50 protein-coding genes (2 of these 50 cut by a window edge) are annotated in these 57,671 nt (G+C 44.5%); 23 read left to right on the top strand and 27 right to left on the bottom strand.

What is annotated here, in order from left to right; all coding sequences use genetic code 11:
* The 3 genes from AC0L6N_RS21620 to AC0L6N_RS21610 form a co-directional block, all read left to right on the top strand.
* Positions 1 to 850, top strand: partial view of a TonB-dependent receptor gene (locus AC0L6N_RS21620; protein ID WP_473477604.1) — the 3' end only. 1,544 nt of this gene lie to the left of the window's left edge; the window shows 850 of its 2,394 coding nt (coding positions 1,545-2,394); the start codon falls outside the window, past its left edge; the stop codon is at positions 848 to 850.
* A gap of 32 nt (positions 851 to 882) precedes the next feature.
* Positions 883 to 2,280, top strand: a complete 1,398-nt coding sequence (locus AC0L6N_RS21615; protein ID WP_473477601.1) for a 5-methyltetrahydrofolate--homocysteine methyltransferase — start codon at positions 883 to 885, stop codon at positions 2,278 to 2,280.
* A 376-nt stretch (positions 2,281 to 2,656) separates the two neighbouring features.
* On the top strand, positions 2,657 to 4,630 hold the full coding sequence (locus AC0L6N_RS21610; RefSeq protein ID WP_473477599.1) for a BCCT family transporter: 1,974 nt from the start codon (positions 2,657 to 2,659) through the stop codon (positions 4,628 to 4,630).
* Between the two features lie 192 nt (positions 4,631 to 4,822).
* On the opposite strand, the gene AC0L6N_RS21605 is transcribed toward AC0L6N_RS21610, so the two are convergent.
* Positions 4,823 to 5,848, bottom strand: a complete 1,026-nt coding sequence (locus tag AC0L6N_RS21605) for a LacI family DNA-binding transcriptional regulator (RefSeq protein ID WP_011573222.1) — start codon at positions 5,846 to 5,848, stop codon at positions 4,823 to 4,825.
* Between the two features lie 199 nt (positions 5,849 to 6,047).
* Between AC0L6N_RS21605 and manD the strand changes: the two genes are divergently transcribed.
* From manD to AC0L6N_RS21570, 7 genes are all read left to right on the top strand, one after another.
* Positions 6,048 to 7,265 carry a D-mannonate dehydratase ManD gene (gene manD, locus AC0L6N_RS21600; protein ID WP_473481411.1) on the top strand — a complete coding sequence of 406 codons (1,218 nt, stop codon included), beginning with the start codon at positions 6,048 to 6,050 and terminating at the stop codon, positions 7,263 to 7,265.
* Positions 7,266 to 7,316: 51 nt separating this feature from the next.
* A complete protein-coding gene (locus AC0L6N_RS21595) occupies positions 7,317 to 8,456 on the top strand; it encodes a Gfo/Idh/MocA family protein (protein ID WP_011573220.1) in 1,140 nt (379 codons plus the stop codon).
* Positions 8,457 to 8,467: 11 nt separating this feature from the next.
* Positions 8,468 to 10,240: a sodium:solute symporter family protein gene (locus AC0L6N_RS21590; RefSeq protein WP_011573219.1), complete on the top strand. Its 1,773-nt coding sequence runs from the start codon at positions 8,468 to 8,470 to the stop codon at positions 10,238 to 10,240.
* Positions 10,241 to 10,243: 3 nt separating this feature from the next.
* Positions 10,244 to 11,191 carry a hypothetical protein gene (locus tag AC0L6N_RS21585; RefSeq protein WP_473477597.1) on the top strand — a complete coding sequence of 316 codons (948 nt, stop codon included), beginning with the start codon at positions 10,244 to 10,246 and terminating at the stop codon, positions 11,189 to 11,191.
* Between the two features lie 475 nt (positions 11,192 to 11,666).
* A complete protein-coding gene (gene rnk, locus AC0L6N_RS21580; protein WP_473477595.1) occupies positions 11,667 to 12,053 on the top strand; it encodes a nucleoside diphosphate kinase regulator in 387 nt (128 codons plus the stop codon).
* Positions 12,054 to 12,097: 44 nt separating this feature from the next.
* Entirely contained in the window at positions 12,098 to 13,450 is a 1,353-nt protein-coding gene (gene gdhA, locus AC0L6N_RS21575; RefSeq protein ID WP_473477593.1) for an NADP-specific glutamate dehydrogenase, read from the top strand.
* A gap of 95 nt (positions 13,451 to 13,545) precedes the next feature.
* A complete protein-coding gene (locus AC0L6N_RS21570) occupies positions 13,546 to 13,992 on the top strand; it encodes a DUF2798 domain-containing protein (protein ID WP_011573215.1) in 447 nt (148 codons plus the stop codon).
* Between the two features lie 38 nt (positions 13,993 to 14,030).
* Here AC0L6N_RS21570 and AC0L6N_RS21565 read toward each other — a convergent pair whose 3' ends face one another.
* The 14 genes from AC0L6N_RS21565 to AC0L6N_RS21500 all read right to left on the bottom strand — a co-directional run bounded on the left by AC0L6N_RS21565 (position 14,031) and on the right by AC0L6N_RS21500 (position 29,183).
* Positions 14,031 to 15,446 (bottom strand): TolC family protein, encoded by a 1,416-nt coding sequence (locus AC0L6N_RS21565; RefSeq protein ID WP_473477590.1) that lies wholly within the window; start codon positions 15,444 to 15,446, stop codon positions 14,031 to 14,033.
* Positions 15,446 to 16,474, bottom strand: a complete 1,029-nt coding sequence (locus AC0L6N_RS21560) for an efflux RND transporter periplasmic adaptor subunit (RefSeq protein WP_473477588.1) — start codon at positions 16,472 to 16,474, stop codon at positions 15,446 to 15,448. Before AC0L6N_RS21560 ends, AC0L6N_RS21565 begins: the two co-directional genes overlap by 1 nt.
* Positions 16,467 to 18,146 carry an ABC transporter transmembrane domain-containing protein gene (locus tag AC0L6N_RS21555; RefSeq protein WP_011573212.1) on the bottom strand — a complete coding sequence of 560 codons (1,680 nt, stop codon included), beginning with the start codon at positions 18,144 to 18,146 and terminating at the stop codon, positions 16,467 to 16,469. Before AC0L6N_RS21555 ends, AC0L6N_RS21560 begins: the two co-directional genes overlap by 8 nt.
* Before the next feature lie 375 nt (positions 18,147 to 18,521).
* The gene (locus tag AC0L6N_RS21550) at positions 18,522 to 18,737 is read right to left on the bottom strand and encodes a TIGR02450 family Trp-rich protein (RefSeq protein ID WP_473477586.1); all 216 of its coding nucleotides are present in this window, start codon (positions 18,735 to 18,737) and stop codon (positions 18,522 to 18,524) included.
* A gap of 25 nt (positions 18,738 to 18,762) precedes the next feature.
* On the bottom strand, positions 18,763 to 19,185 hold the full coding sequence (locus tag AC0L6N_RS21545; protein ID WP_011573210.1) for a hypothetical protein: 423 nt from the start codon (positions 19,183 to 19,185) through the stop codon (positions 18,763 to 18,765).
* Between the two features lie 230 nt (positions 19,186 to 19,415).
* On the bottom strand, positions 19,416 to 20,195 hold the full coding sequence (gene ptuB / locus AC0L6N_RS21540; RefSeq protein ID WP_473477584.1) for a retron Ec78 anti-phage system effector HNH endonuclease PtuB: 780 nt from the start codon (positions 20,193 to 20,195) through the stop codon (positions 19,416 to 19,418).
* Positions 20,179 to 21,798, bottom strand: coding sequence for a retron Ec78 anti-phage system effector ATPase PtuA (gene ptuA / locus AC0L6N_RS21535; RefSeq protein WP_473477582.1), 1,620 nt, complete (start codon positions 21,796 to 21,798; stop codon positions 20,179 to 20,181). The genes ptuB and ptuA overlap by 17 nt, the downstream gene beginning before the upstream one ends.
* A complete protein-coding gene (locus tag AC0L6N_RS21530) occupies positions 21,788 to 22,738 on the bottom strand; it encodes a retron St85 family RNA-directed DNA polymerase (protein ID WP_473477581.1) in 951 nt (316 codons plus the stop codon). Before AC0L6N_RS21530 ends, ptuA begins: the two co-directional genes overlap by 11 nt.
* Positions 22,739 to 23,543: 805 nt before the next feature.
* Positions 23,544 to 24,581 carry a succinylglutamate desuccinylase/aspartoacylase family protein gene (locus AC0L6N_RS21525; RefSeq protein ID WP_473477579.1) on the bottom strand — a complete coding sequence of 346 codons (1,038 nt, stop codon included), beginning with the start codon at positions 24,579 to 24,581 and terminating at the stop codon, positions 23,544 to 23,546.
* A gap of 293 nt (positions 24,582 to 24,874) precedes the next feature.
* Positions 24,875 to 25,219, bottom strand: a complete 345-nt coding sequence (locus tag AC0L6N_RS21520; RefSeq protein ID WP_473477578.1) for a hypothetical protein — start codon at positions 25,217 to 25,219, stop codon at positions 24,875 to 24,877.
* Positions 25,220 to 26,014: 795 nt separating this feature from the next.
* Entirely contained in the window at positions 26,015 to 26,602 is a 588-nt protein-coding gene (locus AC0L6N_RS21515) for a pentapeptide repeat-containing protein (RefSeq protein ID WP_473477575.1), read from the bottom strand.
* A gap of 30 nt (positions 26,603 to 26,632) precedes the next feature.
* Entirely contained in the window at positions 26,633 to 27,559 is a 927-nt protein-coding gene (locus tag AC0L6N_RS21510; RefSeq protein ID WP_011573206.1) for an alpha/beta hydrolase, read from the bottom strand.
* Between the two features lie 178 nt (positions 27,560 to 27,737).
* Complete coding sequence (locus AC0L6N_RS21505) at positions 27,738 to 28,421, bottom strand: haloacid dehalogenase type II (protein ID WP_011573205.1); 684 nt, start codon at positions 28,419 to 28,421, stop codon at positions 27,738 to 27,740.
* A gap of 111 nt (positions 28,422 to 28,532) precedes the next feature.
* Positions 28,533 to 29,183 carry a peroxiredoxin-like family protein gene (locus tag AC0L6N_RS21500; RefSeq protein WP_473477573.1) on the bottom strand — a complete coding sequence of 217 codons (651 nt, stop codon included), beginning with the start codon at positions 29,181 to 29,183 and terminating at the stop codon, positions 28,533 to 28,535.
* Between the two features lie 132 nt (positions 29,184 to 29,315).
* Between AC0L6N_RS21500 and AC0L6N_RS21495 the strand changes: the two genes are divergently transcribed.
* Positions 29,316 to 30,200 carry a LysR family transcriptional regulator gene (locus AC0L6N_RS21495; RefSeq protein WP_011573203.1) on the top strand — a complete coding sequence of 295 codons (885 nt, stop codon included), beginning with the start codon at positions 29,316 to 29,318 and terminating at the stop codon, positions 30,198 to 30,200.
* 135 nt (positions 30,201 to 30,335) lie between these two features.
* On the opposite strand, the gene AC0L6N_RS21490 is transcribed toward AC0L6N_RS21495, so the two are convergent.
* Positions 30,336 to 31,181 carry a tetratricopeptide repeat protein gene (locus tag AC0L6N_RS21490; protein WP_011573202.1) on the bottom strand — a complete coding sequence of 282 codons (846 nt, stop codon included), beginning with the start codon at positions 31,179 to 31,181 and terminating at the stop codon, positions 30,336 to 30,338.
* A 167-nt stretch (positions 31,182 to 31,348) separates the two neighbouring features.
* On the opposite strand from AC0L6N_RS21490, the gene AC0L6N_RS21485 reads away from it, so the two are divergent.
* From AC0L6N_RS21485 to purD, 6 genes are all read left to right on the top strand, one after another.
* Complete coding sequence (locus AC0L6N_RS21485) at positions 31,349 to 31,654, top strand: Mpo1-like protein (RefSeq protein ID WP_011573201.1); 306 nt, start codon at positions 31,349 to 31,351, stop codon at positions 31,652 to 31,654.
* 311 nt (positions 31,655 to 31,965) lie between these two features.
* On the top strand, positions 31,966 to 32,967 hold the full coding sequence (gene dusB, locus AC0L6N_RS21480) for a tRNA dihydrouridine synthase DusB (RefSeq protein WP_011573200.1): 1,002 nt from the start codon (positions 31,966 to 31,968) through the stop codon (positions 32,965 to 32,967).
* Between the two features lie 29 nt (positions 32,968 to 32,996).
* Positions 32,997 to 33,290: a DNA-binding transcriptional regulator Fis gene (gene fis / locus AC0L6N_RS21475; RefSeq protein WP_006991173.1), complete on the top strand. Its 294-nt coding sequence runs from the start codon at positions 32,997 to 32,999 to the stop codon at positions 33,288 to 33,290.
* A 99-nt stretch (positions 33,291 to 33,389) separates the two neighbouring features.
* A complete protein-coding gene (gene purH / locus AC0L6N_RS21470) occupies positions 33,390 to 35,012 on the top strand; it encodes a bifunctional phosphoribosylaminoimidazolecarboxamide formyltransferase/IMP cyclohydrolase (protein ID WP_473477569.1) in 1,623 nt (540 codons plus the stop codon).
* A 157-nt stretch (positions 35,013 to 35,169) separates the two neighbouring features.
* Positions 35,170 to 35,976, top strand: coding sequence for a class I SAM-dependent methyltransferase (locus AC0L6N_RS21465; RefSeq protein ID WP_473477566.1), 807 nt, complete (start codon positions 35,170 to 35,172; stop codon positions 35,974 to 35,976).
* Between the two features lie 101 nt (positions 35,977 to 36,077).
* The gene (gene purD, locus AC0L6N_RS21460; protein WP_473477564.1) at positions 36,078 to 37,361 is read left to right on the top strand and encodes a phosphoribosylamine--glycine ligase; all 1,284 of its coding nucleotides are present in this window, start codon (positions 36,078 to 36,080) and stop codon (positions 37,359 to 37,361) included.
* 151 nt (positions 37,362 to 37,512) lie between these two features.
* On the opposite strand, the gene AC0L6N_RS21455 is transcribed toward purD, so the two are convergent.
* The 9 genes from AC0L6N_RS21455 to AC0L6N_RS21415 all read right to left on the bottom strand — a co-directional run bounded on the left by AC0L6N_RS21455 (position 37,513) and on the right by AC0L6N_RS21415 (position 48,807).
* A complete protein-coding gene (locus tag AC0L6N_RS21455; protein WP_473477561.1) occupies positions 37,513 to 38,445 on the bottom strand; it encodes a GGDEF domain-containing protein in 933 nt (310 codons plus the stop codon).
* 89 nt (positions 38,446 to 38,534) lie between these two features.
* Entirely contained in the window at positions 38,535 to 38,699 is a 165-nt protein-coding gene (locus AC0L6N_RS21450; RefSeq protein WP_157043382.1) for a hypothetical protein, read from the bottom strand.
* A 67-nt stretch (positions 38,700 to 38,766) separates the two neighbouring features.
* A complete protein-coding gene (locus AC0L6N_RS21445; RefSeq protein ID WP_041714172.1) occupies positions 38,767 to 39,315 on the bottom strand; it encodes a BON domain-containing protein in 549 nt (182 codons plus the stop codon).
* 183 nt (positions 39,316 to 39,498) lie between these two features.
* A complete protein-coding gene (locus AC0L6N_RS21440; RefSeq protein WP_041713142.1) occupies positions 39,499 to 39,672 on the bottom strand; it encodes a DUF1328 domain-containing protein in 174 nt (57 codons plus the stop codon).
* A gap of 216 nt (positions 39,673 to 39,888) precedes the next feature.
* Positions 39,889 to 41,226, bottom strand: coding sequence for a magnesium transporter (locus AC0L6N_RS21435; protein ID WP_473477557.1), 1,338 nt, complete (start codon positions 41,224 to 41,226; stop codon positions 39,889 to 39,891).
* A gap of 268 nt (positions 41,227 to 41,494) precedes the next feature.
* The gene (gene tamB, locus AC0L6N_RS21430) at positions 41,495 to 45,274 is read right to left on the bottom strand and encodes an autotransporter assembly complex protein TamB (protein WP_473477555.1); all 3,780 of its coding nucleotides are present in this window, start codon (positions 45,272 to 45,274) and stop codon (positions 41,495 to 41,497) included.
* A complete protein-coding gene (locus tag AC0L6N_RS21425; RefSeq protein WP_473477554.1) occupies positions 45,271 to 47,010 on the bottom strand; it encodes an autotransporter assembly complex protein TamA in 1,740 nt (579 codons plus the stop codon). Before AC0L6N_RS21425 ends, tamB begins: the two co-directional genes overlap by 4 nt.
* Positions 47,011 to 47,133: 123 nt before the next feature.
* Positions 47,134 to 48,051 carry a mechanosensitive ion channel family protein gene (locus AC0L6N_RS21420; RefSeq protein WP_473477551.1) on the bottom strand — a complete coding sequence of 306 codons (918 nt, stop codon included), beginning with the start codon at positions 48,049 to 48,051 and terminating at the stop codon, positions 47,134 to 47,136.
* A 153-nt stretch (positions 48,052 to 48,204) separates the two neighbouring features.
* Positions 48,205 to 48,807 carry a mechanosensitive ion channel domain-containing protein gene (locus tag AC0L6N_RS21415; RefSeq protein ID WP_011573189.1) on the bottom strand — a complete coding sequence of 201 codons (603 nt, stop codon included), beginning with the start codon at positions 48,805 to 48,807 and terminating at the stop codon, positions 48,205 to 48,207.
* 294 nt (positions 48,808 to 49,101) lie between these two features.
* Between AC0L6N_RS21415 and AC0L6N_RS21410 the strand changes: the two genes are divergently transcribed.
* Genes AC0L6N_RS21410 through AC0L6N_RS21395 form a run of 4 tightly spaced genes read left to right on the top strand, consistent with a single transcriptional unit; the run spans position 49,102 to position 53,433 of the window.
* Positions 49,102 to 49,824, top strand: a complete 723-nt coding sequence (locus AC0L6N_RS21410; RefSeq protein ID WP_473477549.1) for a methylamine utilization protein — start codon at positions 49,102 to 49,104, stop codon at positions 49,822 to 49,824.
* Positions 49,825 to 52,161: a putative bifunctional diguanylate cyclase/phosphodiesterase gene (locus tag AC0L6N_RS21405; RefSeq protein WP_473477547.1), complete on the top strand. Its 2,337-nt coding sequence runs from the start codon at positions 49,825 to 49,827 to the stop codon at positions 52,159 to 52,161.
* The gene (locus AC0L6N_RS21400; protein WP_473477545.1) at positions 52,151 to 52,999 is read left to right on the top strand and encodes a DUF3034 family protein; all 849 of its coding nucleotides are present in this window, start codon (positions 52,151 to 52,153) and stop codon (positions 52,997 to 52,999) included. Before AC0L6N_RS21405 ends, AC0L6N_RS21400 begins: the two co-directional genes overlap by 11 nt.
* Positions 52,999 to 53,433, top strand: coding sequence for a group I truncated hemoglobin (locus AC0L6N_RS21395; protein WP_473477543.1), 435 nt, complete (start codon positions 52,999 to 53,001; stop codon positions 53,431 to 53,433). Before AC0L6N_RS21400 ends, AC0L6N_RS21395 begins: the two co-directional genes overlap by 1 nt.
* A gap of 106 nt (positions 53,434 to 53,539) precedes the next feature.
* Here AC0L6N_RS21395 and AC0L6N_RS21390 read toward each other — a convergent pair whose 3' ends face one another.
* Positions 53,540 to 54,013, bottom strand: coding sequence for a thioesterase family protein (locus tag AC0L6N_RS21390; RefSeq protein ID WP_473477541.1), 474 nt, complete (start codon positions 54,011 to 54,013; stop codon positions 53,540 to 53,542).
* 128 nt (positions 54,014 to 54,141) lie between these two features.
* Between AC0L6N_RS21390 and recQ the strand changes: the two genes are divergently transcribed.
* Together recQ and dnaB are read left to right on the top strand one after the other, a co-directional pair.
* Complete coding sequence (gene recQ / locus AC0L6N_RS21385; protein WP_473477539.1) at positions 54,142 to 55,950, top strand: DNA helicase RecQ; 1,809 nt, start codon at positions 54,142 to 54,144, stop codon at positions 55,948 to 55,950.
* Between the two features lie 154 nt (positions 55,951 to 56,104).
* The gene (gene dnaB, locus AC0L6N_RS21380; RefSeq protein ID WP_006993007.1) at positions 56,105 to 57,496 is read left to right on the top strand and encodes a replicative DNA helicase; all 1,392 of its coding nucleotides are present in this window, start codon (positions 56,105 to 56,107) and stop codon (positions 57,494 to 57,496) included.
* Between the two features lie 103 nt (positions 57,497 to 57,599).
* On the opposite strand, the gene AC0L6N_RS21375 is transcribed toward dnaB, so the two are convergent.
* On the bottom strand, positions 57,600 to 57,671 hold the final stretch of the coding sequence (locus tag AC0L6N_RS21375; protein WP_011573181.1) for an OmpA family protein. Its footprint extends 1,035 nt past the window's final position; 72 of the gene's 1,107 nt are visible here — the last part of the coding sequence; the start codon falls outside the window, past its right edge; it ends in the stop codon at positions 57,600 to 57,602.

Raw genomic sequence — 57,671 nt, 5'->3', positions numbered from 1 at the left:
AGTGAGCTTATCCGCGGGCTTAGTATGGGACTTTACACCGGGTTACAACCTAGGATTGTCAATTTCACGCTCTGAACGTGCCCCTTCTGCAGCTGAACTGTTGTCCTTCGGCGCGCATATTGGTACGGGTACCTATGAAGTGGGCGCACTTTTCGCCTTAAATGACGAAGGTTCAAGTATCGGCCTCACCTCAAAAGATATCGATCTTGAAACCGCCAACAATATCGATCTCACATTACGTAAAACCCAAGGAGACATTGGGTTCGTATTTAACGCGTTCTACAACCAAGTGGACAATTATTACTACCAAACAGCCACGGGTTTGTTTGCCGAAAGCGGCCACGATCATGAACACGAGCATGAAGAAAGCGGTGTCGAAGAAGACGAACATGCAGACGAATTACCGGTTTATATTTTTCAAACTGATGACGTCATTTTACATGGGTTTGAGGCACAAATAGCCTGGCAAGCAACCGATGAATTCAAAGCAACCTTGTTCTCAGATTACGTGCGCGCACGTTTAAAAGACGGTGGAGACTTACCCCGTACGCCACCACTGCGCTTTGGTACACAATTTAGTTATCAAACTGCACATTTGAGTGCGCATTTAGATATCACCCGTTATCAAGAACAAGACCGCGTTTCATCTGACGAAACCAGCACCAGTGGCTACACCTTGATCGATGCGAGTGTGTCTTATGACCTACCTGTTTCTAGTCACGATATTGCCGTTTTTCTTAAAGGCAATAACCTGACTGACACTGAGGCCAGAGTTCACACCTCATTTTTAAAAGACATTGCACCACGGCCGGGACGCAGCATTTCTGTTGGCGTCAGAGGCAACTTCTAGCTCAAACTCAATTACATAACAAGGAATATACAATGACTATCACACATAAATTTAATCTTCTCGCCGTGGCAATTGGCGCAATACTTCTCACAGGTTGTGGTGACGCCGAAACCACCCTCATCGAAAAGGATCCAATAGAAGTACCTGATGATGACCATGACGATGATCATGACCACGACGACGATGATGAGTTTCTAATTGATTCAATGGGGCGTATTGCTGTGCTTTCTGGCGAAAGTAACGTAGCCAGTATTTTTGATTTAGACGACAGTGAACTATTAGACACCTTCAGCCTAATTCACACCTCAAACACCCTAACTTCATCTGCAGACTATCGTTTCGCTGTTATCGCTAGCCGAAGCGAAGACTATGTTGGCTTTATCGACGGTGGTATGTGGCAAGAAGATCACACCGCGCATTTGCACGATTATGAGCAAAGCCCTGCCATGAGCGACTTTGAGGTCGCCGGAAGCCGTCCTACGCATATTTTAAGTCATGATGGTCGATTGGCGGTGTTTTTTGACGGTGACGCGGATGCAGGAACACCAGCATCAGTGAAAGTTGCCACAGATACGCAAATAAGCAGTGAAACAGATCCACTGCCAACGCTAGATTACACCGTGAATATGCATGGCGTAGCCGAAGCTCGAGGGGAGTACCTGCTTGCCACCATTCGCCGTGATGACGCTGAAAGCACCTCTGCTGCGAAAATTCTACCGGACCAAGTAGGCGTCTATCATTTGCATGACGACGAGTATGAGCAAGAACAGGTACTTGACGTATTGTGCCCTGACTTACACGGGGCTGCACAAAACGAAGATTACGTTGCATTTGGTTGTACTGATGGAGTACTTGTTGCCCATGAGCATGACGGCGAATACGAAGCAGAAAAAATCGCCAATATCGATATACTAGATGGCCTACGCATTGGTACGTTATACGGCCATGAAGAAAGCGAATCACTGATTGGTGTCGCATCTGGTCACGGCGGCGGTGAAGCTACGCTAATCGCTGTAAACCCATCACAAGGCACCATGGAAGAGCTCGAGTGGCAGCCTGAAAGCCCAGCGGATCCTGTATCCTATGCATTCTCTCATGAAGGCGATGCCTTTTTAGTCCTCGACAGCGAAGGCTATTTGAATGTGCTAGAAGCCCATGAAGAAGACGGGGGGCAGCACTGGGAACTACACGCGCGTTTAGATATCACTGAAGAGGATGTATCCACCATGCCAGAAGGCATGTCGTTTAGCATGACAGTAGCGCAAAATGGTCATTACGTGTATATCGCAGATCCTATTGCACAGCATATCCTACAAATTGACCTTGAAACGTTAACCATCACAGGTGACATCGAACTCGATTTTGCCCCTGACAGCATCACTTGGTTAGGAATAGCAGAAGCCGACCACGATGAGCATGACCACGATTAATAAGTAACGAGGAAAATCACAGCGCAGCTAAACGTTAGCTGCGCTATTGGTGTACATTGCAAGGCACTTCTTTGATGCTTGCACGAAACGTCATTCATTTTGAATCTAGAACCCTACATCTGCTGTCTATGCACCATGGCGCTGCTAGCTTGTGCGCTATACGCAATATGCAAATCAATCGCTTAGCACTTAAGCGGTCAATCGCAGTTATCTTTTTTATTTTACGATTGAACCAAACTGACAATTTTCAGTGATTTTCTTTCATATTTTTGACTTTTAAGATCTCACTTGTGCATGTGGTACTATAAAAACACAAGTTGGAACAAGCTGTTGCGCCTCAGCGTATTTAAAGCAGCGACAGAAAAAGGTAAACAGATTGAATCCTATCGCTTCTTCTAAACATCTGAATAAAATTGTTTTTCTTGGGGCATCAAGCGTGATTGTCGCTTTACTCCTTTTTGCGTTGATCTCCCCTGAATTTGCAGACCAAACCTTTTCACAGGTGCAATCTACTATCGTTGATAACGGCAGTTGGTTTTATGTATTGACCGTGGCGAGCATTTTGATGTTTGTGTTGTACTTGGCGGTATCACGCCATAGCCAGGTCAAACTTGGGCCAGACCATTCAGAGCCTGACTATTCCTTTATTTCTTGGCTTTCCATGTTGTTTGCTGCGGGTATGGGCATAGGGTTGATGTTTTTCGGCGTGGCTGAGCCATTGATGCACTTTTTAGCCCCACCCACGGCGCCCCCCAGCACCATTGAGGCTGCGCGAGAAGCGATGAAAATGACGTTCTTCCATTGGGGACTGCATGCTTGGGCCATATACGCTGTAGTCGCGCTCATTCTAGCCTATTTCAGTTACCGCCACGATTTACCTCTGACCTTACGTTCAGCCCTATACCCTATTATCGGTGATAAAATTTATGGCTGGCGGGGGAATGTAGTCGATATTTTTGCCGTCATCAGTACTATTTTTGGTGTCGCCACGTCTTTGGGCTTAGGGGTCACGCAAATTAGCTCAGGTCTTAATTACTTGTTTGGCTTTCCGGTGTCAGAAGGCTATCAACTACTATTAATTGCTGCCATTACGGGTTTGGCGATTGTGTCTGTTGTCAGTGGTTTAGATAAGGGAATACGTATGTTATCTGAACTCAATATGCTTCTGGCCGTGGGCTTATTGTTGTTTATTTTACTGGTCGGCCCGACGGTGTTTTTGCTACAAGCGATGCTGCAAAATACTGGCGCATACCTGTCTGATTTGGTGCGTAATACCTTTAACTTATTTGCTTATGATAAGAAAGATTGGTTAGGCGGTTGGACCATATTTTACTGGGGTTGGTGGTTAGCATGGGCACCGTTTGTAGGGGTGTTTATCGCGCGAATTTCCAAGGGCCGTACTATCCGCGAATTCCTGATTGGCGTGCTGTTGATCCCCTCAATGTTTACGCTCGCTTGGATGACCATTTTCGGTAACAGCGCGATTGAGTTAGTACTGAATCAGGGCAGCACAGAGCTGGCCAAATTAGCCACAGACAACACGCCGGTGGCGCTGTTCTTATTCCTTGAGCACTTTCCTTGGTCTAACGTGATATCCGGCGTAGCAGTACTGATGATTGTGGTGTTCTTCGTGACCTCATGCGATTCAGGCGCAATGGTGGTCGATATGCTGTGCTCGAACGGCCAAAATGACACCCCAGTGTGGCAACGTATTTACTGGGCGGGAGGCGTTGGTTTAGTGGCGGCTATTTTGTCAATGGCTGGCGGCTTGAGTGCCTTGCAAACCATGACCATTGCTAGCGCTTTGCCGTTTGCGGTGATATTAATCATTGCTATGTATGGCTTAATCAAAGCCTTGCGGGTAGAGGAGTTTAAGCGCGTAAGTATGACCTTGCATGCCCCTTCTGGACAAATTAATGCGGGCAACGACAGCTGGAAAGAACGTTTGCAAACCATCGTCGACTTTCCAAATAAAACGACTGTAGAGCGTTTTGTTGAGCAAACGGTTAAGCAGGCATTTGATTCTGTGGCCCAAGAGTTAACCCTTAAACATATTGAAGCAGAGATCAGCCAATCAACAGAATCCGTGACACTAACCGTTAAACATGGCGAAGACGCCGAGTTTATTTATGCGGTATACCCAACTATTCACCACATGCCTGAGTACAGCCAATCAAGTGATTCGCAAGCAGAGGACTCAGCTGACGAGAATACTTATTATCGGGCCGACGTACATTTAAGTGAAGGTGGGCAAAACTACGACATCATGGGCTGGTCTAAAGTCGCGGTTATCAACGATATTATCGACCAGTATCATCGCCATCTGCACTTTTTGCATTTAGCGGGATAGGCCGCATACGCCCGGGGGCTTATCTAAGCCTTTAGGGCGCAAAAACAGCATTGTCAGATTGTAAAAAACCGACTTCTTAGTCGGTTTTTTTGTACCTTCACCAAATTCATTAAATTCAACTCCAACAAATAAATACTCAGTGCTTAACTATTTTTTGAAATGAGTCTAAACCGTTTTAGTCGAGTTATGAAATTAGCTGTATTTTTTTGCCTTTGGCGCAGTGCAGGATTGCCTTTCGGTGATAGAGCAAGAGATCATGATTTTCTGTGAATGCCTGTTTTTGTCATTTACCTTCTCCAGTAATAGCTTGGCGGCTTCTTTGCCTATGATGTAGGGCTCCTGTTTGATAACGGTCACAGGGACTTTGAAAAACTCTGCCATGGGGATATCGTCGAATCCTATTAGGGATACGTCATCGGGTATAGTGATGTTTTCTTGATTTAAGTGCGTTAACAGTTCGGTGGTAATGGCCAAGTGTTGGGTAAAAAAAGCAGTGGGCGCGGCGGCTGACTCAAGCACACTCTTTGGTGAGTGATCAAAGCCTGTTTCTCGTTGCCAGTACTGGATTAACGCAGGATCTTGAACAATGTCGTATTTTTTAAGGGCTGCGACATAGCCTGAATAGCGCTCGTTTCTGGATTTCACATTCTTAAAATCTTGAGTCATAAAGCAAATGCGCTTATGACCCAGTTTGATTAAGTATTCGGTGGCATCAAAAGCGGCTTGTCGATAATCAGACAGGATCAGATTTTTCTCACTGCCATCATGCTCCAATTGAAAATGCACTATGGGCATGCCCTTGTCTATATACTCAGATATTAACGTATTATTCTGCCCGGACGAGGCAATAATGATCCCATCGACGCGCATCTGGTATAACGCTTCAAGCGATTTTGCTTCGGTTTCAGGGTCAAAATCTGTGTTGTAAATTAACGCGTTGTAATCACACCCTTTGCAAAAGTCATCTACTCCTCGGATCGTTCTGCTGGTATCAAAGCCGGTAATATCACGCACGATCACCCCAATAGTCTTGGTCTTATCAGCTTTTAAGTTTCTCGCGATCGGATTCGGTACATAGTCCAATTCTTTGATTGCGGCGCGAATGCGTATTTGAGTTTCCTTCGACATATAGTCAAATCGGCCATTAAGGTATTGAGATACGGTACTTTTTGAGACGGAAGCAAGCTGAGCAACGTCGATAAGTTTTACTTTTGCCATTGTTTGATTTTTCAGCACATGAGGTAGCTTGGTATGTTGACATACTGCGGGATTATGCTAATTTGTTCAACTAAACCGGTTTAGTAGGCGTTTTGCTAAACATTTCGGAGCATTTTTGCCACACACAGAGCGTGTCAGCATTGCTATGTGGGGCAAATCGTTAGCAGCTCATGCGAAGATGATGATAAGAGGATGTCAGTTGAAAATTACCCAAGTGAAGGTGTTTGTTTGCAGCCCAGGCCGAAACTTCGTTACCGTTAAAGTGATGACCGACGAAGGGATATTCGGCTTAGGCGATGCAACGCTTAACGGCCGTGAAATGGCGGTTGTTGCGTATCTTGAAGAGCATGTTGCGCCTTGTTTAGTTGGTCGAAATGCCCACGATATTGAAGACATCTGGCAGTATTTATACAGAGGTGTTTACTGGCGCAAAGGCGCTGTGAACATGGCAGCTATTGCTGCGATTGATATGGCCCTGTGGGATATCAAAGGCAAAGCCGCGAATATGCCAGTTTATCAATTACTTGGTGGTAGAAGCCGCCGAGGCGTAACCTTATATGCCCATGCCAGTGGTGAAACGATCGACGATACCCTAGACAAAACCGCAGAGCATATTGCCCAAGGCTTCAAGGCTGTGCGCCTACAATGCGCAGTGCCAGGGTTGAATGTGACGTATGGCGTACTTGGCGATAAGGCCGATTACTTTGAGTTGCAAGGCAGCAGGCCGTTACCTCCAGAAGAAGATTGGTCGACGCAAAAATACTTCAACATGGTAGTGGATTTGTTTAAACAAGCTAGAGAGCGCTTTGGTAACGACGTGCATTTATTACATGATGTGCACAGCCGCTTGACGCCTATTGAATCTGCGCGTTTAGGCAAATTACTTGAGCCGTACAATTTGCTATTTTTGGAAGATGCGTCGATCGCTGAAAACCAAGACAGCTACAAAATCATACGCCAACACACCACCACTCCACTGGCGATTGGTGAAACCTATAACACCATTTGGGACTGCAAAGACCTGATTCAAAATCAGCTGATTGATTACATTCGTGTAGCAGCGACCCACGCTGGTGGTATTACTCCCCTTCGCCGCATTGCCGACTTCGCCAGTATTTATAACGTAAAAACCGCCCCTCACGGCGCACCAGACCTCTCTCCTGTGTGTTTTGCTGCCCACATGCATTTAAATTTGTGGGCACCCAATTTTGGTATTCAAGAATTTGTTGGTTTTGGCAATGCGCACTCCAGGCGGATTTTTAAACACACAGTAGAAGTGAAAGACGGTTTGGCAAACGTCAGCGAGGCCCCAGGCCTTGGAATAGATTTTGACGAACAAGCCGCGAAAGAATATCCCTATAAACGCTCGTATTTGCCGGTCAGCAGGTTGGAAGATGGCACTGTATGGAATTGGTAATTCAGCATGTTTAATTATGAATTTAGTCTTTGATAAGTAGAGATAAATAGCATGAGTAAAAGCATAAAAGTATTAATACAAGGTACAGGTTTCGCTGGGCAAGGCCACGCAGATGCGTTTAGGTCGGTCGGCGCTGAGGTGGTGGGTATTGTCGGCAGAACGCAAAGCGTTGTCGAACAAGTCGCTAAAGACATGGATATTCCTTTTGCTGGCACAAATTGGCAGGAGGCACTGGCTGAATGCAAGCCTGATGTGGTGTCTATTGCCACGCCAGGTGGGGCTCATGAGGAAGCGATTACCCAAGCCATTGAGTTTGGATGCCACGTGTTTAGCGATAAGCCTTTGACCGCGACTGGCGAGTCCGCTAAAAAACTACATGAATTAGCGCTTGAGAAGAACGTAAAAACAGCTTTCGCGGCCAGTTTTAGGTACATGCCTGATGTCATATACGCTAAGCGAATTGTGGCGGCGGGAGCCATAGGCGAGCCGCTAGAAGTGGAGTGTATTTCGCACTTCAATTTAGAGCGAGATATTCCCTTTGGATGGTCGCATCGTAAGGAAGACGGCGGCGGGCGTTTAAATAATAACTTTACCCATAAGCTTTCGATTGTCACTTCGATCATCGGTGAAAAAATACTGTCGGTAATGGGCGAGGTGCGTGACGACTTAGGGCGAGCACCAATAGTGGAAGGTGTGCACAACTTCAAAAAGCGTCGTGACTATATACCTGACGATCTCAATGACCCTGCTTTAAAATGGGGAGAATCAAATGTGGAGTGGTCGTATACGGTGCTAGCGAAACTCGAAAGCGCATTGGCCGAAAAGCCGGTATCTGTGTTGTTCAAGCATGGCGGTTTGCATCCGCGTTTCAATGAAGATCATATTGTTATTTATGGCAGCAAGGGCGCTATTTACATCAAAGGTCATTATGGCAGCGGCCCTTTGTATTTTTACGACTGTAATAACCATTGGACGCGGTTGCCGTTACCGGATGATATCGTCGAAAACACCCCACAGGGCGAAGGCGATACAGAGCGTAATTGGCGCTACCTTATTCGCGAGTTGGTTAAAGATATTCGAGGGGAAAAGGTACTTCCCTATCAAACGTTTAAAGAAGGTGCTCAATATCAACAACTAATTGATATTATTCGTAAAAATGATAATTGGGTTGACGTTAGTCATCTTCAATAAAAGGCCTTTTCATGTTTTATGAATACTTGGTTATCGCTGGCTACTTTTTATTGATCCTGGGCATTGGTTTTGCCTTTAAGAATATGGCGAAAAACTCCACCAGTGATTACTTTCGTGGTGGTGGTCGCATGTTGTGGTGGATGGTTGGCTCGACGGCGTTTATGGCGCAATTTTCCGCATGGACATTCACAGGGGCTGCGGGCAAGGCTTTTACCGACGGCTTTGCAATTAGCTTGGTATTTTTCGCCAATACCATTGCTTATTTTTGTGGCTGGGCGTATTTCTCGGCGCGCTTTCGCCAGATGCGGGTTGATACCCCAACAGAAGGTATTAAACGGCGTTTCGGTAGCCAAAACGAGCAATTCTTTTCTTGGGCGTTAATCGTTTTTAGTTTTATCAACGCAGGTGTGTGGCTAAACGCATTAGGCGTATTCGCCAGCGCCGTGTTTGAAGCGGATATTACCTTAACCATAATCGTGACCGGATTAACCGTGGTGTTCGTATCGGTGCTGTCTGGTGCTTGGGGCGTTGTGGCATCTGACTTTGTACAAACCCTTATCGTAGCGGTTATCTCGGTGGCGTGTGCCATCGTTGCCCTCGTGATGGTGGGCGGCCCAGTCGAACTGGTGGAAAACTTTCCAACCGATTTTGTGATGGGCCCTGATATGAACTACGGGGTAATTTTAGTCGGTACCTTTATCTTCTTTTTGGCCAAGCAAATGATCACCATCATGAACATGCATGACGCCTTTCGATTTTTAAACGCAAAGGACTCAGACAATGCCCGCAAAGCCGCGCTGCTGGCCATGGTATTGATGGGGATTGGCAGCATAGTGTGGTTCATACCGCCTTGGGCGTCAGCGATTTTATACCCTGATGCGGCGGCGTCATACCCTGAATTAGGCAACAAAGCGGCCGATGCGGTGTATTTGGTGTTTACCCGAAACGCTATGCCGATGGGTACTGTTGGTTTGTTACTCGCAGGGTTATTTGCTGCAACAATGTCGTCGATGGACTCGGCATTGAATAAAAACGCCGGTATTTTTGTGCGCAGTATTTACCAACCCTTTTTGCTTAAAAAGAAAAAGAACGTAGGTGACAAACAACTGCTAACGGTCAGTCGTTGGGTGAGCTTTATCAGCGGCATTCTGGTCATTGTGGTGGCACTGTTCTTTAAGTCATTGAAAGAACTAAGCCTGTTTGAGCTGATGATGAGTGTATCGGTAATGGTCCAAGTGCCGTTACTCGTACCATTAATCTTCGGCTTGTTCGTAAGGAAAACGCCGAACTGGGCACCTTGGGTAACAGTGATAATCGGTATGCTGGTATCGTATTTAACGGCCAACGTATTCACCCCACAAGTATTTGCCAATTGGATAGGCTTAGAACAAGCCTTTACGCGCCGGGAATCAATCGATGTTAATTTAATGATTACCATCGCCGCGCACTTAGTGATCACCGCTGGGTTCTTTTGTTCAACTTCGTTCTTCTACCAAGAGGAACGAGACGAGCATAAAGAAGGAACAGATCGCTTCTTTACCGATCTAGAGACCCCTGTCATTGCCGACTTCGAACAAGACGAATACGACAAGCAGCAACGCCACAAATTGGGCTCCATGGTGATGTTTATGGGAGGCGGTATGGTCGTAATGATGTTGATACCCAACCCGATGTGGGGCCGCATGGTATTCGGCTTGTGTGCGATAACCATTCTAGTAATGGGTTATTTGTTAAGAAATAGCGCTAAGCCAAAGCGTGATTCGCTTCAGGCAGAAAAGGGGTAATCAATGTTCAGCTTAACAATAAAACATCTTGCATCCATGCTGGTCATAGCAAGTGTTGCAACAAGCGTAGGCTGCAACACGCGCAGTGATAGCAATGTACACACTGCTCAAAAAGCAATGGAGACCAGCCCAACATTAGTTACCCTTACTCATGGGGTTGATGAGTCAGCGGGCGAGCTTCCAGCGTATATTGTGAAAATAGCCAACGCTACTTTCTATCTTGAAAAGCAAGGTGGCGGGCTGTCGAGCCTGCTTGACGCTGATGGTGTCGATTGGATTGGCTTTAACAATATTGAAGGCACCGGTTGGAAGGGCGAGTATCGGGGTTTTCCAAACGCCGTACATAAACAAGATGGTAGTTATTTTCACGCCATGAATGCAGGGACAGACCCCTCTACCTCAAAAGTAACCATTGAAACCGCTGAGCACGTTCAAATTGTTTTCACTTCAAGCAATGCAAAATGGCAAGGCCAGTGGGACTTTTACCCAGACAGATGCGATTTTACCATGACAAAAGTGAGCCAAGGTTATCACTACTGGGTGCAGTACGAAGGCGTACCCGGCGGACTCATGAATGAAAGCGATTTTTGGTATAACTCAGCAGATGACCAGCCACACCCAATCAATGAATCATTCAAGGGCGATTTGCCCAACCCAGAATGGTTTGCCTTTGGTGATGAAAAATCACCGCGCATGTTGTATTTGTTACACCACGAAGATGAAGTTCAGCCTGGTCATAAGCAAGCAGATAAGATGCAGTTAAAGGATAAGCCGCTAGAAGATAGCCACCCTGATGATTACGTGAGTCGCCCTTATATGACGGTACTGGGCTTTGGCCGCAGCAATAAAGACAAGTTCCTTAATACCCCACAACGCTTTTCAATTGGGTTTGTTGAATCGACGCATTACGCGGATCTTGATAAAGCCGTTAAAAATCTAGTCGCCAAGTAAACCAAGGGGTTAGAACTGATCTGATAATGCAAAATACGGTGTTAAAAATATACCCTATTTTGACTATTGTATTTATTTTTAAGCGAGCTATCATCGAGTACATACGTTGAGGAAATCATGTTTAAGAATAGCAACATCAACTTCATAAAGAGTAACCTACTCACCTTACCAAATTAAGCCGAGCGTAGTCCTTACGCTCGGCTGCTGTCCCTTTTTGTTTGTTTTTAGCCATCAGTTCGGTTGGATAATTAGCCGTGCTTATGCGTATTTTAAAATCGTTTAAAACCTTACTTTGTCCACCTGACTTTATGCTGCAAGACGCAGACCCTCGGATTTTATTAAATCCTATGGCGCTATCTTCGCTGTTAAATCGCTTAGCGTTTTGTGACGGCAAAAGCGCAAAGAAAAACAAAAGTAGCCAGACAACGTAAGGGGCTTAATCGAGTTTTTTTAGTTAACACGAAGAAAAGAGATTATGGAAAAACAACCAGACATTATTATTTCTACTGCCGATTTGGCAGAACTTGAATACCAACTTGAGCGCTCTAAATTGCCCGATGATGCTATCCGAGCGATCGAAAACGAGTTAGACCGAGCAACCATAGTGGCGTGTAAAGACCTACCAGAAAATGTGGTCGCCATTGGTAGCCAGGTCACGTTTAAGATTTTAGATAGTCAAAAAGTATTTACCAAAACCTTATGCTTACCCCATGACAGCGTAAAGTTTGAAGACAGCATTTCAGTCTTCGCGCCGATAGGCTCGGCATTGATTGGTCTGAGCACAGGCCAATGCATTAAATGGCAAACCCAGCGCGGACAGCAGTCTGTGGAAATTATTAAGGTAGAAAGTAGAAAGCGCTAGAAAGCTCAACCGACATAAGCAAAGCAAAATAAAGAGGGTAATGAATGACATATATTCAACAAACAATAGCGGATTTGAAGCTCAGTAGTCCGGCGCAGTCTGAGTTTTATCAGGCAGTTGAAGAGGTGTTGCATTCGCTGGAACCACTACTAGAAAAGAACCAATACTATCAACAGCAAGCCATTATCCAGCGCATAGTGGAGCCCGAGCGCCAAATTATGTTCCGTGTGCCTTGGGTGGATGACAATGGCGATATTCAAGTCAACAAAGGCTATCGGGTTGAATTTAATTCTGCGTTAGGCCCTTATAAGGGGGGGTTGCGTTTTCACCCGACTGTAAACGCAGGCATTATAAAATTTCTCGGCTTCGAGCAAATATTCAAAAATGCATTAACAGGGTTGCCTATCGGTGGCGCTAAAGGTGGGGCTAATTTTGATCCCAAGGGTCGGTCTGACGCCGAGATCATGCGCTTTTGCCAGTCTTTTATGAGTGAGCTTTATCGCCACATAGGGCCCACTTGTGATGTTCCTGCCGGGGATATAGGAGTGGGTGCGAGAGAAATTGGCTATCTGTTTGGCCAATACAAACGCTTAACAGGTCGATACGAGGGCGTAATGACTGGTAAAAGTCTGCTGTGGGGCGGCTCATTAGTGCGAAAAGAGGCGACTGGCTATGGCGCCGTATATTTTGCGGATTATATGCTTGAAGAGCGCGGCGATAATTTGCAAGGCAAGCGTTGTTTAGTTTCAGGGGCGGGCAACGTCGCTATTTATGCTATGGAAAAACTGTATCAACTAGGCGCTACACCGATAAGTTGTAGTGACTCTTCTGGCACGCTTTTTCATGACAGCGGAATAGATCTAAAATTAATTAAACGACTGAAAGAAGGCCGTCGCTGCGATTTGCTAGAGTACCTTAAAACCTATCCTGAGGCTCAGCATACAGCTGTTACTGATTATCCTCTTGACGGTCACGCAGTGTGGCGCTATCAAGCTGATGCAGCATTTCCTTGTGCTACCCAAAATGAACTGACGCTCCAAGATGCTCAAGCGTTATTAGAAAACGGCTGCCAGCTGGTCAGCGAAGGGGCGAACATGCCCTCGACCAACGATGCAGTTGATATATTTTTAAATGCTGGCATTGCCTATGGCCCAAGTAAGGCCGCGAATGCCGGAGGGGTCGCTACCAGTCAGTTAGAAATGGCGCAGAATGCCAGTATGCAAACTTGGTGTTTTGAGCAGGTGGATCAAAGACTCAAACAGATCATGAAAAATATATTTATCGCGGCGAGTGAAACGGCCAAAGAATTTGGTGAAGATGGAAACCTAGTCTTAGGCGCTAATATTGCCGGATTTCGTCGCGTGGCTGATGCGATGATTGAGCAAGGGGTGATTTAAAAGAAACCTTTAATATAGTTGACTTTATCAACCATGTGTTTATCATCCACGTTTCAAATTTCAATTCTGAATCTAACGGACTGTGGGTAGACATCATGCATAAAACCTTGAAGAAAATTTTGCTTGTGGCCGCAATGGTCACACTCGTCGGCGGCACGTTTACTGGCATTATGACGTATTCAAACATTGGCTTTAGTGACGATTTTTCACGCCAGTGGACATTCTCGTTTATGCAGGCGGTGTGCGTGATTTTCCCTATGGGAGTGCTTATCATGTGGACAATGCACAAGGTCGTTGAGGCTTTTTTCGGGCGGTTATCGAGCTTACATAAAAATCTGATTTTTGGTTTTGGGATGGCGCTTAGCATGGAGGCCGTCATGGCGCTGAGTACAACGTATCGCAATATCGGCTTGGGCGACTGGCAACAATTTAGCCAAGCCTTTCTCGCTAGTTACTTGATGGTGCTGCCTGTTGCCTTGGTCCTTTCCCCCATTATGACCTTGTTAATAAAGCCTAAGATGGAAGCATTTTTAGCCAGCTAAAGATGCTGCCACCTGCTCTGACTGTGACCAAAGAGCGATTACCTGATAGACAATGTATGTGCTCTAAGTGTTTTCTGAATAAATGGATGGTCTAAGACGGCGTTTATTTTAAGGAGCGCGAGCTCTTCACGAAACACATTAATACGTGTGGTAAGGGCTTTTAATTCCGCTTGAAATGCATCGGCTTCTCGATTGTTGAGCATAAAAAAATCGCTGGAGCCAAATTCAAACTGCCGCTGTTCTTGTTCAAAGAGCTTGCGTGATAAGACGACCTGCTTGGTTTGCATATCATGCAAGCGCTTGGCATAGGACAGATTCACCAGACGTTCTTGTCGTTTTGCATCAATTGATTGACGTAATGCGTTTGTTTTTGATTCCAGAGCGTAGATTTCATACTGAGTTCTGCTCTTTTTGGCTTTGGCTTGCGTGCGGTCAAAAGGGACTGAAAAATACAAGCCTATCTTGGCCTCAGTGTCTTGCAAAGACGTAGGGCCTGAGCCTATGTCTCGCGCCACTTTGGCTTCGATGTCGAGCTTGGGTAAAAGTGCCACCTGTGCCAAACGCATTTTTTGCTTGAGAGCTTGCATCTCTAGGGCTTTCGCCGCCAGAGCCGGGTGGTTATCTACATCGCTGCTTTTTACCGCCAAATTAAATGACGCAGGCCAGGTGATTTTCGCTGCACTTTTAGGCGCTTGGCTTTGCTCATCGAATGCCTCGCCACTGTGCATGTAATAACGCAATTTCTGCATATTAGCGCGTACTTTGCGCTCAGCGGCAAGCAAGGACGATTGACGCTCTAGTAATCGGGTTTCAAACTCTAACAACTCAAATTCAGCCACATCGCCTTCTGCGACGCGGGTTTTTATGCCCTCTTGGCGATTAACGCTGACCGCGACTAACTGCTCGATTTTGTTGAAGTAACTAACGGCTTCTACCCAATCCAAGTAGGCCAATATGGCCGAGTAGTAAAACTCACTTTGGGCAAGTTTGGCTTCTTCGCTCCACATTTTATACTTGAGACGGGCGCTGGCCATGGCGGTGCGTTTCTTGTCGGTGTCGCGGCCTTGTAGCAATGACAGCTTCACGCCCAATGAGGCTTCACCGCCGGATAGGGTCGCGTACTCTTGTTCGTACACAGGGAAATCGCCGTCAGAAATACGGTATTCAGAAAAGATTTCCGCGTTGTATGCTTCAAGAGGCTTAGAGAACTTTTGACTTGCCTGCAAACCATCATAATAGCCGGCCACGCGCGAAAAGCTGTTGTGTTCAAGTTTTGCGTCATAAGCACCATCCGCGTATTGAATGTCAGCACCGTACTGCCCTGTGGTGGCATCAATTGCGAGAATTTCTGGATGGTTATTGGCCACAGACGACAAGTATTGTTGCAAGGTAAATGCCGCTGATGACGCAGAAAAGCCAAGTAAAACTAAAGCACTTATCAGAACCCCAAACATCAGGTTGAGCTCTCACTGGTTTCTTGCGAGCGCACGGGAGGGAAGTTGTTTAATTGTCGCCATAACTCGTACCCTAACCTGACTTCCTCTAAAAGGATCCACGCCCTGACACGGCTCCCCAAACGTGCGCTTTCGTGTTCTGGCCAAGCCACTGTTGTATTCACAGGGGCAATCCACACAGTGAACATACCGAACTGGTCAGCGACGGGTTCAACGAACGACACCACACCCTCAAAGGTGCCGACTGACATGCCGGGCCAGCCACTAAATTGGAATGTTGGCCAACCTTCGAACTGGATACGTACTTTTTTGCCTTTGGTGGCTAATGCTGCGTCGAGACCATTAATTTTAATACTAATTTGGCGTTCAATATTCGCCGGAACAAACCAGCCTAAAATGCTACCAGCCGTCACATAAGTCGCACTGCCGCCAGATTGGAGCCTAACGACTGTGCCGTCCATTGGTGCATACTTAGTACGCGTCTCTTGACGGGCCAATGTCATCTTAAGGGTATCAAGATCTTCTTCTGTTTTTGATGCTTCGGCCTTTAGCTTTTCAAGCGCAATTTCGACAGCTTCAACTTCTTTTTGCGAGACGAGCCCTTCTTTGAGTAACTTCTTTTGTCTTGATAAGTTACTAAGAGCATTTTGCACAGATAATTTGTTTGAAACGTAGCGCTGATTTGCGGCTACTTGTTGCGAACGCAGCTTTTCTAAACGGTCTGAATCTACATCGACCAAAGTGACGATAGGTTCGCCTTTTTTAACGTTGTCGCCTTCTCTAACGTGCCAGGTTTCAATTTGGCCATTGAGCAGAGCTGATATGGGCTGGATACGGTACAAAGGGTCGGGGGAATTTACTGAGCCCGTACCGTAGGCGGTTTGCACCCAAGGGGTAAAGGTAAGCAATAAGACTGCTGCGATGACTAAGGTTACGACCAGCCAGATAATGGTTGTATGGGTTTTAGGGACTTTTAAGCTTTTCAGCGTTTTCATGGCACCCATGAAATCAGTATGGGCGTTACTCATGTTCTGCCTCCTGACTTGTATTTACATTGGGCTGGGGCTCTTTTTTGCTTTCTAACTCAATAATGCCATTAAAAAATGCTGGCGTTGGTGCATTCGAAAAATACAATACGGTTAGATCTGTTCTTTCTATCACGCCTAAAATACGCTCTCGTCTGATGGTCGGGATCGCATCGAAATGCTGGTTGATGACCAGCACTTTTGGCTTAGAAAGCATCACCACGACTAACTTTAGTAAGATAAATTCAAGTGGCTGCAAAGGTGTGCCTACCGATGAAATTGGCGTTTTGAGCTTTAGCGGCAACGAACTGATCACATCCGCTAAGCCGACTCTTTCTATGGTGGCGTTTATCTCACTGGTGGTTACATCGGGAACACACATGTGTATGTATTCTTCGATAGTACATTCGATAATTAATGAGCGGTCTAATACAAATACGGCTTGGCGTAAATCGTAGGTGTCGTAATCAGACAAGTCGCTATTATCAAGATTTATCCACCCGGAAGAGGGAACCTCATAGCGTTTGAGTAAGTTAACTATGCTGCGCTGGGTCCAATTGGTCTGAGTAGAGACAAAGTATTTATCCCCTTGTGCGATTTGTTTGTCGATAAGGCATGATTCGCTTTTACGCTTAATAATCACCTTATTGAAATCAAGTGCGCCGCCAGCTGGCGCAGGTTTGGATGTTTGTTCTAATGCCTCTTGAGGTATGTTGATAGCACCGCCAATTTTGTCTGCGGTGCCATATAGCTCGTAATACAACTTTAAATAATGACTGAAGTTAGACAGCCCTAAGAATACTGCGGCCATAATCAATTCTGCGGCAACCAATTGCCCGATGGACAACTGACCAATAATGACCAACCAACCACCTAAACCAAGTAAAGCCGAGCTTGCCAGTGCGTAAAGCACCAGAAACATAACGACTTGTTTAAAGGTGAATGAGAAGTGGCGCGAGTGATTATCCACATACTCTGAAACGTAGCGCTCGGTTTTTTTGCCTGCATAATCAAATTGCGAAGACGATTTTAAAAAGTCGTTTGCTGATGCTAAGTTGCTTAACCATTTCGCAGTCGTGTACTTAGACTCAGATAGGCGCACCGCTGTAACCTTTGCTTGAGTTGACCAGAGTCGCCAGATTGCATACATAATTAAAATGACGCACAAGTTGAATGCCAGCAGAAATGGGTGATAAAAAGAAACCAGAGTAAAACCGACAATCATCTGCAAGATCAATGCGATACCATCAACCATCAAACTAGGGACGTTCTTTTGCAATGTCATGATATCGAAATAACGATGGGTGATTGATGTGTTTTGGCTGCCCTCAAAGTAGCTATGGGGAGCCAAGATAGTGCGCAAGCTTAGATCAGCGACTAAGCGTGCATAGATGCGCCGTTCATAATACTCCATCACCCGCATGCGTAGCGCTGCGAAACACCCCGACAGCAGCAAAGTACTAAACAACACGATGGCAAGGGTAATGACCGCGCGCGTTGAAGCGATATTGGCTATGGTGTTGATCAAGGTTTGTACGGCGATTGGCACAGCTAATGTCAATAGGCCAATCACTACGCTATAAGCGATGACGACAGCGAAAAAAGAACGTTCTGGTTTTAACAGCGCAAACAAGGTTTGGCGCAAGTTAACTAGGTCAATATTTTTGGAGGACATTTTTGGCTCGTCTTTTATGGCGTCAATACACGGTCAATTTCAATGTTGTTAACTTTATAAAAACTGAGCTATCACAGGAAAACTCTACAGTGAAAGGTAACTTGTACCCAATTCACGCTGGATAGCTTACTGATTTATTCGCAAAATTAAAATCGATTATCGCTGCTGAGCATATAAAACTGATTGATATTTAACGCGCTTTTACGTGAAAAACAGTAATTTGGCTCATTTATAGATCTACAAATTCTATCGTGGGCACTGTGCGCTAATGTGCACTAGATTGCGCGGGTGATGAATACTACATACGCCGCTGTTACTGTCATTGCTGCTGATACATTTGCGTCGCTAAAAAGCAAAATTGGCTCGTAAGCTGTACTATTTCCAACCTTGTTGCCATTGGCAGCTGTTTTTTAATTCCTGCCAATCTATAGAGGTAGCGCGTTTCGTCAACACAGCTTCAATGCAGCAGATTAGCACTGCACCTTCTTCATCAAACTCCACTTCAGAGACAATGAAGTGCTTTTCTTTGTTCTGGGGCCTTACCGCCGTCCATTTGCTGTTGAGCAACTTTTTAGGGTTAATTTGATGCATACACGGCCTTTGGCTAAGCATGTAATTAGGCAATGAGCGACGACGTTAATAACTCATCAATCTCTGCTTTGAGCTCTTTATCTTCGATTTTATTGGCACTGATTTTCGCAGCCTGTAAGTTCTTAATTGCCTCACCTGTGCGATTTAACTCTATTTGTAGTTTCGCCATCGAATAGGCGATAGATGACATATGGTCTTTCGAGTTTATCGCCGTAGCCTTGTCTAACGCTTTTTGGTAAATAAGCACGGCATCGCTTAGATCTTCGGTGAAATCGGCCAATGTTTCCCACTGTTCAGGATGATCTTTATTGGTATTTTGATGCTCAAGGCAAAGTGCTTTCAACTCATCGTAAAGACGATCAAACGCCTTCTGGTCATTCTTGTTAGCAGCCGTCATCAACTTTTCAGATAGGCCATAAACCGCTTTATATATTTTGGTATTAATCATCACGCAACCCTTTTAAACATCATCAAGCGACGAAGAGCTCTTCGCAGCGCATTGTATGCCAGCAAAGATAACATGAAACATGGAATTCATATTGAGATTAGTAAGCTCAGAAGCATGTACTTCGCTTATCTGTATCTATGCAGATTGCCTGTAAAACACACACCTTGTCCAGACGTCATGTCGGGTTATCTGACAAGTTAGCGCAAGACTCCTTTCATACCTATGAGTAATTACATTAAAAATCGTAAAGTCAAAGGGCTATCAGTTAGCATTAAGCTTCGAGTTGTTTGAAAGGATAATGGTTTATCTCTTGTCCAACGAATCGCCAAATCGCGAAGTCTATTTACATCCTTTTTCTGCCGCGCTAACTTTATCTCTTTTTGGAAGAAATGAAAGATTCTGAGCCTTGCTTTATTCAGCCTGTCACAATTTAGGTTAAAAACACGAATAGTTTCACGCACCAGTTCTTCCGTAGATTGCAACTGATTATCTTCAATAAAAAATGTTTTACAAAAAGATATATTGGGAATCAAATTCCCTGTAGCTTTGTCGAATGAGAAAAAATTATGCGGATCAGGAATTGATAGGGGAGAAAGTACTTTTCCAATCCAGTTTTTATCTACTATGTTTTCTGTTTCTTCTAAGTACGATTTATGAGCATCGCAACTTAAATTTTGAGGTAGTTCATACTTAGCCCTATTTTCAAAATCACTGCCACCTACGCATACACCTAATAAATTAAGCCAGTCAAGATGAGCATTTACGGTACCTTTTACTTCATCCGACTTTGATCTGAAGTGCTCAACCCTTTTATTGTGTTCAGAAATATCTTCCAAACTAGTTTCACAATAAGCGCATAGATTTTTTTGGTCATCGAAAAGCTTGAATTTTATATTTTTATATGACACTCCATTATTGTGATTGCGAAAGTCCTCCCATGTGCCTTTAGGATTCTCAATTGCATAGATCACTAACTCATTTTCAGCTTCAGATTTATAAATCCTTCTCATAGCCCTTTTCCCACTCTCTATTTTCAATGTAAAGATCAAGTTCAACCAATACATCATAGTCAGCACCAAAATGGGCGGTTAATATAGCTTTTGCTTCTAACGCTGCTGATAAGGGGTAATCATCACGGTAGACCATCTTTTTGTAATCATTTAGCAATATTGCCATCGAGTCATCAGGCGGGCGTTCATTTACTTCAAATAAATTTTCCAATACCCAAGATGTTACAGCACCTCTTACCCCTTTTGGAGCTCTATATTTTTTACCATTTTTTAGTAGCCATATATTTTCGCTATCGACGGTGTGGCATACTTGAGGACTATGTGTAGACACTATGAACTGTAAATTTTCGAAGGTAGATTCAAGTCTTTTAATAATTTTTTGTTGCCAAGCAGGATGTAGATGTAAGTCAATCTCATCGATCAGAACCAACCCAGTACCTCCAAGTGGATTGTCTTCATTTGGATTAAGTAATGTTAACCTCCGAGCTATATCTGCGACTAGTGCTAGCAAGCTTTTTTCACCCTGCGACAGTTGAAGAACACTCAGCGTTTGATCATTTTTTCTGATTGTCATATCAAGTGGATTCCTACTTAGTCTTAAATCCGTAAACCCAGGTAAAAATTTATAGATAGCATCACGCACACAATCTATTGATTTACTATTTATATCTGAAAGTATATTCAGCTTTTCCTTCAGAGTTTCTAACTCAGAAACATGATTATCTACGAAAGCCTTTGCTGTTTCAGGTGCGTCATCGATGATTGCTTTTAACAAGGGATTATCGAGCTCTACTTGTTTGCTTTTTATCTGTATTTTTAATTTTTTGATATCGGAGCTTTCTTCATTCTCCTCTTCGATTTGTTCTTTGAACCATCTAAAGAATAATCTAAAATCAGCTTTCCCCGTTAGACTCTTACTATAAGCTCTAGATTTATCCCAAACTTGAGTACTTAAAATTTCTTCTGACTCTTCTATATCTTTAGTAGTTACATCGTTCGCTCTTTCAACTGTATAGCTAGCTAGTAAAGGTAAAGCGAAATTTGAAACTGCTGAATTAGCTTGACGTAACAATAGTGTTAAATCATTTATTTCTGAAAATTTACTTTTTTTCTTAAATTCAATTAACGGTTGGCTTTGTGATAACTCAAAACTAAATCTAGTCTCATTAAGCAAAAATGTTGGAATAATTGTAGAAAAATCTTTACCATTTTGAATTTCTATTTCATCTATCTGTTCGCCGTTATAAGATCTAGTAGTTAGCCTTGAACTAATGTGCGTAAGTGTTTTTTGAATAGCATCGAGAATAGATGATTTTCCACTACCATTATTTCCAACGAGAACTGTTGTTCTGTCAGAGCTAAAGCTAATATCTAAATTATCAAATCCTTTGTAGTTCATTAATTTTAATGACGAAATAGAAAATCTATACGTCTTCAGTTGTTGAGCGCAACGCTTTTTAAAATACTGTGATTTATCAGGGTCAATATCAACACCAGCGATTCCATCGGAATAAGCTCTAGCTAATTGAAATGATGCTATAAATTCCCCTATTTCGGATTTTTTTATCAATTTTTTAATATTGTTAGGTGCTTCATTTTGCATATTTTTCTCCAGCGGGATATCTCTGTATTTCGAGAATCGTACTTCTACCGTATTTCTTAGCCATTCTGAAAATAAATTCTTCATCTATATGAAGCGCATGAGAAATCAACCCTTTAAGATGATGTGAATCATCTTCAGACAATTCCTCTAGCAAAAACTTATGAATTAAGGCCGAGATATATCTCTTTTTATTTCTGCCAATAGATAGCTTATTTTTATTACTAAGAGTAATACCGGTAACGTGTCGATTATGGGCTTTAGATGAAAAGACAGTTTTAGATTCATTTAACATTAAGTCACGCCCAAACTCCCGTAAAATCAATTTTCTTACTTCTATTAAATGCCCAGTTAATGTGTTTTTTGAGTTTGTAGAAAAGGTCATATCATCCGCATACCTAGAATAGACAATATTATTTTTTGAGCAAATAACTTCCATTTTTTCATCGAAATAAAACATTACTAAATTTGAGATTAAAGGAGAACTTGGAGCCCCAACACTTAAAACGAGTTTTCCATTCTTCCTCTTGCTCATGTTCCAAAAAAGAAACTGTTCGATTATTTTAAAATCTTTATCAGTTAGGATTATTCCTTTTTTTCTCAATGTTTTGAAAAGCATTTTTGGAGTGATGCTGTTAAAAAAATTTTCGAAGTCAACCTTTAAGAGATATTCTGAATTAACATGCCTTAATGCATTATCTTTAATACTTAATCCGCTTACATATGCTGTAGCGCAGAAATGCACATCCATTTTTTCAAAGATAAGAGATATGATCTGTTTTTGGATTTTTTTTACAGATGGTGTTGGCTGGGCAATAGTTCTAAACCCAAATGTTCTCTTAGGGATCTTATAAACTTTATAGTGTTTAGAGGGGGAATTACTAAGTAACTTCAGAAAGTCAGCATTATCTTTTTCTAATTGCTCGTACAGTTTCAAGTTCATTCAGTCATCTTGTTAATTGAACGTAGTACAGGAAGAATTTTCCTGTACTACGTATGTGCTCTTTACTAGAAGCCGCGGAACCAAATTTTTGATCCGTAAGCGTCTGCGAAGCATGAGCAGCGGTTGCGGCTCAAAAATTTTGTTCCGCAACTGTAAATCTGCCCAATAAGTTAGAGTTCAGCGCAGCGCCGAACTAGATTAAACATGTAGAAATTTAATCCCAATTACACTAAAGAGCTTCATAAGTATAGCTATTTACAAAATCAAAAGCTATGGGGTTTCAGCGAACCCGCTGCAATAAAAATGTAGATCACAATTAAAATTTAAAACTAAAGTTTGTAAAAAAATTGATCTAGTAAGCTTAATTTACTCCACGAGTGAATTTTTCTTTTCGGAAGTTTGTATTACACAATATAGGCTTCAAAAATCGTAACTAGGTAGTAGCGTCTAGGTGAACGCCCGGCGATGTCGACGCAATTATGAGGAATCGATCGTTGTGGCAGTGTTTATTCCCAACTTCAAAACAAAATTCAATTGGCTTTCACGAACAATGTTACTCAATACATGCAGAGAGCAGCGTCTTATAGTGGCGGCTACTTAACTTCGACTATCCATGCCCTTCATACTTTGCCTCATCCTTTAGGCATCCCTATTAATTCCAGACAATTTTGTCTGTAGACTCTTTCTTAGCTGTTGAAGAGAGAGTCACTCAAGCCCCGGGACGGGGTTTGAAAATAGGCACGGATGCTGTGAGCGCAGCTCATGAAAGCCAGAAGTGCAAAGACCATTTGCACTTCCCAGTGAATTATTGGACACCAATGGTTATCAACGCTGCCCCTTTGTTCGCTGGCGGCGCGTTTTGAAGCATCAACACCACACCGCGGTTTGGCGCCCGAAGCTCAGCGATAGGTTCACCAAAGTAATCGCGCACTATCCCTAGTAGCGCCCCTTTGTGCACGAATTCGCCAATTTCACACTTAGACTCAAAAAAGCCTTTTACTGGGGTTTCTACTTCGACAAGTTGTTCGTAAATAGTTTGACCTTCTGAAGCAGGTAAGGTGCTGGGAAGCATGTCGATACCCGCAATTAGACGGCGCAGTGCATCAAGATATGCCAGCACGTCTACTTCTTCGTTATGGCCACGATCACCTATCTCTAGCGTCAGGCCGGGCTTGCCACGTGTCATTGCTGTATTCGGGTAACTAATTGAATTGGCGGGATCTCTTGGGCGGTCACCGTATAAAATGATATGACGCATACCGGAGGCTTTGGCCCAGGCCAGAGTGCGAGCATCTAGTGCTTTATCACCCACGAAGGGCGCGTATATATGCGGCCATAGTTGCTGATATGCGCTCCCTGAATGCAAGTCAGCAAGATAGTCACTATTGCCGATGATCTCTTCTGTTAAAAAATGCGCAAGACGCTCTGTATCAGAACCTTTGGCGTTGCCAGGAAACTCCCGATTTAGATTCTTTTTGTCATTTGGATGCAGAGCGCTTAGGCCGTATTGGTGAAGCGCAGGCAAATTTGCCGCATGCACAAGAATGAGCGTTCCTTTGAGTACAGCTGGGTCAACCTCTGAGCGCAAACGTTGTAGGGCTGTGATTGCTGGGAATTCGTCGCCATGTGTTCCGGCAGAAAAGGTCAAGACCGGGCCTGAGTCAACCCCATGGAAAACGGTGATCGGGACCTGCATATCAGTATCCGTAACGTTGGCAAAAAATGAACGCTGCTCACCTGCAGGAATGCTGTTGCCTGCTAATTCGAAGGGCGAGCGAGCAGCATTTGCTAGGGTGGTGATAAAGCACATAATAATCATTAAATAGCGGGATCGTAGATGCATCGTTTTTCCAGTTAGGTCATGAAGGTCAAAAGATTGGGTCTACACATCACATGCCATTGAATTGTATATGAAAGACCTAGCTTCCAGAAGACCAGAGTTGAAGATCGCGGATAGCGAGAATATTGCTGAGCGGAGCATGTTTGATGCGCTCGTTGTAAACCTAGTGGTAGCTGCAGGTAAATGATTGAGCGAAGCGCATGCTAACTAAAAAGATAACACGGCGAGGCTGCGCTTGATGCTCGCAGCCAGAAAGCTAGCGAAAGCTAGCGAAAGCTAGCGAAAGCTAGCGAAAACTACATTTGCACGTTAGCGCTTTGCAAGTACTGCATATTACTTAACTCAAGCAATGACAAACCGCGCGTTGCTTGTTCAACAGCCATTTTACTCCAACCTGAGTCGGCATGTTTACGCGCTATTCCAAAATAATAAGCGGCGCGTTGAACACGCAATTTGGTATTACGGTCTGACAGGTCATATTGCATGCCGGTCAATTTTGCCTCTAACTGATGTAGCTCAACAGGCATCACCGACATTGCTGCGGAATTTGGGGTGGAAACACTCTCGTCAGCCTGCGCATTCAATAAAAAGCCACCAGCGGCTAAAGTGATTACTGTGGTCAATGACAATAAGGTTTTCATGGTTTCTCTCTTTAAAATTAATAGTTAAACAAGACCTTAGGTCTTGCGCTAAAACAGTATTTGCAATATCGATACCCTTTAAAGCCAGAAAGCTATATAAGGAGTTCACCAATTAAAAATCTGTTTTGAATCATAAAGATAAAGAAAAATAAACGACTGCTTCACTGCTTATCTTACCTATTATTCATCATCAATAGGCCTGTATCTTCCTGAAAAATTGAGAGTTTTTTACACACGTCAGATAAAAACTACTGACGGTGTAATGGAATATTTTCTATGCCTTGTTGCTACATAAAATAAGCTCCCATCTCTAAGGCGCAGAAAGTAACACAACCTAAAATGGTTAACGATTAGACAATGTATGTAGAAGCCTAAGAAGGTCGCTGTTAACGACACCAGTATATTGAGATATGCGTGGTGTGTTTTAGGGACACTGTCGTAGAACGGTTAACGCGCTTTCCTGACTACGCAGCAACGTATCAATCTCGGTGCTATCAATGCCGATTTCGCCGAGCCATGCGGTAACACGTAGATGGCCACAACGGATCAGCAGTCTGATGGATTTAACTACATTGGATGAGACGTTTGTTGAGCCGGCTTGTTTAAATCAGGCTTTCCCTAAATGATTTGCACCAATCTTTGAATGTAAATAGAAGGCCCTGTCCATTAGTCTAATATCGCTTTGCCATTGAAGAAGCGTGAGTTGCTTGAACTTGCATAGGGCTCGTTTCATGAATGAGATGGCAGATGGCAGATGGCACGGATACTGTTAGCTCAACTCACAAAATGCAAACTTTAGTCTACTAACTCAATCCCTAATGTAGCTAACAGCCCCAACGCTTCAATGCGAGAGAAACGAGCCTTATCTACACGATTTTGCCTTAAATCTATTTGATAACCCTGGGCTTGGGTGAAATCAGCTGAAGTCAAAGTCGTATTATGAAAGCGGCTTTGATCTAGCTCACTGCCTACAAAACGCGCTTTACGCAAACTGGCTTGGGTAAAGTCGACATCATGCACTTTGCAATCAATAAGCTGTATAGCCCCCAGAGCCAAGCCAAAAAAAGAGCCGGAGTTGAGTATGCAGTCTTTAAATTTTGGCGGGTTTCCCAAATGACTAGTCCAATCTGCTTGCGTCCAGTCAACTGCCAATAATTTACAGCGGATAAAAATGGCACTGTGAAACTGGCTATTGTTCAATGCCAGCAGCGACAAATCACAATCGACAAATTCACATTCATCAAATACACAAAAGCGCCATTGCCCTTCCCTCAAATCAAGCTTTTCGAACCTGCACTGTTCGAACCTTATGCTCTCCCAGCAAGCTTCACTGGCTAAAGGGTGTTGATGACCAATCTCGTCATCGTAATATTCAATGCCCAATACGTTACCTATTTCGGTTAAATACTTCTGTTAATTGGCCCCTTGGTGGGTAGGCCGTAGCTCGTTAAATTGCTGTGCACTGAGCAATTGAAAAAACTCGTCTAAGTCATGCCCAGTATCGACGCTACCTGCAAACCAAGGATGCAGTTTTAATAATATGTTGATGTGATTAATCTCTTCACCGTAAAGCCGTGTCTGCACTGGCCGATTTGCATCACGCAAGGCTTGTGCTAGCTGTTGTTGATTGAATTCACCCACTGCGTTGTCACCCATTGCATGTAATAGCAACATGGGTGGCTCGTCGCCATCAACATGGCTAGTGGCTTTCATTGTGTGAAAATTCTCTTCACCGAAGGTGGCTATGTATTCTGGTGAATCTGGGGTAAATGCATAAGGCCCAGCTATGCCTGCAAAGCCGCTGATATCCCCCACAGTTATGCCAACGTCAGTCAAATAGTGTTTGTCCGTCATCAATAGCGCGCCGGTGTGTGCCCCAGCTGAATGCCCTGCAAGATAAATTTGTTGCGGGTTACCGTTATAGCGGGAAATATTCTCTTTTACCCAAGCAAGTGTTTTTGCGCCATCTTCAATGAACTGGGGGAAGTGCCCTTCAGGATATTTAATATAGTCAGGAATAACGACTGTGTAGCCGCGTGCAACAAAGGCATGAGCGACGAAATAATACATAGACTTGTTTCCCCAATTCCAACCTCCACCGTGAATAAATACGATAACCGGTGCCACAGGGTGCGAATTGTCACTGGGGTACACATCTAATGTTTGCCATGGCTCATCGCCAAAGGCAATATCATGATTGACTGTGATGGGGTCAATCAGCTTGAGTGTGTTATTGAAAATAGCTAAGCCTGTGCTTCGGCTGTCTTGTAATAAACACACCCCAAGCCAGAGCAATAGCCCAACAACCACTACCAGTAGCATCACAAATATTTTGCGCATGTTATTATTATTCTTTGTTTTGACCTACATCGAGTATAAAGACAATTTTTATGATGAAAACTCAAAACCGAATAATACAAACAAAAAGCCCTTGAATACGGCGAGGCATTCGAGGGCTTGAAAAGCATTTTTTGTCTGCAGGTATTCACAAACAAACACCTGACGTCATGACATCAGCTTACTTTAGTATTTCAACCAATTCGCTCAAATCTTTTACGATATAGTCTGGCTCTTGTGCCAACGGATAAAGCGCTTTGCCTGGGCGCGCTACAAAAGCGGTTTGTAACCCTGCCGCTTTAGCGCCGGCGACATCCCAACCGTGGGCAGCAACCATTAGCGCCTCTTCAGGTTTAATATTCAGTTGTTCAAGTGCCCATGCATATGAACGCAGATCAGGTTTGTAAACTTTAATGTCTTCAATGCTCATGCGCTTATCGAAATAATCCGTTAAACCCGCATTTTTGAACTGGGTCTCAACACCTTTGTTAGACGAGTTAGTCAAACTGACAATCTTGAATCCTTGCGCTTTAAGGGCAGTCAACCCCGCTTTAACATCAGGGTGAGCGGGCAGAGATAGTAAGGGCGTTTTAATCGCGGTTACAGCTTGCTCTTCGGTAATGTCGATATTGTTGTTTTGCGCCACCATCATTAACGCCGCTACGCCAATTTTACCAAAGTCTTGGTAGTCACCGGTTACTGTGGTCACTAGCGAATGATGCAACATGGTTGAAAACCATAAAGTTGTTAGCTCTTCTTGACCATCTAAGGCCTTACCGACTGAGGTGCGCATGGTTTCTAAATCGAGAAGGGTTTCGTTTACATCGAAAATAATAACTTTAGGTTTTGGGGCCGCATGAGCCATAAAGTTCGCTCCTAATAGTGAAAAGAAAAGAAAGGTTAACGTGATCAACCGCTTTCGTTTTGCGAAAGGTATATATAAGCGCATAAATAAGTGCATAAATGGGTACTCTGCTTAGTTATCAAGTGTGGTTAAAATTTTCAAGACCTCAGATGGCTCTGAGCGCTTAGTGTAATCTTCAGATACGAACGCATACACAATTTGACCGCTTTGATTGATGACATACGTTGCAGGCATGGGCAAATTGAAGGTGTCATCACCATTAAAAGCGGGAAGATCCACTCCTGAATGCGAATAAATTGGCCGTAAGCGCTCGTCTAGGCTAAATACCAGACCGTAGTCATTCGTCACATTGTTGCCCACATCTGACAATACAGCGTAAGACAACTCGTTTTTATCTTTGGTGGTGAGTGAGTTATCTGGCGTTTCGGGTGACACTGCCACCAACTGTGCCCCTAAATCTTCGATGCGTTCCAGCACTTCTTCAAATGCTCGAAGCTCGTAGTTGCAATAAGGACACCAACCACCGCGATAGAAATTTAACACCACGGGCCCGTGGGCCAACATTTCAGCTAAGGTGACGAGCTCACCATGTACATTTGGCAAACTAAAATCAGGCGCGTAATCCCCCACTTGTAAAGCATCAGAAGAAATATCCGTTGCCATCAAATCACTGGTGGCTAAGGCCATAACGTTTAATACGTCCTTGGGCGCGGTGGCATTTTTCTGTTTTTCGTATTCGGCTATTTGCGCCTGTAGCGACATGATTATCTCCTGCTTAAAATACGGCGTTAACTATGTATGGGTAAGATATGGGGTTAGACAAATTAAAACCTAGCAGGTAAAACCGAAAGCATGGTTTAATATTTTCGAATCAGTAAAGATCGGCCCCACTTTATGTACACAATCAACGAATTAGAAACCTTTATTGCCATAGTAGAAAACAAAGGCGTGGTTTCTGCGGCCAGCGCTTTAAACATATCCCCTGCCACAGTCAGCCACAGGCTGTCTAAACTTGAACGCATTCTGGGCACGGTTTTAATATTTAGAGATAGTCGTAATGTGCGCCCTTCCGCCGAAGGGGAAGAGTTTTATCAACGTGTGGGAGATATTTTAGCTGCCCTGTATGATGCCGAGTTTGCCATTGGCGCCAGAGACAGTGCGATCAGTGGGCGATTGCGGGTGACACTGCCACCTTGGATATTTTCAATTTATATCCTGCCTAACCTCGTCAAGTTTGAGCAGCAATACCCTGACGTTATTTTAGATTTTCTGGTGACCGATCAGTTCGTCAATGTAGTGGACGATGCCCAAGACGTTGCGATTCGGGTGGGCACCTTAGCAAACTCAGGATTACTGGCGCGTAAAATAGTTAACAACAAGCGGATCTTATGTGCTTCGCCCCATTACCTAGCACAACACCCACCTATTTCTGACGTACAAGCACTCACCGAGCACCGTTTTGTCGCCCTGCCATGGCAAAAACAGCTTAAACTTTTACATAATGATGGCAGCGTATTTGCCTTGAATACTAAAACTCGGTTTACGATTTCTAATTCTGACAATATGACCCAAGCGCTGCGGGCGGGTCACGGCATTGGCATAAAATCAGAAATTGCGATTAAGCGCTGCATCCAAGAGGGGAAATTAGTAGAGGTATTGCCCAACGTACTTGCTTCGCCAGAGGCACCAGTCTGGTTTTTACGCCCGCAAAATAGTTTAGCGACTCGTAAAGCCGAAGCCTTCTTCGAATTTGTAAAACAGGCTTTTAGTCAATGCTAGGCCCGCAATATGTCCTGAAATACCTGTAGTGCGGTGAAAAACAAATAAAAAAATACCAAGGAATGGCCTTGGTATTATTGAATTTACCTGCTTTTAAACGCGCACATTGAGATGCGCGCTTGAAGTCATTTATCGTTAATAAAGCAGACTATACACCTTACGGCGATATTGAGATTTAAGAGGCTCTCCATCTGGCAGCGCGTTGATCATATCTAGCATTAATTTTTTAGCATCTTGAAAGTTCAGGTCTTTTAGCAATACAGAGTGCATTAAGCCCAATGCTTCTTCGATCTGATTGGCTTGACGCAATTGTACTGCTAATTTTACTTTTAAATCTAAGTTGTCTGGGTCACTTTCCAGTGCTTGTTGCAAAGCAATAATTTCGGGGGACTCAGCGGCTTGCTCGGCCAATTCAATTTTACCTAAAATAGCACGGTAATATCCGTCTTGGTCCACCAAGCCAATGGTCGCTAATAATTCCTTGGCTTGATTCACCTGGCCTACTTCTACTTGGCAATCCGCCAATAACAACTTAATATCAGCGCGGTTAGGGTCCAAATCGAACGCCTGCTTTACAAGGGTAAACGCTTCTTGGTAATTAGCTTGCTCTGCCATGGCAGTGGCTTGGGCAAATAATTCGTCTTGAGGCTTAGGCAAGTGTTTATCTAACATGGCTTGAATATTCGCTTCACTTTCAACACCGGCGAAGCCGTCAACAGGTTGCCCATCTTTAATCAACATAACCGTGGGCAAGTTTTGCACGCCAAATTGCGCCGTAATATCTGGCTGTGCCTGACAATCCACTCGAGCATGCAATAGATTTTCACCTTGTTTGCTCGCAATCGCTTGCAATACTGGCGCTAGTTGCTCACTAGGCTCATAACCTTGGGCCCAAAACTCAACCATAACCAATTTGGTGGCGGATTCTTGTAAGATGACTTGCTGAAAATTCTCAATGGTAATATCTACGCTATTTTGCATGTTAAATCTCTTATGCTGATGATGAACAAATGGTGGGGTCGTTTACGCCAAACTCAAGCCGTTTTCTGCCTTTGAAAAAAGCAAGACTGTCGCCTATTAGACAATCTTCCCATTATTGCCCGTGCTAACGTCTAGTTTATTAGAACACATAGTGAAGGGGAAACCCCATGTCCAAGAAATACCAAAGCTTTGCTGATTTTTATCCTTATTACCTGAGTGAACATCAAGACACGGTTTGCCGTCGCTTACACTTTGTAGGTTCAAGCTTGATTATATTTACCATTATATACGCAGTGCTAAATGCTCAATTTGCCCTGCTGTGGCTTATCCCTGTATTAGGCTATGGTTTCGCTTGGGTCGGGCACTTCTTTTACGAACACAATAGACCAGCCACCTTTACCTACCCTTTTTATAGCTTCCTAGGAGACTGGGTGATGTTTAAAGACATGCTCACGGGAAAAATTAAGTTCTAGTTTGTTTTCGATCCTCTCTCAGTCTTATCTTGCTTCTGTTAACACCCCCTCTTAACCCCAGTAATGGTAGGGTTTCTGTGTAACATCCCTGCCAGTTCGGCTACATTTAATTTACACAGCTGCTCAGATATCACCCAGCATAAAGTGAGGACATGTGAAATTTGCTATGTTCTATAAGTGTCAAGCCCAAAACGTCAAAAAAACTGACAATTTGTTCAAAATATAGCCTTTTCAAGTCTGTAAAAAAACCGTAAACTTGCCGCCCTTTTTTGCAAACCGGACAGTTTTTGCGCGATTTCGCGTTTTGAATTATGCAGATTGGTCCTTACAAGCTTGAAAACAATTTGATTCTGGCGCCTATGGCAGGTGTGACAGATAGGCCTTTCCGGCAATTATGCAAACGCATGGGTGCAGGTTTGGTGGTATCTGAAATGCTGTCGTCTAATCCTGATGTATGGCGGTCAAGTAAATCCAAGCAACGTATGGATCATGTAGGCGAAAAAGGGATCCGCGCGGTTCAGATTGCTGGCGCTGATCCATTATTAATGGCTCAAGCGGCACAGTTTAACGTGGACAACGGTGCCCAAATTGTTGATATCAACATGGGGTGTCCGGCTAAGAAGGTAAATAAGAAGTTGGCGGGCTCTGCGTTATTGCAAGATCCACAATTGGTTGAGCGAATAGTTCAATCTGTGGTCGAAGCGGTGCAGGTTCCGGTAACGTTAAAAATACGCACAGGTTGGAATACGGACAATCGCAACGGGGTGCAAATTGCAAAGATCGCCGAACAAAACGGCATTCAGTCTTTAGCAGTTCATGGTCGCACCCGGGCCTGTATGTACAAAGGTAACGCTGAGTACGACACCATTAAAGCCATTAAACAGGCTGTGTCGATACCCGTCGTTGCCAACGGTGATATTACCTGCGTGCACAGTGCAAAACACGTGTTGGAATACACCAATGCAGATGCGTTGATGATAGGCCGAGGTGCCCAAGGTAACCCTTGGATATTTCGCCAAATTCAACATTTTCTGCAAACTGGCGAAATACTGCCTTCGCCCCCATTAGGTGAAGTGCGCGACGTATTATTAGCGCACGTAGCCAATGTTCACCAATTTTACGGTGAATTTAAGGGAGCGCGGATAGCTCGCAAACATGTGGGTTGGTATTTAGCGGAACATGACCGTGAGCGGCAATTCCGAGCCAGGTTCAATGCGATTGATGATGCTGCAGAGCAACTTGATTCATTGGCACATTATTTTGACCACTTGGCAGGCGAACCTACGACTCATCTCGTATCACCTGCTGCCTAACGATGACTAACTAAAGAGCAAGATTGTATATGTTCGAGCAAAATGTAACTTCTCCTTTTACCACTACGGTAACGACTCCTTCACAAACACAGGCGCAGAAGCCTTTACGTGACTCTGTAAAACAAGCAGTGAATAAGTACCTTAAGCAACTAGACAACACAGATATCGAAAATTTGTACGAACTAGTAATGGCCGAAGTTGAAGCGCCAATGTTAGAAGAAATCATGACTTTCACCCGCGGAAACCAAACTCGCGCGTCAATCATGTTAGGCATCAACCGTGGCACGCTACGCAAGAAGCTTAAACAGTACGGCATGAACTAAGTAAAAAAATGAAAGAGCACCCTAGGGTGCTCTTTTTGTATGCGCTATACTTCGCGCCCCTAGCATCATTGTTAATCCTTTTTAGAAGATAAACACACTATGACGACTCAAAAACCTATTCGCCGCGCTTTATTAAGCGTTTCTGACAAAACTGGCATTGTAGAATTTGCCACTTTCTTAGCCGAGCAAGGCGTTGAGCTTTTATCGACCGGTGGTACAGCCAAATTATTAGCAGACCACGGGCTAACTGTTATCGAAGCATCTGCTTATACTGGTCATCCTGAAATCATGGACGGCCGTGTAAAAACCCTGCATCCCAAAATTCACGGCGGCATTCTTGCGCGTCGCGGCCAAGATGAAGCAGTGATGGCTGAAAACAACATTCAACCTATCGATTTAGTTGTGGTGAATCTTTATCCTTTTGCTGCCACCGTTGCCAATGACGACTGCAGCCTTGAAGATGCGATTGAAAACATCGATATCGGCGGCCCAACTATGGTACGCGCAGCAGCCAAAAACCATAATGACGTAACGATAGTCGTCAACGCCAAAGACTATGCCCGTGTCACCGAGCAGATGCTAGCCAATAATGGCTCAGTAACAGCCAATACGCGTTTCGATTTAGCTATCGCCGCATTTGAACACACCGCCGAATATGACGGCATGATCGCCAACTACTTCGGCACCATGATCGAATCTGACAGCCGCGCTGATGAGTGTTCAGACGACTGTGCTGATGATTGCGGCCATGTACACAGTGCATTCCCCCGTACATTCAATGTACAAATGAGTAAAAAGCAAGATTTACGCTACGGCGAAAACAGCCATCAAGACGCTGCATTCTACGTAGAAAACAACGTTCAAGAAGCGTCTGTTTCGACCGCTACTCAGTTACAAGGCAAAGAGCTGTCGTTTAATAACATCGCTGACACCGACTCTGCATTAGAGTGCGTGAAGGAATTCGCAGAGCCTGCGTGCGTTATCGTTAAGCATGCTAACCCCTGCGGAGTAGCCCTGGGCGAGAACATACTTGAAGCTTACAACCGCGCTTACCAAACAGACCCTACCTCTGCATTCGGCGGCATCATTGCGTTTAACCGTGAATTAGATGGCCCAACGGCGCAAGCTATTGTCGACCGCCAGTTCGTAGAAGTGATCATTGCTCCTAGCGTTAACGATGAAGCCGTTGCCATCGTTGCGGCTAAAAAGAATGTTCGCCTTTTAGCCTGCGGTGATTGGCAAGGCCAGTTAACTGACGGTTACGACTTCAAACGTGTCAACGGCGGTTTATTAGTGCAAGAGCGTGATTTTGGCATGGTTGACATGGAAGACTTAACGGTTGTCACCAAAGTGCAACCGACCGAGCAGCAGTTAAAAGACTTAATGTTTACCTGGAAAGTCGCTAAATACGTTAAATCTAACGCGATTGTATATTGCAAAAACAGCATGACGATCGGTGTAGGCGCAGGCCAAATGAGCCGAGTTTACTCAGCCAAAATCGCGGGTATTAAAGCGGCTGATGAAGGTTTGCAAGTAGAAGGTTCGGTAATGGCTTCTGACGCGTTCTTCCCGTTCCGTGACGGTATTGATGCCGCCGCAGCAGCTGGGATCAGCGCTGTCATTCAGCCCGGAGGTTCTATGCGTGATAATGAAGTTATCGCCGCAGCGGATGAACATGGTATCGCTATGGTATTCACTGGTATGCGTCACTTCCGCCATTAATTGTCTGCATTAATCGCAAGCGAAGCGCGGTGTTTACTCCATCGCTCTTCGCTGATTTGAGCAGATTTACGGCTTAGGTTTAAGCTACTTGATATTTAGTGTTGCGTAAAAAAACGCTACACTAGGTCCGTTTAAAGACTCATTACAGGATTTGCTCATGTTTAAGCGCGCTACGCAGTTAGTTTGTTCTATTACGTTCTTAGCTTCTTCTTTTGCTCAAGCTGATGCCCTTATCGATGCTCTAGCCGATGAAGGACGCCCTACCGAACAACGTTTACGTGACGAATACCGTCATCCGCAGCAAACTCTTCGCTTCTTTGAAGTTCAGGAAGACATGGCTGTAGCCGAGATTTCACCTGGTGGTGGTTGGTACAGTAATATTCTTGCTCCGCTATTAAAGGAAAAGGGCCAGTTTTACGCTGCACACTTTTATGTGGATGAGAACACCAACGAGTTTTATAAAAAATCTCGTGAACAATTTGAGCAGAAAATAACTGCATTAAAAAGCTATCAAAACGTTAAGGTCACCACCTTTCATCCAATGAAAGCCACTGATTTTGCGCCAGCTGAATCCCTTGACCGCGTGCTCACCTTTCGCAATATTCATAACTGGTACATGCAAGACGGTGATGAAGGCGTAGAAAACGCCTTTAAAGCTTTTTACAAAGCTTTAAAGGTCGGCGGTGTGCTTGGTGTGGTTGAGCATAGCTTACGCGAATCACAAAGCAGCGCGTTGCAACAAAGCTCCGGCTACATGAAACAGTCATATGTTATCGCTCTTGCTGAAAAAGCTGGATTTACCCTAGCAGGTCAAAGTGAAATCAACGCCAATAAATTAGATAGCGGCGAACACGAAAAAGGCGTGTGGACCTTACCCCCGAGCTTACGTTTAGGCGAGAAGGACGAAGGTAAGTACCTGAAGATTGGCGAGAGCAATCGTATGACCTTAAAGTTCGTAAAATAAACCTGTATTAGGCTAGCGATTAGCCATTCAAAACGCCGCCTTATTGAGCGGCGTTTTGATAAATAGCCCTATTTGTTAACCCATTTTCTAAAGCGGATCTCATGAAAGTATTGATAATTGGCGGCGGTGGCCGCGAGCATGCTCTAGCTTATAAAGCAGCACAATCAAACGGTGTAAGCCAAGTTTATGTTGCCCCAGGTAATGCAGGAACGGCCCTTGAGCCAAAACTCGAGAATGTTGCCATCGACGTTGAAGATATCAGCGCGCTGGTCACTTTTGCCAAACAAAATGCGATTGCTTTAACCATAGTGGGCCCAGAAGTACCACTTGTGTTGGGCGTGGTAGATGCATTTCAAGCCGAAAGTTTAGCGATTTTCGGCCCGAGTAAAGCCGCTGCGCAGCTTGAAGGTTCAAAAGCATTCACTAAAGATTTTTTAGCGCGTCATAAGATCCCTACAGCTGAATATCAAAATTTCACTGAGATTGAGCCCGCCTTAGCCTATTTGCAACAAATAGGCGCTCCTATCGTGATAAAAGCTGATGGCCTAGCCGCAGGCAAGGGTGTGATTGTCGCGATGACCTTAGATGAAGCCGAAGATGCAGTGCGCGATATGCTGGCGGGCAATGCCTTTGGCGAAGCAGGCAGTCGTGTTGTCATTGAAGAGTTCTTGGATGGTGAAGAAGCTAGCTTTATTGTCATGGTTGACGGCAAAAATGTATTACCATTTGCCACCAGCCAAGATCACAAACGTGTGGGCAATGGCGACACAGGGCCAAACACAGGTGGCATGGGCGCGTATTCACCAGCCCCCGTTGTGACCGATGAAATTCACCGACGCGTGATGGATGAAGTGATCTACCCTACGGTACAAGGTATGGCAAGCGAAGGTAACGATTACCACGGCTTCTTATATGCGGGCTTGATGATCATGGCCGATGGCACACCTAAGGTGATTGAATATAACTGCCGATTTGGGGATCCTGAAACACAGCCCATCATGATGCGCTTGCAGTCTGACCTCGTTGAGTTAGTGCAGCTTGCCGTTGACGGTAAGTTAGACCAAGCCACTGCCAAGTTTGACCCTAGAGCTGCTGTGGGCGTGGTACTCGCCGCAGGTGGTTATCCGCAAGCTTATAAAAAAGGCGACGTGATTTCTGGTTTAAACCAAAATGAAAGCGACGTGGCTAAGGTTTTTCACGCTGGTACGAAAGATGTCAACGGTAATGTAACGACAAACGGTGGGCGCGTATTGTGCGCAACAGCCTTAGGCGAAAGCGTCACTGAGGCACAACAACGTGCTTATGAACTGGCCAAGAGCATCAGCTGGAATGGCATGTTCTATCGTGACGACATTGCTTATCGCGCCATTGCTCGTGAGCAATAAAGATTAGGGTTTAAAATCTGAAAGCGACACTAGAAAGCGCCAACATGGCGCTTTTTTTATGTGCTTTAAATGAGCCTTCTTATACCAACGCCTTGTTCAAAATCCGCTGGGGGAATTCTCACAGGGCACGTATTTATTGGAAGGGGTATGACTAACTCACAAGCCGGTTGCGGCCCTGTTTCTTAGCTTGATAAAGACACCTGTCGGCTTGCTCAACTAGAAATTCAGGGTGATTAAAGGTGTGGTCGTTAATGTCATGGAGCTTGAGTGTTGCCGCACCGACACTCACAGTGACCTTACCATTAACAGTAGACGCCTTGTTTTTTATATCTAGCGCTTCAATATTGCGTAATATCATTTCAGCTATTTTTTGCGCGCCTACTTTATCGGTGAAAGGTAACAGTACTAGGAACTCTTCGCCGCCATAGCGCCCCATAGCATCACTCTCACGCTGCAAACTCGCTTCAATGGTAGTGGCAACCTTCTTTAAACATTCGTCACCCGCTACATGACCATAGGTATCATTAAATCCCTTGAAAAAATCAATATCAATCATTAGCACTGACAGCTCATGTTGCCCTCGAATAGCTGCGTACCAAAACCGGTTGTAGGTGGTGTCGAGCTGCATGCGGTTAGGTACACCAGTCAGCCCATCGGTACAGGAGATAAGCGCCAGCGTACGAAGCTTAGCCGATACCTGCATATGATTTCGGATCTTGATGTTGAGCATGGGAATATCGGTTGGCAGCTCAACGAAGTCTAATGCACCCGCTTCTAGTCCAGATAAAATTAAGGATTTGGGCGTATCTTTACCATACAAGATAAGCGGAATATCTATGGTTAGGGGGTGCTGTTTCAAACGAGTACAAATGAGAAGCCAGTCGCTGTCACGGGGAGATACTCTGATCAATACTAAGTCGATAGGTGCATTTAGCGCTAACTTGAGTACCTCTTCATTGTCATTACACACGAGCAAATGGAATGATGTTGAAAATTGGCGGGTGAGTGCTTTTAACATTTCGCCGGGGTTATCTACCACCAGCAACGTTTGTTTTAGAACATTTGCACTCTCTGGATTTTGCATTGCGGCTCTGGGTTTTGGTCAGCTAGGTGCTTAACTCGCAAATTGCCACAGCACCTAATCGACATGAAAGACGCTTCATTGTTCAATAATCAAACAGCAGTTTCAATACCCTCCTGCTGTTTTTGCATGAGTATTTTTTTTAGCAGAGTATTTTCCTCAACTAAACGCTCAACAAGCTCCGATTCATTGGACTCAGGCTTGTCTACTTTTTCGAACCAGTTAAAGTATGCATTCTTATTGTGCTTATCCATCATAATACCTCTTACTACATTTATAATTTTTGAGCATTGTCACGTCAGATGCTACAGCGCGTGCAATGATTTATTCGCTAACTTTTAACTTGCTCACCACTTTTTCTACATCGATGGCCTCTTGAGCGATATCAACCGCTCGTTGCTTTTCAGCGTCATTTTTCACCTGCCCTTGCAACACGACCACACCTTTAGTGCTATTTACGTCAATTTCGGTGCTGCTGATATCCGGTGCCGCCAGTAGACGGGTTTTGACTACAGTAGCAACTTTGTTATCGGTTAGCTTAGCCTGCACTTCGCTGTCTTCATTCTTTCCCGGTGAAAACACCGTAAGCATGTTTTCTACCCCAGTCACACCCTCAACACCAATGACTAATTCTTGCGCCAAGGCTTTATCTAAGTCTGTTTCCACCTTACCTCGTAGGGTCACCGAGCCATTGTCAACGTCCGTATCAATGCCAGTTGCATCCAAGTTGCCATTTAGCAACAAGGTGGCTTCTACGTAACCATCAATCCAACCATCAAGCGCACTCGCTTTCCAGTAGTTACCGGCTGAGGCGCCAACACTGGCGGTACTGAAGATGGCAATCAGGGTTATGCTTTGTAATATCTTTTTCATCGCTGCCTCACACATTTGCATTAGACCTTCAAAACATAGCTAATGCGATAATGATGCCAAGAGTAAAACTCTGATTTGTTTATTAAAAACAGTCATTTTCGAGCATTAGCGCCGCTAGCAGCTCATCTTGGCAAGCCAAAACAGGCCGAATATTAGAGTCCAAAATGGCGCTCATGTTAATGACTACTTATGCCGCTTATGCTGTTTAAATGCCAACACACTGAAGAGCACGACAAACGCGACGCACAATAAAAAAATCACTTTTGCAATACTGGCTGCGACGCCAATCACTCCACCAAAACCAAAAACGGCCGCTATTACGCCAAGTACAAAAAATGTTAGGGCCCAAGTCAACATACACACTTCCTTTAAAACGGATAAACGAAGGAGTTAATGCTCCTTCGGCTGGGTGTAGTAAGCGACATACGTGCCAACATCTGAACTTGTCCATAAGCCCTGCCCTGTGGTGCTCAACTATTCTTCGTTCCCCTTATCCTTGTAGGTTTTGCAGTGGGCTACGAAAAAATTACACATTGTATAATTGCTCCGTCCTAGGCTGTGCTTTCACTTAAATCACATTAGGAACAAGGTCCCCAAACCAAGAAATGCGACAAACCCTACAATATCTGTGACCGTCGTTAGAATCACTGATCCCGATAACGCTGGGTCGATGTTGAACTTGTTCAACACCATAGGCACCACGACTCCAGCCGCTGCGGCGGCAATGATATTTAATAAAATCGCTAAGCAAATCACCAATCCGAGCATTGCGTCTGAAAACCAAAAATATGCGATACAGCCAATCACCAATGCCCACACCACACCGTTTAAGCCCCCGACACTCAACTCTTTCTTAAGTAAGGCTTTCACGTTAGAGCCAGTGACTTGCCCTAAGGCAAGGCCGCGTATCATTAAAGTCAGGGTTTGGCTACCTGCTATGCCCCCCATACTCGCCACAATTGGCATGAGAACCGCTAGCGCCACCACCTGTTGTAATGTTGCCTCGAACATCCCGATAAAACCTGAGGCTAAAAATGCCGTCAGTAGGTTGATACCTAACCAAACCGCTCGGTTCTTTGCGCTCTTAGGTACCGACGAGAACAAATCTTCGTCTTCATCCATACCTGCCGTCGCCATAATTTGGCGCTCATAAAATTCATTCAGTAGCTCACTCGCGGTGGAAATGTCTAAACGACCCAGCACTTTGTTTTGTTCATCCACAACCGGCAATGAAGCAAAGCCGGAACGTTGAACCATCAAGGATGCCGTGGTTAGCTCGTCACTCGCGTTGATGGTATCGAATACCTCTTCTGATAAATCCACCAAGGGCACATGCTCGGGTAGCCCCATGACGTTGGTTAACTTTACAGCTTCTGAAAATTGACCTGCACGGTTAACCAAGAAGATGGTGTCAGCATGGGTTGGCACATCTCGGCGAATCAAACGCAGTGCATCTCGTACTTTGGCGTTTAAAGGCAGCACAAGTGGGTCCTGGCTAAGCCAGTGGCCAATTTCATCATCACTAAATTGGCTCGCGTCAGTGAAATACTGGCGCTGTTGCTTATCCATGGCATCCAGCGCTTTATCAACCAATGCATTGGGCAATGAATCTGACAACTCGAGTAATTGCTCAGCGTCCACCTCAAAGAAAATGGCTTCCCACTCACTTACATCAGTGGCGGCAATTAACGTCTCGCGAGGATCCCCGCGCATGGCAACCAGCACATCGAGTCGACGTCGTTTGGGTATTCCTTCCCACACTTTTAGGCGCTGTTCTAGGGGTAAAGACTCTAACAGTAATGCCACATCATCGGTGTCTTGCGCCGCTACAAGTGCCACTACATTATCTTGTTCACCGCGCTCTGGAGCCGATACAACTTCTTCAATCAACTCGGGTAATAATTCAGCCATGGTGACTCCTATCCAAAATGCGCTAGATAATGATGATATGAAAATACAAAATATGAAAAACAATAGACAACGACACACTTATCATCAGTAGACGTAACACTATCGAAAAAAGTCACAATTTTTATGACATAAGCCTGCGCCAGATGATTTGAACGACTCATAATGACGGTTATCGGTGGGTTATTGAATAAATTACGCGCCAATCCAGTACAGTTACTGAGGTAAAAATGCTAGCCCGTTTCGAAACATAGTTAGTTTTTTCTGTAAGTTACTCGGGCTTTGACTCTTCTTTGCCATCAAGAGTAAATTGATAATATAAGTTCAGCTCGCTGTTTAAACTGCTCACCGCTTCCAGATACAGTTTTGGCAATAGCTGGTAACGCAGAGCAACTTCTGAAACAGAGTCAAATACCCCTACACCGTAGCGAATTTGCACACCAGGCGCGATATAACCAGAAACCGAAAGCTTGGTTTCGTCTCCCGTACCACTGGTATTTAAAGCGAGATCTTCTACGCCCAGTTTGCGCCCGATATTAGTCACTTTGTTTTCACTTTTACCTAAACCAAACCCGATTAACGCGCTGGCCAGTGCCCCGTCGCTTGAGGATTCATCAGTACTATTGATTGCAGTGCCGCGCAACAGATACGAAAGCGCCTCTGGCTGCTCCATACTTGGATCTGAAAATACGCTGACTTGAGGCTCTGACGCACTGCCTTGAATTCGCAAGCCTGCAATCACATCATCTGCGGTTTTGTTAGGATCTCGAATTGCCTCCACCGCAAGATATGGGCTATCTATCGGGCCGCTAAATTGAATTTCTCCTTCTCGTATCACCAAATCTTGGCCATAAGCTTGGTAGCGACCATTGACCAAATTCAGCTCACCGTTAGCATTAAGGACTTCGCCAGCTTGCGTTAATAACAATGCGCCTTCTAAGTCTGAGGTCAAACCAAATGCATCCACTTTGACGTCATTATTTTTGTCTGGGTCAATGTTAATTTGTAGAGATAAATCCAGCGGCAAACTGTTTTCTTTAGCGACTTGCTCATGATTTACCAACACCACATCACTAGAAGGTGATAAAGCACTGGGTGGCAACTCCCTCACCTTAATACGGGCGTAGGGTAAAGTGACTTCTCCTTTAAACGATAATCCTGCTTCCCCAAATTGCACATTGATGTCAGGCGATAACTTAGCCCTGACGATATTCTGATAGTCGATTTCCATTTCATCTCCCTTAACGTTCACTGTCGCGCTAGGGGTATCTTGCCAACTGAACTCACCGTCTATTTGGCCCTCTCCGTTGCCCAGTTGGAATGGCCCGCTCAGCGTCGCCGCCTGCCCAGTAAACGTAATAACTTGCTCAACCTGATGAATACGCGATGGCAGCATTGAACCCGCGACGGCACCTTCAATTAACGTCACCTCTCCTTTGATTAATGGCGCGGTTAAGTTGCCGCCGATCTCTATTTGGCCATCGATACGCCCAGCGAGTTCAGTCAATTGCGGTACAAATTGGGCAGCAGCACCTAGGGTAATATTGCTTAACGTTAACTGGCCAGAAAGCGGCTTGTCTTGGTCATTTAATTGCAAGTCAACATTTGAGTGCACCTCGCCTAATTGCTTACTTTGCAGTGTCAACTGCGTAACTACATGCTGAGGTGGGTCATTTTTACCTGCGGTTTTAGCGTCCACTTTATCGACTATGGTGTTAACGCGCATGTTAAGCACATCTAACTCAAGGGGTGTACTCGCCCCCTCTACCGTCCAGGTTGAGGGCGTTAAACTGATATTAGCTTCAATAATAGGCAGTTTTTTTGTGTCCCAATCGCCTTTAGCCACTAAGTTTACTTTGGCATCGGTATCTATCTTTTGTAGTTGCGCTAAGTTAGCGCTTAGCAATGGAGCTAAGGGTAAGTCGTCAATCGCCAGATCAAACTGGGCACCAGTGGCTGCATACTCAGCAAGGCGAATGCACACGCGAGCATCGTTATCAGATAAACAGAATGGCGCGACACGATATTCATCAGTCGCCCAATTAGCGGATATGCTAGGCCCCTCATCCTCTAAATCAAATTGGCCTGCATCTGAGGCAAAGGTAAGTACATCTAGCGCGCCATCCCAATGGCTATCCAACAGACTTCCGTGCAATTTAGTCACGACGTCAGCCATGTTGCTATTAAGCGATAAACTCAGTTGGTGATCCTGTGCATCACCGTTCAAAGCCACATTTAAATTCGCTATTCTTTGCTGGCTAATAACGCTATTGCTAAGTTGCAATTCGACGTTGGCTTGTTTCTGAGCATCCCAAATAACTTGCCCTTTGGTAGAGAGTTGTGCGATACGCATATCGGGTATATCGATGTTATCAGCAGAGCCACTAAAGTTGGCCTCAGGGGCAGAGATTGTGCCATCTATTTGCGCTTCAAACTGTGCCCTGCCAGCAAATGAGGCATACAACTGAGATAAGTCTTGGGCGTCGACAGTCAATTGCGCCTGTACGTCTTCAAAGGCCTCTAATGAACCGACAAGGGTGATTTGATTGTCACCTGTTTTAACCAACAATTTGGGGATTTCAAGCCCTTCTTGTGAGTCAAAGTTCGCTTCGCCAGAAGCACTTAACTGATAATCTAACCATTTGCCAGATGCAACAAGATCACGCATCTGGGCCAGTATGTTTTGGCCATCATATTGCCCGTCAAGGCTAAGCTCGCCTTGTATATTAGCGTCCAGTTTGGGCCAAAAGCGTTGGGGTTGAATATCAGTAAACTGAAGCTGACTTTGCCATTTTGCTAAGGTATCTAGGGTGGCATTTCCTGACGCCTGTATTTGCCCCCCAAGGGTATCGATGGCCAATCGAGTAAGCTGCACTTGGCGATTGTTGCCCGCAGCATGCACGGTCAATGTCGATTGGGGGACTGAAGCGCCTTTGAGGGCGGTATCTAAGGCCAATTTATACTGGTTAATATCTCCAGACAGCGTCAGCTGGCCTTCTTCAATCAGTAATTGTGGTTGCTTTATCGGCCACTCGACTGGCTGCCAATTGACCTCAAGAGCAAGAGGTAATTGCTTTGACTGCAAATCAGCGCTAGCACTGGCCGTTAAGTCAACTAAGCCGGTGGTATTGAGCTTAAGTTCGCTGTGCTGCAAATTTCCCTTGAGATTCAGCTTAGCGTTCATAGGATATGGGCTATTGGTAGTAGTATTGAACAACAGCGTTGCTTGGTGCTGCCATTGCTTACTCAGGGTAGCGGTTAAGTCTGCCTCCCCTAAGCTAGAGCTTAGCTGCAACTTTTTCACCGTGAGTAATTTAGAGGTAATATTAATGGTTGCTCGCAGCTTCGTGATATCAATAAGCGACGCTTTGCCTTGAGAAACCACTAGGTCATCCAGCGCCAAATTATTTCCGCGCATAACAATTGGAAACACAATAGCCGGCAGCGTTATCGGCGTGTATTGCCAATTGGCGATTGTTTGCAAGTCTAACGGTTGATTATCAGTGGACTTCGCTTCAGGGCTGGCCTCAGGTAACTCAACGCGAATACCATTAACTGCCAAGTGGTCGATGTGCAAAGTACGGAACATGCTGAGCTCACTGGATACAGACCGTATTGTTACACCTACTGTATTGACCACGTCGATTCGAATGTTACGCACGTCTAAATGATCCACGGATACCGGCAATGGCAGCGTGATACGCCCTAACGGTTCAGTACTTTCGGGCTCAGACGATTCGCTAGGGGTGACGTTAACGCCAATACTTTGCGCCCTAAGCTCAGATAGGCATGCTTGCATCGTAGCCACGCAAGACCAATTAACATCGACGGCTAGTTTTTTGATCTGCAAGCTTAAATCTGGCGTCGAGAATGCTAACCTTTTGAGCGACAGCTCAGAAAGCAAACTGCCTGAATCGTAATCGATGTCCAACCCGTCTACACTGCTATCAGTGATGGACAGCACGCCTCTTGTACCCCAAGGCGATGCAATTACAGCAATTAACAAAACCAAAACGCAAAGGAATATGCCTAAATATTTCAATAGCGTCATAATGCAGGCCCCATGGAAAAATGAAAGCGCCATGTGGTTTCTTCCACACTATTACCTCGCGCAAAATAAAAACGTATTGGTCCAACAGGTGAAACCCAGCTAGCGCCTAAGCCAACACCGGTGGCGAGATCTTTAAATGGTTTGTCACTTGCATTACCCACATCCGTAAAAACAGCTAAGCGCCAATCGGTTGTCACTGGGTAGGAATACTCGATACTCGCCACACTCAAATATTGCCCGCCGGTTAATTCATCGTCTTCTTCTGGCGACAATGTATTTAGGGCAAATCCTCGTACGCTTTGATCTCCCCCTGCGAAATAGCGCAAACTCGATGGCACTTGAGAGAAGTCATTGGTCGCAATAGCCCCCAATTCTGCCCGAGCGAATAAGCGATGTTTTCCATAGGAACGCAACCATTTAGATTGCAAACTGATACGCACCAAATCGATATCAGACACCACCTCTTGGGTGGCGCCCTCTAGGGTGTATTGCTGTTTATCCCCCCAATTGAGGTCTAACCCACCGCGCGTTCTTCGCCGGCTCACAGTGACACCGGGCAACAATAACGTGGTGGTTTGTTCATCTTCAGTTCCCTGAGTGAACTTTTCTTGTTCTAAACGTAAGAATCCAATACGTTTCCAATCGTTATCAGGCTCGCCCCAATGGCGCTGAATGGCCAGAGTAATCACTTCACTTTGCGTATCATTGTCATTTTCGGCTTTAAGGCCCGCTTGATAACTCAAATAATTATTCAGTGGGCCCTCAAGCGGCACTTTGTACTTCACACTGATGTTTTGCTCTGGGCTTGAGATAAATGCGTCAGCTGACAAACTATGCCCCTTGCTGTTAACCCAGGGGCGCTGCCATTTGAATCGAAGGCTGGGGCCAGTATCCGTAGAAATACCTCCGCCTATGTTAAATGTGTCTCTGGGCTTGGCGCTGGCAATCAATTCAATGGGTACTTCATCGCCTTGTGCTTTACTGACGAGCGGACGCGCCACAACTTGTTGAAAATAGCCTGTGAGTTTTAAGTTTTGGTTAAATTCCGCTAGTTTATCTGCGTGGTAAGGCTCACCTTCTTTAAAGGTAGATACTTCTTGGATAAGAACTTGCGCTTTGTCGTCTTCTGGAATGAGCAGCTTACCGAAGGCATACCGCTTACCTGCAGCAAAGACTAAGTGAATACTTGCTGAGTAAGTATCGAAGTCGATACGAATTTCTTGGGTGGTAAATTTCGCATCAAAATAGCCGCGCACTTGAGCCGTAGACAACAGCTTGCTTTTTAGGCTTTCATACTGACTTTGCTCTAAGAAAGTACCTTCTTTTAGCTGGGCTTTATCAATAACGCCTTGCAATACCGTGTCTGGCTTTTCAGATCCAACTAACTCTATTTGACGCTGACTGATTTTTACACGCGTGCCAGCTCGTACTGAGAGGTATAACTCGCTGCACTCTTGGTCTTTTGATAAACGTATACTTAAGGTTTCAAGCTGATAATAGCCAATTGCTTGAGCCGCTTTAATTACCGCTTCTTTAACAGTTTGGCGATAGTTTGGCGTAAGCTCACACCCCACTGGGGCACCAATGATGCCAATATGTGTCTCAATATTCTCTTCTAAACGACTGTCATCTGCTCCTTCAATATCAACCGACATCGCCAAAACGTGAGGGGCAACAAGCACGAGAAGTGCGATCAACCAAGAAAAAGATAATTGAACCGTCCGTAAAGTGAACACTGTGACCTCTTTGATTAGATAGCGAGAAGAGCGCTGTGACCCCACTTTACCTATCGGATATGAAAACAATCGATAACTAAGCAAGTTTTATGACAATAGTAAGCACGAGACATCATCTCTTTATTAGGGGGCACTATCATCGATATTATTTTTCTCATCAAGTTCATTCTGAATTGATAAAACGTTACCGCTGAGCCTAGCGGCAAACCACATTGTCATAAAATCTTTAATCAGTTTTTGTTCTATTTCTATGGCACGTTCCGTTGGGCAAAAAATCGCGACTGTCACAACTGAATCGCCTACATCCGAAGTGGAAACGTTAATATGAGGATCTGGGCCAGCAATTTTTACATCTAGGCGCCGTTCAATCGTTTGACTGTACCGGTAGGCAACATCTTTAAAATCCGCACAATACAACTCTGCTTTTGCCTGTAGCTGATCAATAAACAAATAGGGATTAACGCTCTGGTCCCGTGTGATATTAAAATGGTGCGTCGCGTAACGCTTTAAAAAGTTTAGGTTTTTTATCGTGTTCGTGATCATCGCATTGTTAGGAATAAACAATGTTTTACCTGTGTATTCGTACTTGTGAATGTCTACTTCTAGTAGCGTACTTTTCATCCAGTCAGTTTCAGATACCTCACCAACGATTTCCCCCACTTGCACCCAATCTCCGATGCGAAAAGGACGGGTAGAGGCCAAATAGAAAAAACCAATCACACATTGAATAAACTCGCGAGTAGCAAGAACAATAGCCACCGCAAATGCCGCAATAGAAAGTGCGAAGTTTTGTAACTCTCCTGCCCACAAACTGAGTAGTAAAAACAACATCACAAAATTGATAAAATTCTTGATATTGTTGACCAAATCTCGCTTGTCTTTACCTTTGCTGATGGCGCGATTGCGCACAGTTTTCACCAAAGCGTATTTCACGCCTAAGATGAAGAATGCGAGCAGGATAGTTAACACGACCTTGTTGCTAAACAGGGCGTTGAGGAAAAGCGAGAGGTGCTCTAAAACAGGTGGAAAATCTATACTCATTTACGGCTTCATACTTGTTGGCTATTCGAATGGGCTGAATCGAGTATCAACTCAAGCTAAGATGTCATTGTTTAAAACAGGCATGCCAAGCTAAGTGTTGATATAAGTCCTATTTTAGCATGCTTAACAGTGGCGAATGAGTCAGAAGTAAGATTATTTTTTACGTATTTGCGGCATTTTCTTTTCTGGTCTATCGGTAAACTTACCCACTGTTTTCCACTTCGCTCTGGGGTTGATGATACTAGGGCGAGTTAGAATGAGATTGTTTGGATAAACGATAATTTCTCGGTCTTCGGTGATGAGCTTAGTATTGAATAAGTTGATCTCAGTGATAAAGCCCTCCACATAGTTATCAGCATCCAATACGCGGATAAAATTACCTCGGCGGAATGACGTTTGAAATAACAGCAGAAAGTAAGCTGTTATGTTACTCAGCAAAGACCAACTCGCGAAGAATGCCACTCCGGTCAATGTAATGAGAGACGTAGAAATCACCAGTAAGCCACTAAAATCTATGCCCCAAGCGATGAGTATTATCGCGAAAGTGAGAATGCCGACTACCAGTCGAATGATGTGATAAGCCCGCAGTACCTCAGGTGACTTTAAATTACTTTCATCTATTTTCTTTTCTATCCTGGGCAATGTCCATTTAGTGACTAAAACATACACAAATAGCATTACTAGAGTCCAAATAAGGCTCCCCATGTAGAGCTGGGCCCAATCTAAAATTTTATCAGCCCACTGTGTCTTTAACATCTAAAACGATTCCAATGATATGGCGCTGAAAAATTTACAACGCGCCTAACAGCTCAATAGTTGACTGGCAATTTAATGTAAATGCCTATGTTAGTCGATAAAAAGAATATCCAAAGCAGCAGTTGATATTGATTTAGCCTGTCTCATCGTTACGGTTAGCACGTTTGAGTTATAAAATAACCTACTAAGTTGGCGAATTTAACGCAATTTTGCGATCCCAAGTGCTTTTTAAAGGTGCATGTGTAATATTAAATTGTGCAAAAAAAGACGCTAAATAATAGGAATCAAGTTCTCATGAACAAGGGACGTACGATTGACACCAAGCAAACACGCTGGATAACTGGTTTCTTCCTGCTCATGTTTTCATTAGTTATTGATATCGCCAGCGCCACACAAGTAATACAGTTTAAGGTCGTTGATCAAATGGGCAACCCTATTGCTAATGCCGTTGTGAGTGCGAACGGAGAACCCACTGATGATATCGCTAACATTGCTGTGATGGATCAAATCAATTCGCAGTTTTCTCCTCATGTTCTGGTTATTCAAAAAAATCAGGCGGTGCGCTTTCCGAACAGTGATGACATTCGTCACCATATTTACAGCTTTTCTGAGCCTAAGCCTTTTGAGATACGACTTTATAAGGGCGAACATTCAACGCCTATTACATTTGATAAGTCTGGCGTCGTGGTACTGGGCTGCAATATTCACGACCAGATGCTTGGCTACATCTATGTAGCTGAAAATGAAGTTACCGCCATCACAGACCAAGATGGCATTGCAAGGCTGCGCACACAAGCAACTGAGTTTACTTTTTGGCATGCTAACTTGTCTGCCAGTAATTCAGAGCGTGTGAAGAAGTCATTCGCCCGAGAAAATGCCCAGAATAGTGAAAGCACTAAGCGTACAAGCAATAGAGTAAATGAAATGAAAACAGTGACCTTGACTCTTTTAGAGAACAAAAAAACAGAAGTAAAACGCCGCAAGTTTTCGCGCAAGTTTTCCTCTAGGGAGCAGTAATTGGCCACTAGAAAGCTAAACCAAAGCATATTCCGCCTTGTTGTAGGTTTGGTTGTACTCACCGCCACCATGATACTCATCAATGTATGGACCTCAACGAGCAAGCACGCACAAAGCCAATTAAACAGTGACCTTGAAGTCGCCCAAAACGTTTTTGAGCAAGTATTAGAGAGTCGGGAGGATGTGCTTTACAACTCAGCAAGCGTATTGACTGCTGATTTCGGCTTCAAACAAGCCGTTGCTTCAGGCGATATTCCTACGATCAACAGCGCGTTGTTTAACCATGGCGGGCGGATCACCGCCGATTTGATGGCGCTAGTCTCTCTCGGCGGCAACAACATCACCAGCGTTCCGAATATTCTGCCGACAGAAACTCCCTTTCCTTATTCAAAAATAATACAAAACGCCCTACTGAACGGTGGTGCTGCGGCGCTGCTACTTATCGATAACAAGTTATACCAAGTAATGATGCTGACTATCGATGCGCCGACCCCGATTGCCGTCGCCGTCATTGGATTTGAAATAGACCATGGATGGGCGCAACAGCTCAAAGATGTCACTCAGTTGGATACCACCATACAAGTGCAAGCGGATGGAGAAAATAACCTCACCATCAGTACCTTGCACAGTGAAATGTTAGGGGTAGCTTTAGCAGAGCAGGGACAGACTTTGTCTTGGCTTTCACTGACGTTGTTTAACGATGCACCTTTTGTATCTCGGCAGTTTTTGTTGGAGGAAGAAGGCGATTTTAAAGTAATGATTACGCTGTCGAATGATCTTCATCGTCTATTTGCCGATTTTAACGCTTTGCAGCTGAATATCTTGTTCATAGCGTTACTAGCAATTATTTTGGCGTTATGTTTTGCAGCGTTATTTTCCCGTAAAGTCGCTAAACCATTGGTTGCGCTTGCGGATACAGCCCAGCGCATTTCTACCGGTGACTACAATAAGACAATCGTTGCTCACTCTAACTCTACCGAAGTAACAAACTTAGCCCAGGCATTGGAATCAATGCAATCTAACATTCGCCATCGTGAAGAAAAAATAAGCTATCAAGCACAGCACGATATACTGACTGGTTTGAATAATCGCTACAATATGGAAGCGCTACTTTGCGCTAAATTCAAAGAAAACAAACCCTTTCAGGTGTTAGGCATTAACGTGTTTGGTTTTCGAAGTATTAACGACGTATTTGGTTATCACAATGGCGATATTTGCCTGCAAATACTTGCCAATCGACTACTCGAACATGGTGGGATAGGTGCTAGATTAGCAGGTGGGGAGCTACTTTGGGTGCCTGATGAGCACCTTTCACAAAAACAGGTCGTACAATTTATAAATAGCTTAGAACAACCCATTGATACGGGTGATTCATCCATTATGGCCAAGTTATCCATAGGCATGCTGAATTGCCCAAATGACGCGACCAATGCCGAAGAGCTTTTCAGGCGTATCAATATCGCACTCGATGAAACGAAACTGTCAGATCAGCCAATACTTGCCTACCAACCGGAGTTTGAACATCGTTATCTTCGCCGCCTATCAATTATTGCCGAGCTTAAAACAGCTTTGCAAGAGCAGCAAGATGAGTTGAGCCTTTTTTATCAACCTAAGTTAGATTTATACACAGGTAAAGTCACTAAGGTAGAAGCCTTGATTCGTTGGAACAATGCCATACTGGGCTTTGTTTCCCCTGAAGATTTTATCAGCGTTGCCGAGCAAGCTGGGTTTATAGGAAAAATTACTGACTGGGTTATCAATCAAGCCATAAAAGACGCGGTTGCCCTCAGAAACGCTGGTATTGAGATGAGTATCGCCATCAATCTATCAGCGAAAGACGTGATGGATCAGGCATTATTGCCTCATATATCCTCGCTCATGGAGGCAAGCCAATTAAGCAGTAAAGCTTTGAGTTTTGAGATGACAGAGAGTGATTTGGTGCAAGAGCCTGCAAAGGCAATTCAACAGTTGCAAGCGTTTAGAGATAAAGGCTTTGAGATAGCGATTGATGATTTCGGCACCGGTTACTCATCCATGGCGTATTTACAATATTTGCCTGTCACTACTTTAAAAGTGGACAAAAGCTTTGTCCTATCTCTTGATTCTCAGCAAGGTGACCAAAAAATCGTGCAAACCGTTATCGATTTAGCCCACAGCTTCGGTTTGAATGTGGTGGCCGAAGGCATAGAAAGTCAAGCGACACTCCTTTTGTTGAAGAAATGGGGTTGCGAGTTTGCTCAAGGGTATTACATGTGTAAACCCATCCCATTTGACGACTTAATCACTTGGCATAACACCCACCAATTAACTAACTGGTTTGAAAAAGATGCTACATAAAATAGGGTTCAGATATGCTAGCGCACTCCTACTTTACCTTCTTAGCGACGTGGCTTATTCCCAAGAAGGCAAACTCATAGGAACCGCAGGTTTAGTGCAATTAGAAGGCAGCGGTGGCGGTGGTATTGTGCCATGGGCAACGCTATCTGGGTACGATAGTCGAGATGAAGTATCTTTTAGTGCGCTTATGACGCAAGTAAATATGGATGATTATCGCTTAAATGTACTGGGGTTAAGCGCGTCTTTTTACGACCGTGTTGAAGTCAGTGTCGCTCAACACCGATTCGATCTAAAAGAGGCGGGTGTCGATATTAAGCAAAATATATACGGTGTTAAGTATCGCGTTTATGGAGACGTCGTATATTCTCGCTGGCCACAAATAAGCGTGGGAATTCAACATAAAGTGCTTGAGGACGAAGGCATTGCTAATGCCGTTGGTGCCAATAAAACCAACGAGGGTACGGATTTTTACATTGCAGCGGCCAAAGTTCATTTAGGCGCACTTGCGGGTTACAACACGGTGTGGAATCTTACCGCTAGAGCTACCAAAGCTAACGAAATGGGGTTATTAGGTTTCGGCGGCGCCAACAACGATGACTATGAAATGATGTTAGAAGCGTCTGTGGGTATCTTGTTTTCTCGCAACCTTGCGGTAGGTATTGAATATCGACAAAAACCAGACAATTTAGGCTTAGGTGAAGATGATTGGAAAGACATTTTTATTACCTATATTCCTAGCAAGCATTTCAGTGTGACCTTGGCGTGGGCTGACTTAGGCTCAATAGCCGGCGCACATGGTCAAGACGGCGTCTACCTTTCTCTTAATGGACAACTTTAATGAATGCTATCAAACCATTATTTGTATTATTCCTAATATCGCTTGCTTTCGGGATAGGTGCCTGCGCATCAAATGCGCAACAATCAGTTTATGCTCAGATGGGCGGCCAGCCAAAGGTAGAAGAAGTTGTAGACAATTTCATTACAGAAATCGAATTCGATCCGGTTATTTTCGAATATTTTACGGATACAGATGTTGACCGCTTCAGAGAAAAGCTGGTTGAACATGTATGCCACCTTACCGGAGGGCAGTGTGAATACACGGGCGACACTATGGCCCGTGTGCATGCAGGCATGAACATCACTGAAACCGATTTTAATCGAGGGGTCGATTTGTTTATAAACGCAATGAATAAGGCAGAAATACCTCACCCTATACAGAACAAGGTTTTGGCAATACTGGCTAAGACTCGCAAAGAGATGATTTACTTGTAACCCTGAGCGCTAACTGTACATATTTTTATAGCAAAGTTTTGAAAACGCAGACGTAACGGTCAAAGGCAAAGGGGCGCAAACATATCTAGCTAGAGCCCTTACTGAATTACCCGACTAAATAGGTCCCCGTGCCGGAGGCAATATGTTGACCTTTTTCATTATGTAACTCCATTCTACATACAGCTACCCTTCTTCCCCTGCGAATAACGCTAGCAGTTGCTATGAATTCTTCCCCCTTACCTGGGCGCAAGTAATCTACTCGCATATCAATGGTACCGTTGTTGGCCAATGTATTTTTGAACTCTTCCACCTCTTCAGGCTTAAGCTGCTTTATTCCATACATAAGAGCAACCACACTGCCTACTGTATCGAGAATGGCAGCGGTTGCGCCCCCGTGCAAGATTTTATGCACCGGGTTACCCATAAGCTTGTTGCTCCAAGGCATACGTATTTGCACTTCATGATCAGCTAAGGTTTCAATTTGAAATCCCAGCGCTTGGTTAAAGGGCATACTGGATTGAAAAAACTCGATGACGAATTCAGCCAACTGCTCTGGCGTTAAGCTTTTGTTATCGCTCATATAATCTTCCTTATTCAGGCGAAGATCCCAATGTGACGAAGTTTTTAGTTATTGGCAAGTGATGTATGGTGTAAAAACACGTAAAATGCGCGCAGAATTTTTGTTTTAGAGCCTGATTTTTGTCCCACATGCCCCCCGCTACAAGCGCTATCAACAGCGCCCAATCCGTTTTGAAAACGGTTTTCGGTTATGATGAATTTCGTGACGGTCAGCGCGACGTTATCGAAAAGATATTACAAGGTCACGATGTCTTAGTACTTATGCCTACGGGAGGAGGGAAATCACTTTGTTACCAAATACCAGCTTTGGTGCTTGAGGGGTTAACCATTGTTATCTCACCTCTTATCGCTCTTATGAAAGACCAAGTAGACGCTCTTGTCGCATCAGGGGTCAGTGCAGCTTATATCAATTCAAACCTCAGCAGCGAAGAAATACACAATGTTTATCGCGGCATGCAAGATGGTCGTTACAAACTCATTTATGTCGCCCCTGAGCGCTTGATGCAATTTGATTTTATTCAGCGCTTACATAGTCTAGAACTCGCCCTTTTTGCCGTTGATGAAGCCCACTGCGTTTCACACTGGGGTCACGACTTTCGTAAAGAGTACCGTCGGCTAGGTCAATTAAAACAACAGTTTCCTACTGTTCCAGTGGTGGGGCTGACCGCTACCGCAGATATCACAACGCGCAGTGATATCTTGCAGCAACTCGCCCTACAGGATCCGTTCATTTTTAAGGGCAGCTTTGACAGGCCTAATATCCGTTACAACCAATTGTTCAAATACAAAGCGACTGATCAGGTGATTCAGTACGTAAAACAACAAGAAGGTAGCGGGATCATATACTGTAACAGCCGCAAGAAAGTTGATGATTTGAGTATTGCTCTTGCCAGACAAGGTATCAACTGTGCCGGTTACCATGCCGGCCTTGAAGGCCCGATACGAGACAAAATCCAACGGGACTTTATTCAAGATAACATCGACATCATTGTGGCCACTGTCGCATTTGGTATGGGGATCAATAAATCCAATGTGCGCTTTGTAGTTCATTTCGATTTGCCACGTAGCGTGGAAGCCTATTATCAGGAAACAGGGCGCGCCGGGCGAGACGGTATGCCGGCAGAAGCATTACTTTTGTTTGATGAAAAAGATGCTGCACGGATACGCCAGTGGATTGGTATGGGTGATAACCCCGAACGTCTAGATATCGAATTGCAAAAATTTGCCGCTATGGAGGCGTTCGCAGAGGCTCAGACCTGTAGGCGACAAGTCTTACTCAATTACTTTTCCGAGTACTCAGCCCATGACTGCGGCAACTGTGATATTTGCCTCGATCCGCCGAAGCGATTCGATGGGACTGTGCCGGCGCAGATGGTGCTGTCGTGTATTTATCGTTTGGGACAGAATGTCGCCAGCCAATATGTCATTGATGTATTACGTGGCAAAAAGCTCAAACGCATTGTTGAGCAAGGTCATGATAGCCTCAGTACGTTTGCTATTGGTAAAGATAAGTCTGATGCGCACTGGCACAACATAATTAATCAGCTCATCCACAAAGGTTTTCTGCGCATCGACATTACACAAAGCGCCGTGCTTAAACTAACTGAGGAAGCCAGGGGTGTCCTTGCAGGTAAATTAGAACTGGCATTAGCGGTGCCGCGTCTGACAATTGATTCAGGTAAAAAATCAAAGCTCAAAGAGATGAACTACGATCGTAAATTGTTTGCCAAGTTAAAGCATTTACGAAAGTCCATTGCGCAAAGGGAAGATGTGCCGCCATTCGTCGTTTTCAGTGACGCAACTCTTGCAGACATGGCCGATAAGCTGCCTCAGTCTAAAACCGACTTTTTAGAGGTCAATGGGGTTGGTCAAACCAAGCTAGACCGTTATGGCAGCGAGTTTCTAGCTGCAATATCTGCTTATTCGCAAGATTTGTAGTGCTAAAATAGTCGATACTTTGGCGAACAAAAATACTTTTTTATAACCGTACTTTCATCGTTAACCACATACCTTACCGCGTTATCTTACCTTTACTAACAGGGGTAATTTGGCGCATACTAGCCACCTGTTCTTGAGGATAAATGTACCTTCTGTGAAAGCCGTTTCAGCAAAAAATAAAGATCAAAAAGTCGAAAAACTTAAAGTTCCTCCGCATTCCATTGAAGCAGAGCAATCTGTGCTGGGCAGTATGTTGATCGCACCTGACTCCTGGGATAAAGTCGCTGAACTTGTCACCGAGGAAGACTTTTACAACCGCTCCCATCAGGTCATTTATGGCGCGATTCTGCGCTTATTGAAAAACAACCATCCAATCGATTTAATCACTGTTTCAGAAGATTTAGAGAATCTAGACGAGCTTGAAGAAGCAGGCGGTTTCGCTTATTTAGGCGAGTTAGCGAAAAACACGCCAAGTGCTGCTAACGTCACTGCCTATGCCAATATTATAAAAGAGCGCGCCGTCGTTAGAGAGCTAATTGGTGTGGCTCACGATATCGCCGATGTTGGTTATAATCCCGAAGGCCGAAATAGCGGCGAATTACTCGATATGGCGGAAAGTCGAGTTTTTGAAATTGCGGAAAAGCGAACCGCAAAAAACGAAGGTCCACGAGGCATTGAGTCCGTACTAACAAAAACCATTGACCGCCTTGAAGAGTTAGTTAAAAACAATAAAGAAGTGACTGGTGTCTCTACCGGATACACTGACTTAGATAAGAAAACCAGTGGGTTACAACCTTCAGATTTGATAATAGTTGCCGCGCGTCCTTCCATGGGTAAAACCACGTTCGCTATGAACTTATGTGAAAACGCTATGTTACTGGAAGAAAAGCCAGTTTTGGTATTCAGCTTAGAGATGCCCGCCGAACAGATCATGATGCGTATGCTTGCCTCACTGAGCCGCGTAGATCAAACCAAAATTCGTACCGCTCAATTAGATGATGAAGATTGGGCCCGCATGTCTAACACTATGGCCATGCTCAAAGACAAAGATAACTTATACGTCGATGACTCATCCGGTCTGACACCAATGGAAGTGCGTACGCGTGCGCGTAAATTGGCTCGCGATCGCGGTGGTATTAGCCTGATTATGATCGATTACCTGCAATTGATGCAGGTGCCGGGCTTGAGTGATAACCGTACTTTAGAAATCGCCGAAATTTCTCGCTCGTTAAAGTCTCTAGCAAAAGAGCTCGAAGTGCCGGTCGTTGCACTTTCGCAGCTAAACCGTGGACTAGAGCAGCGTTCAGATAAACGCCCCATTAACTCGGATTTGAGGGAATCAGGGTCAATTGAGCAAGATGCCGATTTGATCATGTTTATTTATCGAGACGAAGTGTATAACGAAGGCAGTGAAGACAAAGGCGTGGCTGAGATCATTATTGGTAAACAGCGTAACGGCCCTATTGGTACATCAAGACTTACCTTCCAAGGTCAGTTTTCTCGATTTGACAATTATGCTGGGCCACCCAGGGACGACGAGTATTGATCTGCTACATCCAAACTAGCTATGCAACTGAATCGCAGACATAAAAAAGGAGGTGAATATCACCTCCTTTTTTTGTGCTCGAAATGCTTATAAAACGAACTAATTACTTAGTTAGTTTCTCGCGCTTAGAAGCACTAACGCGCGCTACGATGCGACGGTTAATTTTGTTAGCTTC

This window comes from Paraglaciecola sp. G1-13, assembly GCF_055809255.1.
The sequence above is the reverse complement of the archived record's forward strand: the minus strand, read 5'-3'. Positions and strand labels throughout refer to the sequence as shown.

Bases quoted from the DNA above. Each gene is read 5' to 3' on its own strand.
- AC0L6N_RS21555 (WP_011573212.1), bottom strand. From the start codon at position 18,146: ATGTCCTCCAAAAATATTGACCTAGTTAACTTGCGCCAAACCTTGTTT.
- AC0L6N_RS21415 (WP_011573189.1), bottom strand. From the start codon at position 48,807: ATGTTAAAGACACAGTGGGCTGATAAAATTTTAGATTGGGCCCAGCTC.
- AC0L6N_RS21520 (WP_473477578.1), bottom strand. From the start codon at position 25,219: ATGAAAACCTTATTGTCATTGACCACAGTAATCACTTTAGCCGCTGGT.
- AC0L6N_RS21525 (WP_473477579.1), bottom strand. From the start codon at position 24,581: ATGCATCTACGATCCCGCTATTTAATGATTATTATGTGCTTTATCACC.
- AC0L6N_RS21400 (WP_473477545.1), top strand. From the start codon at position 52,151: ATGCTACATAAAATAGGGTTCAGATATGCTAGCGCACTCCTACTTTAC.
- AC0L6N_RS21570 (WP_011573215.1), top strand. From the start codon at position 13,546: ATGCATAAAACCTTGAAGAAAATTTTGCTTGTGGCCGCAATGGTCACA.
- ptuB (WP_473477584.1), bottom strand. From the start codon at position 20,195: ATGAGAAGGATTTATAAATCTGAAGCTGAAAATGAGTTAGTGATCTAT.
- AC0L6N_RS21465 (WP_473477566.1), top strand. From the start codon at position 35,170: ATGTTTAAGCGCGCTACGCAGTTAGTTTGTTCTATTACGTTCTTAGCT.
- AC0L6N_RS21410 (WP_473477549.1), top strand. From the start codon at position 49,102: ATGAACAAGGGACGTACGATTGACACCAAGCAAACACGCTGGATAACT.
- gdhA (WP_473477593.1), top strand. From the start codon at position 12,098: ATGACATATATTCAACAAACAATAGCGGATTTGAAGCTCAGTAGTCCG.
- AC0L6N_RS21615 (WP_473477601.1), top strand. From the start codon at position 883: ATGACTATCACACATAAATTTAATCTTCTCGCCGTGGCAATTGGCGCA.
- AC0L6N_RS21395 (WP_473477543.1), top strand. From the start codon at position 52,999: ATGAATGCTATCAAACCATTATTTGTATTATTCCTAATATCGCTTGCT.
- ptuA (WP_473477582.1), bottom strand. From the start codon at position 21,798: ATGCAAAATGAAGCACCTAACAATATTAAAAAATTGATAAAAAAATCC.
- AC0L6N_RS21585 (WP_473477597.1), top strand. From the start codon at position 10,244: ATGTTCAGCTTAACAATAAAACATCTTGCATCCATGCTGGTCATAGCA.
- dusB (WP_011573200.1), top strand. From the start codon at position 31,966: ATGCAGATTGGTCCTTACAAGCTTGAAAACAATTTGATTCTGGCGCCT.
- AC0L6N_RS21500 (WP_473477573.1), bottom strand. From the start codon at position 29,183: ATGTCGCTACAGGCGCAAATAGCCGAATACGAAAAACAGAAAAATGCC.
- AC0L6N_RS21505 (WP_011573205.1), bottom strand. From the start codon at position 28,421: ATGGCTCATGCGGCCCCAAAACCTAAAGTTATTATTTTCGATGTAAAC.
- AC0L6N_RS21550 (WP_473477586.1), bottom strand. From the start codon at position 18,737: ATGCATCAAATTAACCCTAAAAAGTTGCTCAACAGCAAATGGACGGCG.
- AC0L6N_RS21390 (WP_473477541.1), bottom strand. From the start codon at position 54,013: ATGAGCGATAACAAAAGCTTAACGCCAGAGCAGTTGGCTGAATTCGTC.
- AC0L6N_RS21590 (WP_011573219.1), top strand. From the start codon at position 8,468: ATGTTTTATGAATACTTGGTTATCGCTGGCTACTTTTTATTGATCCTG.
- AC0L6N_RS21605 (WP_011573222.1), bottom strand. From the start codon at position 5,848: ATGGCAAAAGTAAAACTTATCGACGTTGCTCAGCTTGCTTCCGTCTCA.
- AC0L6N_RS21445 (WP_041714172.1), bottom strand. From the start codon at position 39,315: ATGAAAAAGATATTACAAAGCATAACCCTGATTGCCATCTTCAGTACC.
- rnk (WP_473477595.1), top strand. From the start codon at position 11,667: ATGGAAAAACAACCAGACATTATTATTTCTACTGCCGATTTGGCAGAA.
- purH (WP_473477569.1), top strand. From the start codon at position 33,390: ATGACGACTCAAAAACCTATTCGCCGCGCTTTATTAAGCGTTTCTGAC.
- AC0L6N_RS21485 (WP_011573201.1), top strand. From the start codon at position 31,349: ATGTCCAAGAAATACCAAAGCTTTGCTGATTTTTATCCTTATTACCTG.
- fis (WP_006991173.1), top strand. From the start codon at position 32,997: ATGTTCGAGCAAAATGTAACTTCTCCTTTTACCACTACGGTAACGACT.
- AC0L6N_RS21510 (WP_011573206.1), bottom strand. From the start codon at position 27,559: ATGCGCAAAATATTTGTGATGCTACTGGTAGTGGTTGTTGGGCTATTG.
- AC0L6N_RS21495 (WP_011573203.1), top strand. From the start codon at position 29,316: ATGTACACAATCAACGAATTAGAAACCTTTATTGCCATAGTAGAAAAC.
- AC0L6N_RS21455 (WP_473477561.1), bottom strand. From the start codon at position 38,445: ATGCAAAATCCAGAGAGTGCAAATGTTCTAAAACAAACGTTGCTGGTG.
- purD (WP_473477564.1), top strand. From the start codon at position 36,078: ATGAAAGTATTGATAATTGGCGGCGGTGGCCGCGAGCATGCTCTAGCT.
- AC0L6N_RS21530 (WP_473477581.1), bottom strand. From the start codon at position 22,738: ATGAACTTGAAACTGTACGAGCAATTAGAAAAAGATAATGCTGACTTT.
- AC0L6N_RS21450 (WP_157043382.1), bottom strand. From the start codon at position 38,699: ATGATGGATAAGCACAATAAGAATGCATACTTTAACTGGTTCGAAAAA.
- AC0L6N_RS21435 (WP_473477557.1), bottom strand. From the start codon at position 41,226: ATGGCTGAATTATTACCCGAGTTGATTGAAGAAGTTGTATCGGCTCCA.
- recQ (WP_473477539.1), top strand. From the start codon at position 54,142: ATGCCCCCCGCTACAAGCGCTATCAACAGCGCCCAATCCGTTTTGAAA.
- AC0L6N_RS21440 (WP_041713142.1), bottom strand. From the start codon at position 39,672: ATGTTGACTTGGGCCCTAACATTTTTTGTACTTGGCGTAATAGCGGCC.
- AC0L6N_RS21490 (WP_011573202.1), bottom strand. From the start codon at position 31,181: ATGCAAAATAGCGTAGATATTACCATTGAGAATTTTCAGCAAGTCATC.
- AC0L6N_RS21565 (WP_473477590.1), bottom strand. From the start codon at position 15,446: ATGTTTGGGGTTCTGATAAGTGCTTTAGTTTTACTTGGCTTTTCTGCG.
- AC0L6N_RS21560 (WP_473477588.1), bottom strand. From the start codon at position 16,474: ATGAGTAACGCCCATACTGATTTCATGGGTGCCATGAAAACGCTGAAA.
- AC0L6N_RS21420 (WP_473477551.1), bottom strand. From the start codon at position 48,051: ATGAGTATAGATTTTCCACCTGTTTTAGAGCACCTCTCGCTTTTCCTC.
- AC0L6N_RS21595 (WP_011573220.1), top strand. From the start codon at position 7,317: ATGAGTAAAAGCATAAAAGTATTAATACAAGGTACAGGTTTCGCTGGG.
- AC0L6N_RS21545 (WP_011573210.1), bottom strand. From the start codon at position 19,185: ATGATTAATACCAAAATATATAAAGCGGTTTATGGCCTATCTGAAAAG.
- tamB (WP_473477555.1), bottom strand. From the start codon at position 45,274: ATGACGCTATTGAAATATTTAGGCATATTCCTTTGCGTTTTGGTTTTG.